Below are 54341 nucleotides of genomic sequence, written 5' to 3'. Positions count from 1 at the left end.
TAGGCCGCCTGCTTGGGCGATTGGGTCTTGCCGGGCACGATCTCGTCTCGGGTTGGGATCCGTTTATCTATGAACGAGTGCTCATACGTTCATACGATTCCATAGCCGTCTGGAGAAGCTCTGGGAGTACACGCGAACCTGTACTGTATAGGATTTCGCTCATCTAAGGCTGTGCGACGCGGGGTATCCTCGGGCTCATGCCCCCCGTAGCGCCCGGCGCACCTTCCAGAAGAGAGGCCTTCTCGGCCCCGACCGTCGATCGCGAACACGTCGATGCCGTGCGCGCGTTGATGCCGGCGCCGGCGGACATTGCGGACCTGGCTGATGTTTTTGGGCTCTTGGGAGAGCCGAACCGGGTGCGACTCCTGATCGCGTTGCTTGATGGTCCTATGTGCGTTCGCGACCTTGCTGCGGCGATCCGCCTCAGCGAGTCCGCCGTCTCGCATGCCCTTCGCCTTCTGCGTGCCCACCGCGTCGTCGATGTGCGCCGCGATGGCAGGGTGGCCTTTTACGAGATCGCGGACACTCATGTGCAGCATCTACTCGAGATCGGCCTTGAGCATGTCGGCCACACGGAGCTGATGCACCCCACTCCCCTGTCGGCCGGTGAGCTCAACGTGGATTAAATACAGCTTTCGCTGTACGGTCAGCGTGTGCTGACTATTGCTTCGCGTCTTGACGTCATGAACCGCCTCGGTCGCGCGATGGCCGATCCGACCCGCTCGCGCATCCTGTTGAGCCTGATCCAGCAGCCCGGGTACCCGGCCGAGCTGGCCCGAGATCTCGAGCTCACCCGATCGAATGTGTCCAATCACCTGACCTGCCTCCGCGGGTGCGGCATCGTCGCCGCGATCTCCGAAGGGCGGCAGACCCGTTATGAGATCGCCGATCCTCATCTGACGAAGTCGCTTCTCGCGTTGATGGACGTCGTCCTCGCCGTCGATGACGGTGTGGAGTGCACGGATGAGAACTGCGATGTCCCGCTGTGCTGCGGAGCGGAGGTAGCCCCGTGAGCAAGGAATGCTGCGGACCCGAAGATCCCATGCCGTTGTCGATCGGGCGGCGACCCGGCTTGAACCTCTCCACCAGCAACTCCGTGGCGGGGAGTGACGCCTGCGCCCACGACACCACGAACGGCCATCAGAGTCACGGTCCCGACGAGAGTGACGACGAGCACGATCATGCCGGCGGCGAAGGCGAAGAGCTGACTCCGTGGTGGAAGGACCGTCATCTGCTCGTCCCGATCGCCGCTGGGGCGCTCCTCGCGGTCGGCTACGCGCTGGAGTGGTCCGGTGTCGGCCTCCCCGCGACGATCGTGCTCGCGCTGAGCCTCATCGCGGGCGCCTCGACCTTCGTGCCGGGCGCCATTCGCCGTCTCCTCCGCCGCCGACTCGGCGTCGGTTTGTTGATGACGATTGCAGCGGTCGGTGCCGTCCTCCTCGGCTATGTCGGCGAGGCGGCCGCGCTAGCGTTCTTGTTCTCGATCGCCGAGGCTCTCGAGGACCGTGCGATGGACCGAGCCCGAAACGGTCTGCGGGCTCTGCTCTCCCTGGTCCCGGAGACCGCAACCGTGTCCCGGCTAGCCGGCCCGGTCGAGATTCGTACCGCTGAGATCCAGGAGCTCGACCTCCTTCTCGTGAAGGCGGGCGAGCGGATCGCAACCGATGGAATCGTGACTTCTGGGCGCAGCAGTATCGATGCCTCCGCCATCACCGGCGAATCCATCCCCATCGAAGTCGGTCCGGGCGACCCGGTGCCGGCGGGCGCCATCAACGGCACGGGCAGCCTCCAGATCGAAGCGACCGCGAACGGCACCGACAACTCCCTCACCACGATTGTGCGGCTGGTTGAGCAGGCCCAGGCCGAGAAGGGCGAACGCGCCCGCCTTGCCGACCGCATCGCCCGGCCACTGGTTCCGATCGTATTGATCGTTGCGGCACTAGTAGTGGCCTTCGGTTTCCTCGTCGGTGATCCCCTGACCTGGACCGAACGAGCTCTGGTTGTTCTGGTCGCCGCATCGCCCTGCGCTCTGGCCATCGCGGTGCCCGTGACCGTGGTGTCCGCCATCGGCGCGGCCAGCCGGTTCGGAGTAGTCATTAAGTCCGGAGAGGCTTTCGAGCAACTTGGCACCATTGATCTGGTGGCGTTCGACAAGACCGGCACCCTCACGCGGAACAAGCCGACGGTTGTCGCCGTCGAGACAACGGCCGCAGCCGATCGCCCCCGTGTTCTCGACGTCGCCGCGGCACTGGAGTCACACAGCACCCACCCCCTGGCGAGAGCAATCCTCACCGAGCAGCCTCACCCACCCACCGTCTCCGATGTGACGGAACATCCCGGCCAGGGGGTATCCGGACTCATCGACAATACGGACGTGCGGGTCGGTAGTCCCCGCTGGGTCTCGCCCGGCGCGCTCCTCGAGCGCTGCGAGGGCATGGAAGCCGAAGGCATGACGGTGATCGTCGTCGAGATCGACGGCTCCCCTGCGGGCCTGATCGGCATCCGAGACGAACTGAAACCGGAAGCTAAGGCTGCAATCACAGAGCTGAAGACTCTCGGCGTGGCCGCAGTTATGCTCACGGGCGACAACACCCGCACTGCGAAGGCTCTTGCCGCCCAGGTTGGTATCTCTGACGTCAGGGCGGAGCAGATGCCTGCGGACAAGGCTGCCGTGATCGAGTCGTTCCGCCGGTCACGTCGCACGGCGATGATCGGCGACGGCATCAACGACTCCCCCGCTCTCGCCGCGGCCGACGTCGGAGTCGCGATGGGTGCCACCGGCTCCGCGGCCGCCATCGAGTCCGCCGATATTGCCTTCACCGGTTCCGATCTGCGTCTCATCCCGCAGGCTCTTGCTCACGCCCGTCGTGGCCGCCGGATCATGTCCGGGAACATCGTGCTCGCCTTGGTGATCATCATTGCGCTCTTCCCGCTTGCCCTGTTCGGCGTGCTGGGATTAGCCGGAGTGGTTCTAGTGCACGAGATCGCGGAGGTGGTTGTGATCGCCAACGGCCTCCGAGCCGCGCGAGGCCGAGCCGTGCTCCCCGCCCTACCGGAGCCTCAGGATGCGCCTGCTGAAGGCATAAGGATCTCGGGTCATCCGACTATTCGCACGAAGTAGTAGCTGCCCCAGAGGGGGCGATGCTCCACGTAGCGACCCCAGTCGGGCGAGTCGATGCTCTGGCCGTTTCCGTCGTAGATGCCGATGTGGGTTCCCGGCCAGACCACAAGGTCCCCGGCTTGTGCGTCTGCCGGGGCGATGGGAATTCCCATGGCCGCTTGATTTGAGACCATCCTGGGCAGGTAGATGCCGAAGGCCGCGAACACATACTGGGTGAGTCCGTCGCAACCGAAGCTTGTGTCGGGGCTGGCACCGGTGCCGTACGGAACCACTCCCACGAATTGTTGCGCGTAGGCGACGATCGCTTCACCGCTGTAGGGGCCCGAAGGCGGGTTCACGGTGAAGGGAGTTGCAGCCGGGCTGCTGGTCTTGGCCGCTGCAGCTGCCGCCGCGGCCTCTGCAGCCTGTGTGGCCGCGACAGCGGCGGCGGCGGCCTGACGGGACGCTTCGAGTTCTTCTCGGCTGGGTGCCACGTAGTTGTCTCGGCTCACCGCGAGGGCTGCCGACGCGTCCGGCACGATGAGGGTTTGATCTCCCGCGATCGCACGGTCTGTCTGTTCGCTTCCGAAGTTCCCGCCGCCTCCGAATGCGTAAGCCGGGAGCGCCATCGTCGCGACTAGCCCGGCCGTGAAGGTCATGACTACGACCGTGGCCGCGCGCCGCCGTGGAGACCCCGTAGCCTTCTTGGGAGGGCGAGCCGGCGTTACCAGCCGCACGACTGGGGTGTGCTTGCTTCGCGCTTCGAGCTCTCGGAGCTCTCGTCGTGTCTGCGGCTGTGGAGCACTGTCTTCTAGGGGCACGAATGTCCTTGGGTTCCAATTCGGCGTTGGTGTGCCGCTCGCCTTCCCGTTCTTGGTTCGCTCGCCGGCCAAGAGGCGAAAGGAATTCCTTGGCCGGGTCCGCCAGCTTCGGGTGCAAAGCGGATTCCTCGACGGTACGCGACGCAGCGCCGCATGTCGAGTACATCCAAACATTTACTAACAGATTGATAACGGGCGATGGCCGGTCCCTCGCCGTCGCCGAATGGTCAGTGAGTCAACAGGATGATGATCCAGGCCAAGGACCCAGCCAGGGGCAGGAGCACGACGCAGATGAACCACGCGCCCTTCTCCCCCTCCGTCAGACCGGGAGCGTGAGCAATGGTGACCGCTCCAACTGCCAGAATCGCGATGCTGATGAATGGCAGTACGTACTGGAATGGCCCGGAGCTGGAGAGGAGAACCAGCTCCTCCCCCCACGTGTCGTTCACGGCGCGGTGTGCGGCCGGAGCGCGGTGGAGTGCTGCACAGGTGCCGCCCCGGATTACCCGAAGAGGTCACTGATCCATGATTCGCGTCCGCGCTTCTTTTGGCTGCCGTGCGAGTTGCGGTCGCTGCCATGTCCGGACCGCGTGTCCCTGTCATGGCCACCGCGGTCATCGTAACCGTAGGCCGGTGCGGGTAGTGGAGCGACCGGGGAGGCGGAGCGTTCGACGATCTTGTCGAGCTCACCGCGGTCCAGCCACACGCCGCGGCATTGCGGGCAATAGTCGATCTCGATTCCTTCCCTGTTGGACATGACCAGGGTGGAGTCGTCGATGGGGCACTTCATGGGGCTTCTCCTTGCGTGATGGGTTGGGGTGTTGCCGGATCTGGGGAGTGCTCGAGAATTTGGACGAGAGTGTCGGGGTGTCGGGTGGAGACCAGCCAGTACGGTACGGGGTCGGCGGGGTCGGTGATTGCGACGCGGATGACGGGTTTGACCCACCCGCGGATGCACAGCCAGGCGCGGGCGTCGAGGGCGGGGCCACGTTGCCGGGTGGCCTCTGCTCCGTCGAATGCCTTGACGGCGCCCAGAAAGGCGCGGGGAATGATGGCGCGTCCGACTCGGAGGTTGGTGTCGGTGACTTCGATCACGGGAGCCGTCGCAACGAACAGCAAGATGACCCCGGAGTACAGGAGTATCCCGAGCACGATTCCGATTACGATCCCCGGGATGCCTCCCTGGGGTGCGATCGGCAAGAACACGATGATGCTGGCCGGGATGACCAAGCCGATGTAGAAGTACATGGAGATGGCTGGCCGAAGTCGTTCACGGTAGAGCTTCACGCGTCGCTCTCCTGTCGCTCGAGTCGTTCCGCCAAGGTGACGAGGAAACGTTCTGCCATTTCGGGTGGGAGGGTTCCGCAGTCGACGGCGCGGGCGATTTCGATCAGTCGAAGTTTGCTCGCCGCCACGGTGCTGCTGTTCGGCTGGGCGGCGAGAACGCGGAGCAAGCGAAGCCGGGCAGTCAGTGCTGCCGCGGTCCATCTGGTGGGCATGGGCTCAGAGTACACACGATAGTTCAGGATTTTCTGTATAGTCGTTGGGTGGCCGACATTCGATCTGACCTCCCCGGTCGTCGCCTGGTCGGCGCTCTCATCGTCCTTTTCGCGGTCGTGGTCGGCGTCGTCATCGATCAGCTCGTGAAGCAATGGGCGATCGCCGATCTTTCGAATGGGCGGGTCATCGAGGTTTTTCCGACGTTCGAGCTGCGGCTGGTGTTCAATCCGGGGGTGGCCTTCGGCATGGGTGCCGGCCTGGGGCCGATTGTTGGGGTGGTTCTCATCGCCGTCTTGACCGGTCTGACTGTGTGGATTGCCATCAAGGTCTGGCGGGGGCAGCAGCTTGTTGATGTGTTTCTCCTTTCGGTGGTTCTCGCGGGCGGTCTGGGGAACGTGGTGGACAGGGTCTTCCGTGCGCCGCCCGGGGCACCCTTGACGGGTGAGGTCGTCGACTATCTCGCCGTGTCGTGGTTCGCGATCTTCAACCTCGCTGACGTGTTCGCGGTCGGTGGGGTGCTGGTCTGGCTTGTGCTCGTCACGCTTCGCTCCCGGGCTCATGAGGCAGCGCGCTGAGGGTGCTGCGGTGAGCGGTCTGAAAGGCACGGACGGCTTCCTCCAGCCGAGGGTCGTCGCCGCGCGCTAGGCCTGCGTACTCGATGGTGGTTTCTCCGTCGACCGTGGGGGTGATCTTGATCCACATGCGCCGTCGGGAGATGAACAGGGATGTCAGTAGTCCGGCTGTGGCGAGGAGCGCGAAGATCAGCACGATGTCTTGTGCGGGGTCGTAGCTGAGGTCGAAGGACGCGAACCGGCTGATCTCGTCAAGCGTGATGCTGCCCAGCTGGTTCGGCAGGTCGACGGTCTCGCCGGGGCGCAGTTGGAGGGACTGCACGCCGGTGTCGCCGCCGGTGAGTTGTGTGAGGGTGCTGGTGTCGAGCGAGTACACCGATGTCGGGACGCCGCCGTCGAGGCCGAGGTCTCCCTGGAAGACGTTCAGGGTCACGGTCGGGTAGATGAGGTCCGGGTAGGAAGAGTACTTCGCCCCGGAGTCGCTGGTCTCTTCCGTGGGGTAGAGGAATGAGAGCATTCCGATCTGTTCTTTGAGCCCGTCGGGCACTTTGATGACGCCCAGCGAGGTGAGGTTGGAGTCCTGGGGAAGGAAGGGGATCGCTCCGGAGTACACGGTGTCGCCGGAGGGGTTTCGGATGGTGATGTGGGGCGCGTATCCGTTGCCGAGGAGGAAGATGTCGGCGCCGGCGAGCTCGAGCGGCTTGTTGACCTTGATGGTGTCGGTGCGGGCCGTATCGGTTCCCGGTTCGGTGATCGATACGGAGGCGGTGTAGTCGAGTGGTTGGCCGAGTGCTCCCCTGTCGGCGTCCTCGTAGTCGACGGTGAACTCGTCCAGGGTGATGCGGTAGGGGGAAAGGACCTCGGGGGTGAACAGGCGTCCGGGGTTGAAGGTGTCGTAGGAGCTTTGCACGTTGGCGAATCCTTCGCCCTCGACGACGACGCGCTGTCCTGCGTAGCCGAAGAGGCCGCCGAGCGCGACCGCGAGGAGGAGTCCGACGAGGGAGATGTGGAAGACGAGATTGCCGGTTTCTCGCAGGTATCCGCGCTCGGCTGAGAGCGAGACCGACGATCCGCTGGTGAAGCGCGCGACCCGGTATCGTCCCTTGCGCAGAATCGCTTCTGCGCTCTGCAGTGCATTCTCGGTGTTGACGCCCGCCGGGTGGTCGTCGCGGGCGTAGGCGGGTAGCCGGTTCAATCGTGCGGGGGTTCGTGGTGGTTGGGCCCGGAGCGCGTCCCAGTGGTGTTTGGCACGGGGGATCACGCAGCCGATCAGGGAAACGAACAGCAGGATGTAAATGCTCGAGTACCAGAAGGAGCTGTAGGCGTCGAACGCTTGCACGGCTTCGAGCAGGGGTGCGATTCCGGGGTTCTTGTCGATGTATTGGATGACGCCGTTAGGGTCGGAGCTGCGCTGTGGGAGCAGCGATCCGGGGATCGATGCGAGGGCGAGCAGGAGGAGCAGGAAGAGGGCGGTGCGCATGCTGGTCAGCTGCCGCCACGCCCATCTCCCCCAGCCGGCCGCGGCGGAGGTGCGGGGCAGTTCGGAGTCGACGTGGTCGTCGGGTCGGCGAGGGTCCGTGGCCGACGCATCGGACTGGGTGGGTGCGCTCATCCGAGGGTCGCGCCGCGGGCAGTCATGAAGGCTTCGGGGTCGATGCGGGTGCCGTCGACGGTGACTTCGTAGTGGAGGTGGCAGCCGGTGGAGACTCCGGTCGTTCCGGCTAGCGAGATCAGCTGGCCGGCGGCGACCGACTCGCCCGGATTCACGACGAGCTGGCTGTTGTGCGCATAGCTCGTCTGCACACCGGCACCATGGTCGAGCTGCACCCAGTTGCCGAGGCCCCCGAACCACCCCGCGTAACTTACGGTGCCCGCGGACGCGGCGTAGACCGGGGTTCCGCAACCCGCGCCGAGGTCGACGCCACGATGGTAGGAGCTCGCGCCTGCCGTGGGAGCGACGCGTGGCCCGAAGCCGTCGGAGATCCGGCCACCGACTGGTCGGGTCCAGCCTTGATCGGAGAGCTGGCCGGAGTCCAGTTGCGGGTAGCCGCCCGCGGCTGCGGCTGCCGCTGCGGCCGCCGCGGCGGCGGCGCGGCGGACTTCTTCGCCGCGTGCATAATCGGCCTCGGTGGCCTGGCGGTTCTCGGTGAGGACGGCCAGTTGTGCTTTGAGGGTTTCGGAGTTCTGCAGTTGCTGCCCGAGCTGGTATTCGACCTCTTGGGATGCCGCGATGGCGGCGTCCATGGCCACCTGTGCTTCTTCGGCGAGACGGGCGCGTTCGGCTTGGGCCACGCCGGCCTGGTCGGTGAGCGCTTGCGCCGTGTTGCCGGCGGCTTCGGCCTGCACGTACAGCTGATCGATGTTCTGCGATAACCGGGACGCGATGGCGAGGCGGCTGAGGAAGTTATCCGAGTCGGCACCGGAGAGCAGGAGCTGGGCGCTGAGCTGATCGCTGCCACCCGTTCTGGCCATCGAGCTGACGAGCCTACCGACTGTGTTCCGGGCTGTTCCGGCTGCCTGCTCGGCTTCGGTCGCTTGCGCGTCGAGTTCGCGTGCCTTTTCTCCTGCCCGGTCCAGGGCGTCTTGAGCCAGGTCCCACTCGTTGCTGCGGGTGAGTGCGAGCTGCTGGGCCTGGGCAAGGTCCGCTTCGATCTGGCCGATGAGTGCCGTGAGTTCGCTGATCTGGGCCTGTTTGCTGGATTCGTCGGCGCGAGCGGCTTCGACTTCCGGCCACGTTGGGTACTCCTCGGCGGCGGCCGAGAACGGAGTGGTCGTCAGGCCTGCAGTAATGATGATGGTCAGAGCGGCCGAGAGAAGGATTCGGGACCGGTGCCGCGACGTGCGACGATCGGCCCTCGGGGTCGAGGGGTCCATGAGAATTCTGCTTTCCAATGCGGGAGTGGGCGCGCGCGGGCGCTGTGCAAGGGATCGCAGATTCTAGATGCGGAGCAGGCCTGCTCTTGATGCGAGGACGAGTGACAGGAATTCGGACCGCGACGCCCGCGGAGGCGCGTTGCCGGCCGCCGGGGTCATTTCTGCGCGAGCCGAGCGGCGCGCTTGCGCTGTGACGAGCACGAGCAGGCCGATCGCCGCTACGCAGATCAGAGCAGCCCCGAGACACTCCACCACTCCCCCACCGTCCCTATCGGGAGCATGGGTGGCCGGGGCGGCGGCGGGCACGATCACGGAGGCGGCGACGTCGGCGTCGTGGTTGCTTGATGCGGCGTGGAGAACGGTCGATGTCGCTGCGGCGACGCAGATCAACAGGGCAAGAAGCACGGTGTGGAGCAGTCGTGGGAGCGCGCGCTGCGTGATGCGCATGCGTGTCACTGCCTTCCGCTCGGGGGTAATTCCTGTCACAGCGATTGTAAAGGAGATCCTGTACTCTCGGAGAGATTTGATCGCCGCTGTGAATGGAATGTCGTGCCTTCTTCTGGTCTCCAGCCGCCCGAACGTCCACGGTGGACATCGGCCCAGTATGCCTATCTGGCGTTGGGTCTGAATGGGGTGTGCTTGCTGATCCTGTTCGCGAACCTGCTCACTGGGAACACCTGGTGGGAGATCGCGGTTCCGATCGCGGTCGGCTTTCTGGTGCTGGGTGGTCTCTCGGGCATCCAGACGAGGCGAATGCGGTCGAGGGAGCGCCGTCAGGGTCGCTGACATTCAGCGGTTGCTTCGCGCCGGTACAGGCCCGCTGGTATCCACGGTTCGGAACAGCACGCCGACGGCGATGAACACGGCTGATCCGACGAGGGTGAGAACCTGCCAGACGTCGTCGCCGAATTCGAACGGCCATGCCGGGTTCCACAACACGGCCAGAGGCACCATGGGTATTCCCCACCACCAGCGCCGGTGCTGGAGGGCGATCACTGCGAAGATCAGCGCCAGGATGCTGACCGCGTACCTGACGTACAGGTAGAAGTCGGTTCCGATGAGACCGATGGTAGCCAGCAGCGCGATGGCTCCGAGCACGGCAGGAAGCATGCCGGGTCGAATGTTCCGGCTGCGGTTGTTTCCCTTGGCCATCAGCGCGGGTCCTGCTCGGCGTTGCGGCGTCTGCTACGGATCGAGACAACGACGGCGATGGCGACGACGAGGACGACGACGATGATGCCGCCGATCAGGGCTATGGGGAACAGGGCCGAGTACACGTCCCCCTCCGCCGTTGAGGTCGCGGCCGAGGTTTCGGTGGGCGGGGTCGTCGAGGGCTCCATGCTGGGCGTCGGTTCGGTCGTCTCGGTGGCTGTGGGTGAGGGCACGACGGTGGGTGCCGGCTCGACGGTGTAGCTGAAACCGTATTGGCCGGAGATGGGGTGTCCGTCGGCAGAGACGGTCTGCCAGAGCACCTGGTAGCTGCCCGCCGTGGTGGGCGTCACCGCCTTGGTGAGGGTGGTGTTGTCGATGGTGATGTCACCGGTGGAGACGTCGGTCCCGGCCGGGTCGAGCACAGCGATTGCGATGCCGGTGTCGAATCCGGCGAGGGGCGCTTCGTTGAAGGTGAGTTGCACCTGGGTGATCGGCGTCGTGATGGTCTGGTCTGCTGCCGGAGTGGCGGACGCGAGGGCGTCGTGGGCAGTCGCGGTCGGGGCGGCTCCGAAAAGGATCGCGGCGGTCGCGAGGATGGCGGCGACGGTCGCGGGGATTCGGTGGCGTGGGCGGGAGGTCATGGGGCTTCTTTCGTGTTGCGGCGGTTGAGGCGTTGGAGGTAGTCGTTGTAGGCGTCCAGGTCGGCGTCGCCGTGGGCGTCGTGGCGACGGTCGGCGGCTTTGGCTCGGGTGGTGTCGTCGCGGTGCCAGCGGGAGAGCAGTACGAGCACGATGATGAGGGTGGGAAGTTCGCCGTACGACCAGGCGAGGGCGCCGGCGACGAGCTGGTCTTGCACCGGGTCGATGCCCCAGGAGGCAGGCGGTGTGGCGAAGTACGCGACCAGCGGCAGCGTGGCAAGCATGATGATGACGCCGAAGAAGGCGTGCAACGGCATCTCGGCGAACACGTCGAGGAGGCGCCCGAGGTGGGTCTGCCGGGCGGGAAGTGGGTCGGCGGAGATGAGGGGGATCGTGAACAGGATTCCGCTGACCAGGAACAAGAGCTCGAGCCCGACGTGCCCTGTCCATGTCCCGAGCAGGGCGCTTGCGATGCCGCTGAGATAGAGGCCGTAGAAGGTGAACAGGAATAGCGGGATCATGACGGCGGGGTGCAGGGCGGTACGTGCTGCGCGCGATCGCAGCCCGGTCAGTGCGGCGCGCTGCACGAATCGACCGAGGCCGCGGTGCGGGACGGCTTTCAGGAGCAGGGTGCCCGGGGAGCCGAGGACGAGCAGTGGCGGCACGGCCATCATGAGGGTGAGCTGCTGGAACATGAACACGGAGAACATCCGGTACCCGTAGCCCTCGAGGCCGGCTCCCATGGTGACGATGAGGATGACGCAGCCGGCGAGGAAGCAGATCGTGCGGGTGACCGACCAGCGCCGCCCGGTGGCCCAGAGTCGGAGGGCACCAAGGCTGTAGGCGACGAACAGGATCAGCCCGATCGCGGGGATCAGCGGGATCGGCTGCAGGTTCGGGGCGAGGAACTGGGTGAGGTCGGGGGGTTGGGCCGGCACCCAGACCGGGCCGAGGGGGTCGCCGGTCATTGCGGGGTGTTTCGGTCGTTGAGGGTGCGGAGCATGGCGTTGTAGTCGTTCAGGTCACGGTCGCCGGTGCGGTCGGCGTTGCGATCGATTCTCCGGGTCTCGCGGGCATCGGAGCGCGACCACAGGGTGACCATGGTGATCGCGAGGACGAGGGTGGGGATTTCGCCGACGCTCCAGGCCACTCCCCCGGCGGCCTGCTGGTCGCTGAGGGGGTCGACGTTCCAGCCTTCGGTGATGACCCCGTACCAGTCCGGGAGCAGCAGTTCGGTGGACGTGATGATGGAGAGCCCGAAGAAGGCGTGGAAGGCCATGACGACGAGGAGGGTCACGAGTCGCAGCGGGTAGGGGAACCGGTACGGCACGGGGTCGGTTCCAATCATTGAGAGGGCGAAGAGGTAGCCGACGATCAGGAAGTGGGCGATCATCCACTGGTGCCCGAGCGGGTCGGCGAGTGACCAGCCGAACAGCGGTGAGTAGTAGAACAGCAGGGTCGATCCGACGAAGAGGATCGCGACCACGAGCGGGTGGGTGATGATGGCGGTGACCCGAGCGTGGGTGAGGGCCATCAGCCATTCCCGGGGACCGCGGCTGCCGTCTTTACGGGGATGGATGGAGCGGAGCGCCAGCGTGACCGGGGCGCCGAGCACGAGGAAGATTGGCACCATCATGCCGAGCGTCATGTGCTCGAGCATGTGCTGGCTGAACAGGTAGGTACCGTAGACGGCCGGAGCTCCGTTGGTGACGTACGCGAGCAGGATCAGGCCGATGATCCACGACACTGCTCGCAGCGCCGGCCATTTGTCGCCGCGCTGGCGGAGCCGTCGTAGAGCAGCGAGATAGAGCACGATGCCGAAGGCGGCGCCGATCGCCCAGATGGGGTCGATGGTCCAACTGTCGAAGTACCGTGCTGGTGACAGGGCAGCGGGCAGCGGTTGGCCGGTGAGGATCTCCGAGGCGGTGACAGCGAGGCCTTCTCCGACCGGTGGTGGTGTGCGTGCGAGCACGACGGCCGCGCCGGATGCGAGCCCCATCAGCAGCATCTCGGAGGTGATCAGCCAGGCAATGATCTGGCGGGTTCGGGGGGACTCGGCGAAACGGCGGATGAGGAAGCGGCGATGCGCGGCACCTGCGGCGCCGAGTGCGAGGAGGGCGGCGATCTTGACGAGCAGGATCTGCCCGTAGCCGGTCGTCCACAGCTGGGAGGGCTGGTCGAATCGGATCACAGCGGAGACGAGTCCCGAGGCGGCGACGATCACGAAGCTGATCAGGGCGATGGAGGAGTACCGGCGAAGCAGTGTGTGTGCGTCGCTCCTCGTGCTGCGACTGACGAGGAAGGCGGTGACGACGAGCCCTCCGATCCAGGTTCCGGCGGCGGCGGCGTGCAGCCAGAGAGCTGAGGATGCGGCGGAGTGGCTGCCGGCACCGGCCGCGTGACCTTGGAGGGCAATCGGAACGAGAGTGGCGAAGCCAAGCACCAGGGCGGTCGCGACGAGGGCCGGGCCCCGCACGGCGAAGCACAGTACCGCGAGAACGGCTGCGGCTACCGTGGTCATCAGCCAGGCTTGGCCGAGGCTGACGTCGGTGAGGAACTGACCGAAGCTGGCGGGGAAGATCTCCACGGGAACGGGGCCGGCGAGCGAGAAGTACGCCAGGATCGCGGTGAGGAACGACAGCACAGCCCAGGCACACGCGCTCCCGGCGGCGATGTCCATGGCCGTGTTGTAGGCGGATTTCCCGATGGGGAGAGCGAAGGTGGCGAGGACCAGTGCTCCGAGCACGACCGCAGAGGTGAGGTTGACCGCGCTTTTAGCGAGCGGCAGCCCGATGTCGACGACTGGCCCGGCGTCGATCAGGAGGGTCGGCTGCTGCAGCCAAGCAAGCACGGCCAGGACGCCGCCGACGACAAGGGTGCTGGCCACCAATGTGGCCGGGGCGGCAATGGCGAGCACCCGGCGAACGTCTCGGCCATCTTGCTGCGTGGCGGCCGTCACGATGAGCTCTTCTCGCCGTCCCCGGTCTCAAGACGCTTGGCGAGGCGCGCGCGTTCCTGGGCTTCGACCTTCGCTCGTGCCTTGCGTTCGTGGGCGTCGGCCTTGATGATCGCGCGCATGATGACGAAGAAGATTCCTCCGACCAGCACGGTGGGGGCGAGTGAGTAGATGGCGTTGAACCAATAGTTGTCCATGCCCATAGGGCGCTCCTGATACGGACGGGCTCCCGCGCGCAGGCGCGTGGCGGGGGAACCATTGACGAGTGGGTGCGACAAGGGTCGCTGAGAACACCCGTCGGGATCAGATGCGGGAAACGCCCAATTGGGTCAATGCCGGGGCCTGGGGGCGCAGGGTCCGCTGCAGGGTGGGCACGGCACTAGGTGGCCCGGGTGCAGGAAGCAAACGCATCACGCCGACGCGAAGAAGCGCGAGAACGGCGAGCAGGCAGCCGATGCCCAGGGTCAAGCACAGGGCTGAGCAACCGGCGACCAGCAGATTCGCGGTGCCGTCGGTGACTGCGGACGGCGCATCCGGAATTACGTCGACCTGGTCGATGCTGGCCGCGGAGACGGCTGCGGGGACTTCGGTCATGGTGGAGTCCATCAGATGCCCGAACAGCAGCGCGGCGACTGCGGTGAGAACCGCGAGTCCAGCGACCGTCGCCCAGCGGACCCGTCGCGGGTCGGTGCGGGTGCTGATCACGGGCGGCGGCTCTCGATCCGGTGGTAAGTCTCGGTGACGTCCAGGGTATCAAGCCCGGCTGGGGCGCCCCGCGCGGCGAATTCACGGACTCGGGCTTTAGTGTCGCGTCTCGTGACCCCCGCTCCGCGCCGACCGCTGCCGTTGTGGGCGGCCGTTCTTGTCGCCGTGCTCTCCGGCCCGATGATGGATGCGGGCTTCCCAAGTCAGAATCTGTGGCCCCTGACCGTGGTCGGCGTAGCGATGGTTCTCCTGGCGCTGCGCCGGCAGTCGGTTCCGCGGGGGCTGCTGATCGGTTTCCTGGCAGGTGTGTCGTTCTATCTCGTCCAAATCTCCTGGGCAGGCGAGTACCTGGGGCCCGTTCCGTGGTTGGCGCTGACGGTCACCGAGTCGCTCTTCTGGGCGGCATTCGGTGCGCTGACAGCGATCGCCTATCGGCTGGTCCCGCGTGCCTGGCCCGGACGGTGGGGTGGGCTTCTCCTCCTTCCGGTCGTGATCTCGGGGTTGTGGGTCGGGCGCGAAGAATTCTCGGGAGCGTGGCCGTATGGCGGCTTCTCCTGGGGGCGGGTCGCGATGTCACAGTCGATGGGGCCGTTCGCTGAGCTGGTCTCCTGGGGCGGAATGGCGTTCCTCTCCTTCGTCCTCGTTGCTCTGGTCGCCGTGACGCTCGCCATGGTGGAAGAAGGAGCGAGGCTCGCGCCGCTCTCCGTCGCGTTGCTGTCGGCAGCGACCGCGCTGATCCTCGTTCCCGTGTTCCCGGTCGAGCCGACCGGAACGTTTCGTGTCGGTGCCGTGCAGGGCAATGGCCCTGCCGGGTACTTCTCGAACCGGGCGCCAGGCGACCTTCTCGCGGCTCAGGTCGAAGCGAGCACCCTGCTGGGCGGGGAGCGGGTCGATGCGGTGGTGTGGCCGGAGAATGCGAGCGAGTTCGACCCCCTCGCTTCCCCCTCCGAGATGGCACGCCTCACGGCGATCGCGTCCTCGCTTGGCGCTCCGCTCACGTTGGGCACGATCACCGAACGCGAGGGGCTCTTTTACAACTCGACTCTCTCCGTTGATCCTGTCGATGGGGTGGTTGATGTCTATGACAAGAAGCACCCGGTCCCGTTCGGCGAGTATGTGCCCGACCGATCCTTCTGGGAGTCGTTGGCGCCGGACCTGATCGGACTGATACAGCGCGAGTACGTTCCGGGGCAGCGCGACGGGGTGCTGCCGCTCGGGCCGATTTCCGCCGGATCGGCGATCTGCTTCGACATCACCGACGACCGGGTGATGCGAGCACTGATCACCGATGGTGCGCAGATCGTTCTCGCTCAGTCCAACAACGCCGATTTCGGGCGAACCGACGAGAGCGTGCAGCAGTTGGCGATCGCCCGGCTTCGCGCGATCGAACTGGGCCGGACCGTGGTCAACATCTCCACCGTCGGAACGAGCGCGATAATCACACCAGATGGCACCACAACCGCGCAGATCGACCCGTTCACCGCCGGAGTGATGGTGGACGACGTTCAGACGTCCGAGACCGTGACGCCCGCGGTGCGGTTCGGAAGCAGCATCGCCCTGCTGATCAGTCTCAGCCCGCTCTTCGTCCTCGCGGCCGCGGCCGCAGCCCGGCTCAGACTGGTGGCGCGTCCATCTCGTGGGCCGGATCGGTGACCAGGACGACGCCGAGGAGATCGGTGAGTGCGTGCGCGAGCCGCTGGTCAGCGAGCTCGTAACGCACCCGCCGGCCCTCGGGCACGACAACCACGAGGCCGCAGCCGCGCAGACACGCGAGGTGATTCGACATTCGCTGCCGGGTCACGTCGAAAAGCTCGGAGAGTTCGGCGGGATACGCCGGGCCGGCCGAGAGTTCGACGAGAATGCGAGATCGGATGGGGTCGGAGAGTGCATGACCGAAGCGAGCGAGAGCGTCGACGGCGGTCAGAGTTTCCATAGTGGAATGATATCCGTTATCAACTGAGAAAAGACCGCCTAACAGTTCACCCGAATGTGTACCATTCTGGGTATGGGACTTGACCATTCGCATGCGCCTGCCTCCACGGCGAGAAGCCACAGCAAGCGTCTCGCTCTCGCTCTGTCGATCACGGCGACGATCTTCGTCGCCGAGGTGTTCGGCTCGATCCTCACCGGCAGCCTGGCCCTGCTCATCGACGCCACCCACATGCTCACCGATGTCCTCGGACTGAGCGTCGCCCTGGTGGCAGCCCGGCTGATGGCCCGGCCCACGTCCGCGAAACGCACTTGGGGGTTCGCTCGCGCCGAAGTTCTGGCAGCGCTTGGTCAAGCGACCATCCTTCTCGCAGTCGGAGTTTTCGTCTTCGTCGAAGGCATCCAGCGGCTGTTCGCTCCGCCGGAGATCGCGTCGGGCGAGCTCATCGTCTTCGGTGTGATCGGCCTCGTCGGCAACGTTGCCTCGATCATCATCCTGGCGGGCGACCGGGCGGCGAACTTCAACCTCAGGGCTGCGTTCCTCGAGGTCGTGAACGACGCGCTCGGCTCGGTCGCCGTCATCGTCAGCGCCATCATCATCGGACTGACCGGCTTCTATCAGGCGGACGCGATTGTGGCCATGCTGATCGGCGTGTTGATCATTCCGCGCACCCTGAAGCTGTTGAAGGAGACGGTCAGCGTGCTGCTCGAAACCACACCAAAGGGTCTGGATCTCGACGAGGTCCGCACGCACATGCTGCGGCTCCCGAACGTGTTGCAGGTGCATGACCTGCACGCCAGCCGGGTGGCCTCTGACCTGCCGGTGATCAGTGCACACGTGGTGATCGCCGATGAGTGCTTCCGGGACGGAAGCGCTCCGAAGATCCTGGACGATCTGCAGAGTTGCGTGGCGACTCATTTCGCGGTGTCGATCGAGCATTCGACGTTCCAGTTGGAGCCGGCGAGTCACTCCGAACACGAGGATGCCGTCCACACCTGACCCGGCTCAGATCGGGGTGACGAACCCGCCGATCAAGCCTTGGAGCTGGTAGATGATCGCCGTCCAGAGACCGGTGACCATGAGGCTGCCCAGGATGATCAGGAGCACTCCCCCGGCGATGTTGAGCGGCCTGATGAAGCGGCGCAGCCAGGCGGTCGCCCGGAGTGCGAAGCTGAAGCCCCAGGCCAGGAGCAGGAACGGGATGCCCAGGCCGAGGCAGTAGGCGAATCCGAGGAGCGCTCCGCGGGCGGCTGAACCGCTTTCCAGACTGAGCGCGGAGATCGCGACGAGGGTCGGGCCGAAACAGGGCGTCCAGCCGAGCCCGAACACGATCCCGAGCAGCGGCGCCCCACCGAGTCCGACGGCGGGCTTGAGGGACAGTCTCGCCGTTCGTTGAAGGCCGGGAACGAACCCGAGGAACACCACGCCCATGACGATGACCGGGACTCCGAGAATGCGGGTGATGATGTCCTGCCACTGCACCAGCCAGGAGCCGAGAGCCCCGAAGAGTACCCCGTAAGCGATGAACACGATGGCGAAGCCGATGACGAAGAGGGATGCTCCCAGCAGCACTCTGCCTCGGGAGCGGCTCGATTCTGCCGAGCCTCCGACGTAGGCGAGATATCCGGGCACCAGAGGAAGGACGCAGGGAGATGCAAAAGACACCAGGCCGGCGAGGGCGGCGAACGGGATGGCTGCTGCGAGCTGTCCGCTGAACACCAGCTCCGGGATCACCCGGTCTCCTGCAGGACGCGGTCGATCAGCGATTCCAGAATGGACACCTCGGTCACGCGGCCGAGTATGCGGGCGGCCACCCGCCCCTGCCGGTCCAGGACGAGGGTGGTGGGAACGGCGTTCGGTGCGACCTGTCCGGCGAAGCTGAGTTGCACACCGGCGTCGGTGTCGATGATCGACGGGTAGGTGACGCCGAAGGTGGTGGCGAATTCTTGAGCTGTCGCGGCCCGGTCGCGCACGTTCACGCCGAGGAATCCGACCTCCTGAGGCAGATAGGACTGGTAGATCGCCTCGAGATCGGGTGCCTCGAGCCGGCATGGCGCGCACCCAGCGTACCAGAAGTTCACCACCAGGACGTCGCCGGCGTAGTCGGTCGACGCTATCGGCTGACCGTCGTCTCCGATGCCAGCGAAGTCGATCGGGTCGCCGCGCTCAGCCTCCGGGATCTCCAGCACGGAGCCGTCGCCGGCAACATACCCGATGTCGGGGTCGTTCGGAGACACAGCGCCGCCTGCGCAGCCCGTGAGCCCGAGAAGGAGGAGGGCAACGGCACCTGACGCCGCTGCCCTCCGGCTATTCACCCAGCGCAGCATCGAGTTGCGCCCGGAAACCTTCGAGACTGTCGATGGTCATCTTCTCCCCATTGAGAAAGAACGTGGGGGTGCTGTCGACACCGAGAGCGATGCCTTCGTCGTAGTCCTGCAGCACCCGCTCGAGGGTGGCGGGATCGGCGACCGCCTCGTCGTAGGCGGCCAGGTCGAGACCGATCTGCTCCGCATAGGTGCGGAAGAGGGGCGCCTGCGAGGATTGATTCTCTCCCCACGCTTTCTGGGTCTGGAACATCAGCTGGTACATCTCTTCGAACTTGTCCTGCTGTGCAGCCGCTTCCACTGCGACCGCAGCGGTTCGGGAGTTCTGGTGCGACGGGATCGGAAAATACCGCGTGACAAAGGTGATCTTCCCCTTGTATTCCTCCCGGAACTGTTCGACGTACGGGTAGAACGCTCCGCAGGCTTCGCATTCGAAGTCGAGGAATTCGACGAGGGTGACCTTCCCGTCTGCTGCTTGATCGAGGACGTGGCTGTTCTCCCGTACCACCGACGCCTCTTCGGCAGCCGCGGTGGTGCGGTCGATGCCCTGGGTGACGCTCACCGCGATGATCGCGATTGCGGCGACGATCGCGACGAACACGGCGACCAGAGCGATGATCATCGGTTTGCTCCTGGGTTTTCGCGTTGCCGCCATCCGCTCGGCGGTTGTCCGTGCTGCTGCGGCGCGCGCGTCGGCGTTCGGATTCTTCTTCTGTGACATGGCTGGGGTCCGTTTCGTCAGTTTCGTGCGGAGATCCAGGCGAAGGGGTCGACGGGGGTGTCTTCGACGTGAATTTCCAGGTGGGTATGGGCTCCGGTGGAGACGCCCGTGTTGCCGACGGCGCCGAGTTGCTGGCCCGGCAGGACGACTTGACCCTCGGTCACGACGGGTGAGCCTGTGAGCATGTGTCCGTACCAGCTGCTGACCTTCACGCCGTCGATGACATGGTCGATGACGACGTAGACGCCGAGGCCTCCCTCGTCGGTTTCTTGGACGAGTCGGACGACGCCGGCGGCGACCGCGTTCACCGGGGTTCCCTGCCCAGGGGTGAAGTCGACCCCCTTGTGGTTAGTGCTTCCGATGCCGCCGGGCGATTCGCGGGGTCCGAACCCGTCGCTGATGGGGACACCGACGGGGAAGGGCCATTGGACGGCGTTGGTGGGATTGTTCGTGAAGGTGTTGGCCGTGCGGTAGCCGGCGGCCGCGGCCTTCGCTTCGGCGACAACTTCGGGTTTCGTGACCGAATATCCGTCTCGGCTGATCGCTTGGGCCTGGGTCGCGGCGACAGTCAGCAGCTCTTGTGGTTCGAGTTCCGCCACCGGCGGAGTCGAGGCGAACGACAGCGATGCATTCGTTGCCGAGAGCGAGGTTCCGGCGACGAGGAGAGCCGCGAACGATAAGGCGATGGCTGCGCGGATACGCGGAGTCCGACGCGCGGGCCGACCGGCGGATGCCGCTGTGGATCGCGAGGCAGCCGGTGCCGGGCGGAAGCCTGGAACCTGGCGGGCTCCCGCTCCGCGAGCGTTCACCGCAGCTGGCCAGCCTGGCGGGAGTGGGGCAAGGGGGGTCTGAGCGGTTACTTGGATCGGTATCGGTTCAGGCTCGCGGCTTGGAACGATCGGTTCATCGACAGGTGGAGCGGGCTCAATGGGAGCTTGTTCGCCCCTGCGGGAGTCTTCGGCTTCTTCTCGCTCGGCGCGCTCGAGTTGTCGCATCTCGCGGCGGGTCAGCGCCAAGGCGCTTGTCGATTCGAGGACGTGGCGCCCCCGTCGCGTCGACGCAGGGGTTTCGTGCTGAGATGCACGCTCCTGCTCACGGAGGGCTCGGCGGGTGGGCAGGCCAGCGCCCTGATCGGAACTCTGGTTCACAGATGTCACTTTCGTGCTGCGCCTGCGGAAATGGACGCCACGCCGATTCGTGCACCGACTCGGCGCGGTGGGGCGTGAGTGTCCGTCCGAGATCCACAGGCTGCGGATCTAGTCGGTCATGTGCGGGCACGCGAACGGCCCAGGTGAGCCGGGCCTAGGTACGAATGACCCTGAGCGCGAAAGGTGACGGAGCTGTGGTTGGAATACTGATCGTCGCGGTCAGCGGAGCCACCCGCGGTGGGGCCTTGGCGGCGTTCTTCACCGACGGGGTCCGTGCGTACAGGGACCGCTTGATCAGCCAGATGACCCCGAGGGCGCAAAGCAGCCCCGCGGCCGCGCACCCGATGAGTCCAGCACCCTGGAGTACGTCGCTCGAGGAGGTCGTGGAGACAATGGAATCAACGTGGTCCGTCGTGACGAGCATTTCGGCGATCACAGCTGTGGGCTGACCGGAGTGGCTGGTCGTCACGTCGAGCGCGTGCATCGACATCAATCCAGTGACTACCGCAAGCAGGGCAACCAAACCGACGAGCAACTTCGTGGTGGAAGCCGTGAAGAGTCGAGGAGCGGAGCGCGAATTCAGTCGCATTCCTTCTCCTGTCTGTCATCTCTGGTGTCGATTAGCTTGGCCGGTTTGTCAGTTGAGAAACCTTGCGGGCCCCGACTCGACGAGTCAATGATACAGAACCTGCTTAATACAGGAAATCCTGAACTATCGCCGCTAGGGTACACACATCTGCCCCCGGCTCTGCGGGCAGCCCCGACCGATAGGAGAAATGACTTCAAGGTGGAACTCTCGTTCGCTTTCACGCCGGATCTGATTATTGCGTTCCTGACCTTGTTCGTCCTCGAGATCGTTCTCGGCGTCGATAACGTCATCTTCATCTCAATCCTTGCGGGCAAGCTGCCACCTGAGCAGCAAGGCAGGGCCCGGGTACTCGGCTTGACGTTGGCGATGCTCGTCCGGATCGCTCTGCTGTTCGGGGCCTCCTGGATCATCACCCTCACTACCGACCTCTTCAGCGTATTCGGCATGGGATTCTCCGGCCGAGACCTCATCCTGATCATCGGCGGGCTCTTCCTCGTCTACAAAGCAGTCCGCGAGATCCACGACAAACTCGAGGGCAAGAGCGAGAGCGCCGCCGCAACGGGAAGGGTCGTTTCGTTTCGGGGCGTGATCGTGCAGATCTTGCTGCTGGACATTGTGTTCTCGTTCGACTCTGTCATCACTGCAGTCGGAATGGTCGACAACCTGGTGATCATCATTTCGGCCGTAGTGCTGTCCTTCGGGGTGATGCTGCTCAGTTCGAAGTACATCTTCGCGTTCGTGAATCGGCACCCCACTGTCAAGATGCTCGCACTCGCCTTCCTGGTGCTGATCGGAGCATTCCTGATCACGGACGGATTCGGAGTCAAAATCGACAAGGCACTCATCTACGGCCCAATTGCGTTCGCGATCGTCGTCGAGGCGCTCAATCTCGCGTACAAGCGTCGACAGGACAAGCGCAACGGTGCAAGCCGCGAGCCCGTGAAGCTCTACGAGGAATGATAGATGTGTAAATCGTTCGGCCTCCCGAGAGACCAGGCAGTCAAGAAATGACCGAAGACCCGGCGACGGATGCTTATCGCCGAACCGAACTCACGCCTCAACGCACTGGCGAACTCATTTCGCCAGTCGCACGGCGAGGAGTTCCGGTCGCGGTGTACGACACCGTTACCGCGGGGATGATCGGGTGGCGGTTCCTTCGCACATGGCGGTGGTACGGATATATGGCCTCAGCTATCATCTTCGCGATCGCCTGCGTGCTTCTTTCCAATTGGCAGTTCAATCGCGGTCAACAGACGTCAGTCGACAACAGCATCGTCGCAACCAACTTCTCCGGCACGCCCGTGCCGATTGAAGAGGCTTTACCTTCGCTCGGCTCCTTTGACGCGAGCCAAAACTGGCAGCGAGTTACCCTCAGAGGTGTCTACCGCACGGACGATGAACTCATCGTCCGGAACCGCTTGAACGCCGGCAACAACGGCTTCGAGGTACTCACTCCCCTACAACTCGGCGACGGCTCGACGTTCATGATTGACCGCGGATGGGTGCCCCCCTCCGCCGACGATGCACTGGCCCCCGATCCGATACCTCAGCCACCGTCGGGGACAGTCGAAATTGTCGCGCAGCTGAGGCCCAGCGAAGCACCACGCGGAACACTAACACCGTCGGGAAATCAGATTGGTTCGATCACTCTGCCTTGGGTGCAGCAGAAGATTGCCGGAGACCTTTACACCAGGGCATACGGTGTGCTCGACAGTCAGTCCTCTACTGCGCAAGCTGGGCTCACGCCCATCCAAACGACTATGCCTATCAAGGATGTCAGCACCCATTACTCCTACGCGCTGCAATGGCTCCTCTTCGCCCTCATCGGGTTCATAGCGCTCGGTCTCGGTATGCGTAGAGAGTATCGCCGGCTCAACGTCGATGAACCCGAAGAGCAAGTCCGTGCGTCTAAGCGGCTGCGCAAACGCGCGAGCAAGCCATTTACCGATGAGGAGCTTGAAGACGAGTCACTCGACGGATACATTCCCCTCAGTCGCTGGGGCGTCTCCGGGGGTACGGCGTCGCCGCCTTTATCCCAGCCACGCACCCTGTCTTCCGGAACCAACACGACCCACGCCGGCGATCAAACCACAGGCGTCGATAGTTCCTCTTCAGCACCGACTGTTTACAGCATCCACGCACTCCAGGAGCCCGACCACAACGAGCCCTAACTGCTCGCGGGGACGCGTCAGGAGAGTTGGTGTCGCCGGAATCAGCGGTCGAGGCGAGACGACGCGTCGACGGGTAGGCACGACGATCCAGTGGCGAGATCTGACGGCGCTTCCAAGTGCGGATCGGCCACCTCGCCGGGCTAGGCCGGCCGGATGTCGCGTGGGGTCATGTGCGGACGGTTCGCGATCGACGGCAAGGTGAATGAGGCGATCACCGCCTACGTGCACGCCGGCGGGAAGCCTCAGAACTGGCGCCCCTCGACGACCCGGCCGAGATAGTCGACATGCTCATGGCGACGTCCGAGGCAATCGCCTCCACGATCACCACCTATCCGGTGAGCAAGGCGATCAACAACGTGCGTGCCCGCCTTGTCTGGGACGACCCCGAGCTGCTGGAGCGCGTCGACGTCGACGGGTGAGTGCGCGACGTCGGCGGATGGGTCGATAATCGCCGCATGCTCTTCATCGCTCGCGGCATCGAGGATGACCATTTCTGGGTCGTCCGAGAAGTCGACGGCGTGCTCGTGGAGACGCCCTGGCGGGTCGAACGCGAGTCAGATGGCTACCGCCTCAGTCACGCTGATGACAGCCGCGAGACGGCGCGGGGCTACGCGCTGGGGGCGTTCCTGTCGCCGGAGTCCGCGGTGGAGGCGCTGCGCGGCATCCTCTAGCTCTGTTGCTGCACGGGGCGATATTGTGTCGCCGGGGGCTCACGCCGATGTGGGCCAGCAGGGAGCAGATCATGGCCGGCAAGTTTGAGCTGTACCAGTCCTCGAACGGTGAGTACCGTTTCCGTCTAAAAGCCGGCAACGGCGAGATCATCGCCACGTCCGAGGGGTACACCTCGAAGGCGTCCGCGAAGAACGGCATCGAGTCCGTGAAGAGCAACGCGCCGGATGCTGAGGTCGTCGACCAGACGTAGGGCTGCCGCGCGCAGAGCGCTTGCCCTCGAAGGGCTCGTGTTCAGTCGTGAGGAACGTTGCCGATCGCTCCGGTGGGTCCGGGCGGGATGTTCTTCTGCGCGTCGAGCCAGAGCTGGTGGCGGCGGAGCGCGCTTTGCACGGCGGATCGGATGACCCAGTGGAGTGCGAACAGCACAATGGCTGCGAGCACGAGGTAGATGAGCCGGCTGCTGATGAGGATGTTCTCAACCACCTACACGGTTAAGCGAATTTGAATCGTAACCCTAGGCCTTGGGTTACGACGCGGCGGGGTAACGTTGCTCTCTTCGCCTGTGCGGAGTCGGATAGGAAGATTCCATGAAGCGTTACGACGCTGTCGCGTTCCAGGACCGCACCTGGTGGATGATCGAAGTTCCCGAGCTCGGCACGATAACTCAAGCCCTGAGTCGATCCGAAGTAGCCTCTCAAGCCCGCGAGCTTATCGCCGTGTGGCTCGACATCAATGAGAAGCATGTTGCGCCCCCACGCATTCGCTGGTCATCGCCGCGACACTTCGACTGAACCGCACGCGAAACGTCAATTCATCGAGCTCAACAAGAAGACTCGAGAGCGTCTGCCACGAATCAAGAACTGGGTAGTCCAGCTTCGCCAACTGTCGCTCGCACCGACTAACGCTCGGGGGTAGGTGCCCTATCGCGAGACTTCTGGTGAGAGGCCGTCCGGGCATTCTGCGCAGTCTGGTCAGCTGACGCACCTTGCTGACGGTTCCAGCTGGCCCGCCGCGCCCGGTAAGCGGCATCCTTGCCGGCCTCCTGCTGCGCGGTGCCTGGCCGCGGTGCAGCCGGCTGTACTGCGGACGGCGGCGGGTCGGCCAGCAACCGGGCTCGGCGCGCGATCGCCGCTTGCTCGGCCGCACGCGCCACGTCGAGACCGGCACTTGCCCCTGCGCGAATCGCTGCACGCGCCCACGCCGCTCTTTGAGCGGGGCCAGCAGTTGGCGCCGGCACGGCCTTATGGTGCGCCCGGAAGCGGTTCCGCGTCGCCTCCGCCTCCTTCTGGGCGGCGCTGCGGCGGAACACCGACGCGGACTGCGCCGCGGCTTCCGCCTCTGCCACGGCGGCGTAATCAGTCCTCCACTGCTGCTCGCCCGCGCTCACGCCCTCGGCCGCGATCGTCCGCTCGAGCGAATCCCGCGCCGCGGTCGCCTCGACGGCCGCGAGCTCGGCAGCGGCGGCTACCGCCGGGTAGCCAGCCACCGGAACGTCGGGATTGCGCTCTTGCCACTGCTCCCGCGCCGCCTCCCACGCGCGCATTTCGCCCTGGTAGACGCGTTCCTCGGCAGCAAGCCGCTTTGCGCGCACTTCGGGGTCGTAATCGTGCTCAGGCAAAACAATCCCCTCCAAGTCGCGCTGCGCGGCCAGGCGTGCTGCCTCGGTGCCGCGGTCGCCGCCTTCGCGGTTCATGGCGCTCACGAAGATGTCGCGGGCCTCTTCGCGGTCGCCAGCCACGATGTGCAGCGCGTTGTGCTCGCGCCCACGGGTCGCGGCCACGTAGACCGCCTGAGCCGACGACGAGTCGGTGACAACACCATGGCCGTAATCGACGGTTGCGCCCTGCACGCCGTACTCGGTCGACGCGTACGCCAGGTGCGTATTTTCCTCGACGTACTCACGCGGCAACCGGGCCTCGCGTGCGCCGTCGCTGATCGACACTGAGCCGTCGCGGTGCACCCGATCGACGGTCCAAGTGTCGCGGTTCGCGACGCCCAGGTCGGCGTCGTTTTGTCGGGTCATCAGCCGGTCACCTACCCGAAGGGTGAGCGCGTCCGCGCCGGCGACCTCCACGGCAGGCTTCCGAGTGCGGCCAGCTTCGCGATGCGCGGCTTGCACGAGTGCGTTGAGCTCGGTCGCCTGGTCGTTGGTGGCGACGGCCACGGCGACGGATGCACCAGCCTCGGCGCGCGCTGCAACATCAGCGGTGATCGCTTCCCACGCTTCGTCGGCTGTGGCATGTAGCACGATGTTGGCTCGGGCCACCAAGTCATCGAACAGGGCTTTAGGTTCGGCGCGATCGCGCATCTGCAACGTCAGCTCGGCGTACCCCTCTTCGCGGAACCGATACAGCTCCGACAGGTCGAGCGGGCGCGGGTGCGCGGCCACGGCCATGTCGAGCACTCCCCCGCGCCCGATCGCCGGCAGCTGCGCCCGGTCGCCCACGAGCGCCAACGGTGCGCCGTTCTCGTCCGCCACAGTCATCAGGGCGTGTGCCAAGTCCTGGTCGATCATGCCAGCCTCGTCGATCACCAACCGGGTGTCGGCAGTGACAGCGAACGCCGCGGCCGGCCCGTCGTAGATCGCACCGGTCATCGGGTCAACATCGCCCACGGCAAGGCGGCTCCACCGGCCGTTATCGTCCCATCGGAAACCGTGCTCGTGCACGAGCTTGTGCACACTCGACGCCCGGGCGCTGATCGAGCTGGCGGCCTCGTTCGCTGCGCGAAGAGTTGGGGCGAGCACCATGAAGCGGATGCCGTTTGCGGCGGCGAGATCGCGTGCCGCGGCGAGCATCGTGGTCTTGCCAGCACCGGCCGCGCCCTCGACCACGACGAGCGGTGCTCGGGTCGCCAGAGCACGAGCTGCGGTCGACTGCTCACCATTCAGACCGGCGACATCGGGCGCGGTTGGATCAACTGCGAGGCCGGAATTCAGGCCGCGCTGGTTGAAGGCGACGCGCAACTCTCGTTCGATGCGCTGTACCCGCTCGCTGGTCAGATGACGTACCCACGTCGGCACCTGGCCGGGCACGTCCATGTGTAGCTGCGGGAGGTTCACTGCGACTTCGGCCGCGATCGTCCGCGCGAACACCGTGACCTCTTCCGGGGTGGCTCGCACGCCCGCCTGCCCCACCGTGACGCCCACGTGGCCTTCCAAGTCCGCAAGCGACCAGGCCGACGATTTCGAGCCGGCAATCGTCACGACGCGCTCTGCGATCGCGGCGCGGTTGAGCTGATCGAGCGTCGCAGCCGTCGGCCGGTTCACGGGCGTGAACCCGTCTACCTGGAGGCCGTCCTCGCGCAACTCACGAACCCACTTTTCCTCGGCATTTTCGGTCGCCCGTCGCTTCCTCGGCCGCTCGAACGCCCACGCCTTCTGATCCCACTCACGGCGCACGGTCGCATCGGGTTCCTGCGCCGGATTCTGCCGCCTCCACTCGGCTTCGAACCGTGCCCGGTTCGCCTCGATCTGGTTGGCGCGCTTCGACATAGCGCGCGCCTGCTGCTCCAAGTTGGTCACCTTGCCGGTGGCTGCGTCGAACGAAAAGCCGGCGTCAGCAAGTGCTGATTGCAATCGCTCGTCAGAATTGATCGCGGCCTCCGCGACACCGCGCAGCGCGCCCTGTTGCTTCAATGTCGCAGCGGTGTGCAGGCCACGCCACTTCCCCTCTGCGAGCACCCGGGTGTTCCACTGCACATGCACGTGGCGGTGCGGGTCGCCCGCGCGTGACGAACGGTGCACCACGGACACCGACTCGATGCGCTCGACCGGCACGAGACGTTGTTGACCTCGGGCACCAATTCGGGTCACGGAGTTCTGCGCCATGTACCTGTTCATGGCCTCCCCCGCCGCCGCCTGTGCGTCATCGAGCGCGGTCGAAACCTTCGGATCAAGCGCCGCGGCGACGGACAAGCTCTTGTCGCAGTTCACGGTCATTTCCACGAATCGCGGCGAGGCCGGATTCACGACAATCTCACCGTTGCGATTGATGCGGGTCTCTTCCCGCGGGATGCCGCGCTCCGCCCCGCTCTCGGGATTGAGCCAATCGACCCACGCTTGATACTGCGTGCCGTCCAGCGCTGCGGCGCGCTGCTCCTGGCCACTGCCGTCCCAGGCCGTCCAGTCTGCGACAGCTCCCGCCTCAGCGAGGTAGTACTCGTCGGCGTGCGAGTGATCGGATTCGAGGTACGCGCGGGCCGCCGCGCCCGCTCCTCGAAAGAACACCAGACCCCCGCGCATGCATCGAATGTACTACGGCGAAGCGCCGTAGCATACGTGCATCTGTCCCATTGCTCTTAAATGACATCTTGTAGATGGTCATTTTGCTGTATGGGAACTACGCTTCTACATATGACGAAGACAGTTCAAGAACTCGTGCACGAACAGGTCGCAGCGAAGATCGTTGCCGGAGAAGCGCTGCAGGAAGCTGTGGAGCTGGCCCAGACGGCAGCCGACAAATTGGCGGAGGCAGAGGCGCAGGCCAATACGGCACGGAGGGCCGCGCTGAAAACAGGTTGGACGGAGTCGGAACTGAAGACGCTCGGGTTGGCGTCGAAGACCCGGCCGCGGCGTCGATCCTCGGGACCCACATCCGTTCCGGCTGCTGATCTGCTCGAGGCCGGCGAGTGATGCGCGGGGCGCGCGCCGGGATGCTGGCCGTGCTGCTCGCAGTCACGTGCGGCGCTCTCGCCGGGTGCGTGCCCCCCGACACAATGTCGATCGTCCCACAGTCCGATCTCCCCACCACGGAGTCCACGCCAAGCACTCCAGGCGCGGGCGTCCCGGCCATACCTCCCCAGGATGCCAAACCGGAAGATGACCCGGCCGCGGCGACCGACGCGGTAGCAGCTGCGATCGCCGCCGTCACGGCATACTGCCGGCCGAGCGTGAGCAAAGGCGAGTGGATAGCGGCGCTGTCTCCGCTCCTGACCGACGCCGGCGCGGTCGCCTACAACACGGTCAACCCTGCGACCGTGCCGTGCAAGTCCGTCACCGGGGATGCGAGCGTGCGGGACGGCGATAACGCCTACGTGTTTCGCGTGAACGTGCCGACCGATGCCGGCGTGTATGAGGCTTATGTGACGCGGCCGGTGACCTCGGCACCGTGGCGGGTTGAGAGAATGGCACCCCCGGAATGAAGGCCGGTGGAATCGTCCTCGCGGTGATCGCGCTTCCCATGGCGCTGATCCTCGGCCTGGTGCTCGGGATCACATCACTGGGCAGTGATCCCGCGAACGCCTGCACGCCGTCTGCGGCCGGCACGGTCAACGCAGCGGCGATCCCCGCCGACGCAAATGTGTCGGGGTTTGGACGCGAGCAGTTGGCGAACGCTGCCGCGATCATCAACGCTGCCGCCGCGATGAAATTGCCGGCCGCGGCGCAGACTCTCGGCGTGCAGGCGGCGATCGGTGAATCGAGCCTGAACAACACGAGCGAAGGTGACGGCGCGATCAACCCTGACGGTTCGGTAGCCGATTCCATGGGACTGTTCCAGCAGCAGCACTGGTGGGGCACTGTCGCGGAACGGATGGACCCTCCAACGGCCGCGCGGCTGTTCTACCAAGCCCTGGTGGGCGTGGCCGGTTGGGAGCAGATGGAACCCTCGATCGCGATCAACGCCGTGCAGGGCAACTCCGATCCCTACCACTACGTGAAATCCCGCCCCGGCGCCGTCGCGGTGACCGACTACCTCGCCAAGCTCGGCGGCTCTTCGGGCTCGGCGTGCAGCGTTTCCGGTGATGCTCGGCAAGTCGCGCAGCAGCTCCAAACCGCCATGGATAACGGGTCGTTGATCCTTGCGGAGGACCGCTACGCGGAGCAGATCACGAACATGGCCAACGGCACTGCGGTGGACGGCTGCAAGATCGACGTTCGCGTGTTGCAGTTCATCGCCCTCGCGGTCCAGAAGTTCGATTCGGTCGGAGTGTCCGACCTCAACCGGCACTGCACCGGTTCTCTGGAAGGTGCCGGCACCGGCTCGGCGCACTACTTCAAGGGCGGCGGCTACGCCGTGGACTTCTTCTCCATCAACGGCGGCGACCTTGGCAACGACGGGGACAACAACCTCGCCCTTATCGATCTCCTGTCATCGGTCGCGCCGGACGGCACGCGCGCCGGCCAGATTCAGTGCCGTAGCGGCGAAGAGTGGCCGCACATCACGCAATTCGAGGACACCTGCAACCACCAACACGTCGACTTCGGATACACCGACGGCCCACTCAACGTCACCAACTGACCGACCGAAAGGAACTCACCATGCCGAACTCAGATCGCGCAGGCCACCACCTCAGCGAGACCTGGCCGCGCCGCCTCCGGGACGGCCTGTTGTCCCTTATGGTGCTGCTGGTTGCAGCTCTCACGCTCGGGATAACGATCATCTTCGTTCTGCAAGCCGTGACGCTGACGCAAACCGACGCCTTCGGCTGGCCATACATGCTCTACCTGCTGTTGACCGTCGTCGGAGGCGTGGCCACCGTGCAGCTGGCCCGCGGTTTCGTGATGCTGATTTCAAACGCGCTCAGCGCATCACTCGCATCGCCAGGCCGCGTCCTGGTCACCTACCCTCGAGAATCGGACTGACCAATGAGCACCACTCCCCCGCAACCCGGCCCGCCTCAGCCCGTGTACATCGTGCAGCCGATCGTCTACGCCAGGCCCGCACGACTGAAAGCCGCATGGTCACTCACGCTCGGCATCCTGTCACTGTTCGTCGGATTCACCATCGTGCCGCCCGTTCTCGGTTTCGTGCTCGGCCTTACGGCATTGAAGTCAGAGCCGGCCGGCCGCGGAGCTGCGATCGCCGGCGTCATCTTCAACGGCTTCGTGCTGTTGTGCCTCGTCCTCGGAGTCGTGTTCATCGTGCTCGTGCTGGTACTCGCCAACATGGGACAGGAAACCAGCACCACAAGCCCGTAACCCGTCGATGGGCTTGAACCGGGGAGCGCTATGCCGTTACGAGAAGAATCCAGCTGATGGCCAGCCAGCCAACCAGCACGGCGGCCAAGCCGCACAGAAGGACACTCAGCAGGGCCTCCGTCTCGTCTTCTCGACTGGTCGAATACAGCCACGCCTGACGAACGGTTGCAGCGACCAGGACGAGAGAGCTGATTCCCGCGCATGTGGCTAGAAGAATTTGAAGACTCTGCGGCAACCACTCAATCGCAAGCGGCGCCACCCGGGCTAATTCCGGAACGCTCGTAGCAACGAGACCAACACCGATCCCGGCGACAGCGGCGACGACGGCGCGCGTGAGCGATGACCTCGACACGCTCCTCACACCTGCTCGCGAGTCCCCACCTGGTTCCACGACAGTATCCTCTCACTGGCCACCGACATCGATCGATGTTTATATACAGGGTGCTACGAGTAGGCTCGCGATCCATGACAGATGGATGGGGAATCGTTGCCGCGATCGCGACTTCGGTCAGTGCGATTGTCGTTGGGTTCCAAGCTTGGTTCACGCGCCGAAGTGTTGTCGACACAGCGGCCGCGCTTGAGTTGGCTCGTCAGGAGTTTGCCCGCGGCGAGGAGTTGCGTGTTCAGGCCGAACGGTCTCGAATCGACGCAGAAATGCCGCGGCTGACCGTGGTCATGGGTACCGGTTTCAGTGATCCACGGGAGCCGGGTTGGGTGCCGGCCCTCAATAACGTGACCGGGCATTACGAAACGAGTCTGGCACTGGAGCGCGTCTACTTGATGCCGCGCGACGCTGAAACGCAGATCGAGATCAGCTTTCAAGTTTCGGTGTTGAATGATGGACCGCGCTCAGCCGCCCTGCTCGTCTCCGAGCGACTGAACGATGACCAATCGGATAGAACCGTAATCCTCTCGCCTGGCGAGACCTCCAGTTTCATGGTCACAGTGCGCCGATCACTGCGCCGCTGGATCGAATTGGCAATGCCGTATATCGACCCTCCAGGGGCGGTAGCCGTCGACGAGTCAGCGTTCGAGCTGGCCTATACATTCCCCGGGGATGCCGGCGCAATAGAGAATCATTCCGTGGTTGTCGGGGGTTCGATCGTCGAGCGGGAGCCGGGGAATGATGCAGGCTGGCGGGTCTTGCCATTCAAGCCCGAAGGTCGCTACGGGCAGGTCGGCGGTGGGACCCAACCGTTTACCCGCCGATACTGGGCTTCGCGTCTAAACGAGCGGCAGCTTTGAGCTTTAGCTTCATTGACATGGCCGTTTCTCCAATAGCCTGTTGGAGAAATCACTGAGCCGTGCTGGAGCGCCCGAATGACTGAGATCGAGCCGGAAGGCTATCGCGAGACTCTCGCTCTGCTGAAGCAGCAGGTTCGAGAAGCACGATTCACCGTGCAACGTCAGGCGAACAACGGCATGCTTCGCCTGTATTGGCGAATCGGCGACACGATCGTTGCCCGCCAGCGGGTGGAGCGGTGGGGAACCGGGATCTTGTCGCGACTGGCCACGGATCTCCGGAAGGAGTTCCCCACGATGAAAGGGTTCTCACTCGCCAACCTCGCTTACATGCGCCGGTTCGCTGAGGGCTGGACGGAGGACGCAATTCTCCAACAGCCTGTTGGAGAATTGCCGTGGAGCCACATAGTCTCACTCCTCGACAAGCTCGGTGACCCCGCCATTCGGGATTGGTACGCGCTCAAGGACCTGCAATACGGCTGGAGCCGGGCGGTCCTCACTCACCAGATCGCCACCAGCCTCCACGAGCGCGAGGGCGCCGCGCCGAGCAACTTCGGCACCGCGCTCGAGGCGACCGACTCAGAACTGGCGCAACAAATCACCAAGGACCCCTATACGCTCGATTTCCTCGCGATCGACTCGGATGCGTCTGAACGCCAGCTGGAGGACCGGCTCACAGCTCGGATCATGGACACCCTTCGCGAGCTCGGCCGCGGGTTTGCGTTCGTCGGCCGGCAGGTCCATTTCGACGTCGACGGTGATGACTTCTTCGTCGATTTGCTGTTCTTCCACGTACAGCAACTCCGCTATATCGTGATCGAGCTGAAGACCACGAAGTTCGATCCTCGTGATGCCGGCCAGCTCGGCTTCTACGTCGCTCTCGTCGACGACCGCCTCCGCGACGAGGCCATCCACCGGCCGACCATGGGAATGCTGCTCGTCGCCGATAAGAACGAGACGGTAGTCCGCTACGCCCTCGCCGGAACCGCCCAACCGGTCGCCATATCGAGGTACGAACTCTCCGCCGCCGATGCGGCAGCCCTCCCCGCAGAAGACACACTCACCAGAATCGCTGCCGACACCGTCGCAGAGCCCGAATAGAAGTGGCGCACTACCGCGAGGTCTAGATCGCCAACTTTCCGCGTCTCAGGTAACCGGTCCGAAACTGGGTCAGGAGTCGATGGCTCATGTGAGATGCCGTCCACCGTCTGCTGCGACCCGCGACTTCACGCTGGGCGCTGCTCGAGCGCGCGAATCCTTCGGTACAAAGTCGCCCGGGACATTCCGAGCTCCTTGGCCACCTGCGCCGCCGGCTCGTTCTGCTCGAGCAGGTGAGCGGCTCCGCGGATCTGCGAGTCCGTGAATTTGATGCGGCGTCCGCCGAGATCTTTGCCGGCTGCGCGTCGCTTGCTGACGGAGTCGCCGATTCGCTCCCGCTTGATGTCCAACTCCATCTGAGCGAGCGCGGACATCACCGTGAAGATCATCGCCCCCATGGGGGTTCTCGTGTCGACGTCGCCGCCGCCGAGATTCAGCACCCGAAGGCCGGCTCCGCGGTCGCGGAGATTCTCGGCGAAAGCCAGCATGTTTTGTGTCGACCGGCCGAGGCGGTCGAGCGTCGTGATCACGAGAGTGTCGCCTTCCTCGAGCGCGGCGATTGCGCGATCGAACTCCGGGCGAGATGCGCGCGCACCTGACACTCCCCTATCGACGTAGAGGTCATCGCGCCGAACGCCGGCCGCGATCAGGTCTGCGAGCTGCCGATCGGTGTCCTGCTGCTTTGTCGACACTCGCGCGTACCCGATCAGCTTCCCCATGTGTCCAACCCGTCTCACAACTCACCTTGATTACACGAATCATGACATCTGGTTGCGACACATAGTTGCAAGAATCGCCGCCCGCCGAATTCTGGGTCGCGACGATGACGCGCCCCTGCTGAAACGAGACATCTCGCATCCCTAGGGCTGCGAGACGCGATTGCCCGCCCGTTTAGGGCACCTGTGTGGGCAAACAATGCGGGCGGGGTAAACGGGCATCCCAAAAAATGCCGGGGCCGCGGCAACAGACGACACCAACCACCGCCCGTTTCTCGACCGGCTACCGGGCACCTCAGCCACACCCATCTTCCGCGCATGGGCGGCGACTCAAGGTCGAGGCCTCGCCTGAAGTAAGCGAGACCGAATTGATCTCCCGCGATCTCATTGCTGTCGTCACCGAGCTCGAGTCGCCATCATCGAAGACCACCGTGTTAACGCTACGGTCGCATCATGACAAGCGCAGGCCCGCAGAGCCATGTTCTAAGACAACTGGTCTTCCCTGACAGGTACGAACCGCTAGTTGCGGCGTTGGGACCGGAAGTAGCTCGCCTGATTGTTTCGCCGGCAGCTGACACCTCGTTGGTGTTTCAGACCCTCGCGGAGGACGTACGAGCCAGGCGACAGGGTCTGTTTGTTCCAATCGTTGCAGCTACCGGAACTGGGAAATCGACTCTCGCCAACAATCTAACCGTGTTCTATCCCGACGACTTCGCTCCGACCGTTTCGTTCGATTTTTCGCAAGTCACGTTCGACGGACTGGTAACCACGGTAGAACAAGCCATATCTCATGGTCCGGCCAATGAAACAAGAATCGTCCCGCTGCTAGTTGATGGCCGTGAGAGTAATCCCCCTTCGACCGAAGAACTTGCTTTCATCAAGCGATTCTTAAGAGAGCCGAAGGTGGGCTGGAGAACCGTTGTCCTTTGGCCAGAAACGTCGCAGCCCCTAGCTAAGTCCATGGCGGATAGCTATGTAGAAATAGCAGGCACCGCTGCGATCGATCTTCCCGCCCAGGTCAGCGGACCACACCGTGAGGAGTGGCAGCAGATTGCTATCCACACGTTGGATTTAGTAAACCAAGCTGGCAATCTCGAGGCTCTCGGCGTGAATCCTCGCGACTACGATCCAGCTGCCTCGAACACTCTGGGTGAGTTCCTTCGAAAGATTTCGACTGATTTCACTGCACTACGTGTTCGGTTATTGAATAGCACCAAGAGGCCTCTGCGCCTGTCCATCGTCTTTGCGAGTGAATCTAGTGACGCAGGCGTACTTAGCCAATTAACCAACTCTGCAAAGTATGGGCTTGTGGACGGAAGCGCCCTCATATCGGCAACTAAGACGAGCGTAATTGGAAAGTACTGGGCGGCCAATCGAGGTCTTCTTACTCAACTGATCGTACAACTCGACATTCGCGCGTTCTCACTACCTCCGCAGGTGACCATTCCATCGTTGCGACGATTCGGCGGCGCGGCAGTTCAAAGCGATTTAGAGGCCTTAGGGATCTCGGACCGGGCGGACCGAATAAACGTGGCTTGGGGCCGTACCGACCTCGGAAGGTACTTGGACGGCACTGCTCGCGAGACATTTGAAAGCCGCGGCACACCGGCTACGAGTTCGACCAGTGCCTTCCAGCTCCTAGCCGAACAGGGATTCAACGCGGGCAAGGACAAGAGTCTCAATCGTGGCGTTCTCGATGCACTTACGACCTTCATGGCGGCGAACGGCATTCCGTTCAGTGAGGACAAGGCAGAGACGATTCTCGATTTCTGCCCGCTAATTCCCGATAACTCGTTCATGCTGAACGGTGACCAGCACTGCATCGAGTACACGTGGCGCGCTGGAGAATTCCTCGCACCGAAGCGCAAGAGTGAGGCCGCGACATACATCCTCACCAAGATCCAAAATTACGGCCGCGAATTGGGTCAAGCATAGGACGCATTTGCGATCGGTACCGTTATCGACCAATCCACATTTCACTCTTACGGCGTGAGGAAAGCGCCCCGTGAGGATCGGCTTACGCGCATCGAACCCGCCACATAGCGATCAGAGAATGCCGCCAGATAGCGCGCAACTCCACAGGAGTGAGGACTCACGCCTGATCGATCGTTTCTGACTTGCCTCCTCAGCGCTGCGCACTGACCACCTGCTGCAACTCGTCGAGCGCCGACTTCACGTCGTACACCGGCGCCTCTTCCATGAATTCGTCAAATAGAGCGAGGGCGCCAAGGCTTGCGGGCGCCCACTCCGGAGCTCCCACGCCTTGGAGCGTCGTAGGCCCGCGAAAGAAGTTGTCCGTCACCAGCGGGTTTGACAAGTGGCGGATGCCAAGACCCTCAACGACCGCCGAGCACAGGACGGCGTAGAGACGATAATTGTCGCCAAACTCAGCCTTCATCCGGAAACCCAACAGTCGGGTAAACCATCGATGGAAGTCGGCAAGCGCAGTAATGAAGCTGTCACCGCTGACTACTAGGGTTCGATTGAATCTGTTTCGAACCGCGCCGGGCACTTCTCCCAGCAATGCGGCTGACAGCGTGACCAAGGCCTGCCATGCCACGGAGTCGATGACCGCATAGTAGTTATGCTCAATTGCAACTCTGATCACCTCTCGCATCAGGTCCCGTCGTTGAGCTGAGCTTGCAAAGAGGCTCTGGTTGTCCGCCACTACAGCGATAGCGACCGCGAATGTCGAGCGATCCACGAGTTGATCACCGCTATCTCGTGCGATTTCCTCCAAGAGGTCCGTCAAATAGGCATCCTTGGCGGGCCAGAGACGGTATACCGAAGCGCGCGGAACATCTGCGCGCCTGATTAGATCATCCATATGGAAGTGGTCGACTCCGACCGTCAAGCCGTGAACTCGAACTTGTCGCAGGCCCTCCCCTAGCATTCGACTTCGCACCTCGTGAGGGCTCAGCCGCGGCCTATTTTTGTGCTCCTTCGACGCCGTCAATTTCACCCCTCTCCCGCGCCACAGACTCGCGGACACGCTCCACAGTAGTTACTACAGCTGTCGAACACGAGAGTTGGAGATGATACGACAGGGTTCTCGGCCGCCTGAGATTCTGCGTATCAATTTGCTCCTATCACTACCCGATCCTCAGGGAACATCATCGGAACACTAAGCGGCTGACCTCGCCGACGAGGCTCCGCTTCCCCGCGTCGAAAACATGACGTGGGGTCTCAATGGGAAGGGGAGAACACGTTGTCTGTAACCGACAAGACGGAAATCGAGCCAACCAGGATCGTGCCGCGGCAGAAGCGCAGGCTTCGGCACCTGGTGCCCTGGCTGATCGCGGCTCTGGCCCTTGCAATCGCCTCGCCGGCGGCCGCCAGCGCTGCCACCGTGGCGCTGAACGGCGATGTGCCGGTGGGCTACTACAAGCTCTACTACGGCAACTTCCGATCGCACACATCGGGGCCTGCGAGCCTAAGGCTCGACAGCGTCACAAACCTATGCGGTGGAGCCGAGCGATTCGGCCTCTACAACGGCTCCGGCGGAGAGACCGGGCAGAACCTGTTTACGGGCACCGGCTACTACCAGAGCTTCACGTGGGGCGGGGGAACCAACCTCCCGACCAACACATACGCGGTCTACGCGGGCAACACAGGTTCCTGCGGATCGCCGCTGACCAGCTACTGGACCGGCACCCTTCAGTGGTGACAGAACGGAGATGAAGAAGATGATCAAAAGCAACACTCGACGCCGTTCAATCACCGCCGTGGGATGGGGTGTGGCCGCATGCTCAGTCGGAGTGCTGGTAGCGTCCATGACCGCTACCGCCGCCTCTGCTGACCCCGACATCGGCAACTCCTTCGGCAACGCGATCAGCGCCAAGGTCGCACCGGATGTCTTCCTGTCGGCGCAGGCGGAGTTCCCGGAAGCGCTGCCTGACGGCGTGAGCTGGCCCGATGCGCTGCCACCCGAATTCCTAGAAGACGGGGTAGGCATGCAGGCGAACGTGCCTCGGGCGATCGCATCGATCTACTGGAAGTGCGCCTGGGAGGATTCGTACATCGCGGCTTCCCGGGCGGGTGACGCGGACTCTGCAAAGGCCGCTCTCGGTCAACTCTCGGGCTACGTCGATCTTCCGTTCTACAAGGAACAGGTCGAAGACCCGGATGGGCAGTGGTCGAAGCTCATCCTGGAGCCGGCCCTGGCCGGTGACGCTTCTGGCGTGGTCGCTGACTTCACCGCCGGCTGCGAGTGGTACGCAGGGAACCAGAAGTAAATCCCCCCGCACGCCGCTAGGAGTCGAGCCCTGGCCTGCCAAAAAGGTGGGTCAGGGCTCGACTGCGTGCGTCAGGTAGGCACCTGTACCAGCGATTGCCTAAGGCGCTTTCTAGCCCGTGAGTATCGGGCTCTTGCGGCTTCGGTGCGGATGCCGAGTACGCGCGCCGCGTCGCCGAGCGAGAATCCCTCCCATGCCACAAGCAGCACCAGCTCGCGGTCCTCAATTCGGAGTGCTGCAAGGGCATCGCCCAACTCGCTCTCTGCCAGAGTTGTGCGGCTTTCTTGCTCCGCTACGAGCAGAGCTGATCGGAGACTTTCTGTAAGAACTGATCGCCGTGTCGTCTCTTTGTAGTGAGTTTTGAGAACTCTGTGTGCGACTCCGAAAGCCCAGGCCCTTCGGTCTGAGAGCGGCTGAGGAAGCGCATCCCGCCGTCGCCACAGCACGAGGAGAACTTCACCCAGACAGTCACCGGCCGCGTCGGGTGGTGAGACTCGCCGTGAGAAGTAGTTGAGGAGGTCGGGGGCGAGATCTCTGATGTACTCCTCGAATCCCTCGCTTTCGCCGGTCACCGGATCACGTTCCCGTAGTAGGAGTCGCAACCACGCCCGTAGTAGATAAGCATCCAACCGCGATCGCCCGCGGCTGCCGCGTCGGACTGAGTCTGCAGATAGTCGATCACTCCCCCACCGTCGCTTGCGACGGTGGCAGGCCAGGTCAGCGAGTTCTGAATGCCTTCCGTCGCGGCATTTAGGCGCTGCTGGTCGTTGGCACTATCCGCGTCGAGCCACTCTCGAAACCAGAGGCAGCGGGCGGCATTCTCGTAGAACACCTGCACTGTGGTTTCCTGCATGGTTACATGGCCGGAAGAGCCAGGAGACACGAGTCCCTTCTCGGCTAGAACTTTTGCAACAGGGGCGATTACGTCATCGCTCGTTGCTCCGGGCGGCAGCGGCAGGTCGGCGGGATACGCGTCCACGATTGCCTCGGGCGCGTCGGAGGCATCTAGGCCGAGCCATTCCGAGCGGTCGACGACCTCGCTTCCGTCGCCCCCATAGGTATCAGTGTGGGCGCTCCACAGGCTTACTCCCACCGCCGCGGCCGGCGCACCAACCACGAGGCCTGCGATTGCAAATCCGATGCCAAGACGCCAGCGGCGGCTTTGCCGTCGCCTACTGAGTTCGCGCTCCATGCGGTGCCGGGCCTGGGGATCTTCGAGCGCTTCTACCAGCCGATCAGTCTGAGTCCTCACGTGCTGGGACATGGGAGCGCTTTCGAGCCTTGCTAGCGCCCCATCCAGTTCGTCGTCGGTAACCATATCTTCCGCCTCTCGTTACCAACCACATGGCACTTCGGATCAAAAACGTGACAGGAGAGAACGTTCAACCGGGAAACCCATCGCCGCCGTCTCTGGTCGATACACTCACGACTACGCGGCCTTGGTCGTCGGTTCCCTGCTCGCGAATGGAGCTGAGAGGGTCGGATGAGGATGGCGTGACACTGCCAGCTGGCATCGCAACCGTCGCGGTCATGCTTGAGATGCCCGTCACGTTGTTGGTTCCGTGGACCGAATCCAGCACTTCGCTCCCGTCCGGGAAGTTGTACCCGGTGTAGGTCTCGACGGTTGCAAGGGGAAGTGCATCGTGGCAGTAGCCATTCGCATCACATCCTGCGGCCGGCGATAGGAGCCCAACGATTACTACGATCGTTCCGGCGGCGAGGGCGACGAGAACTGCGATTAGTACGACGAGAAGCACTCCGAGCTGGGCCGCGCTGCGCCGTTTCGGGACAACGGAAACCTCCTCAGGGGCACCCCCTGCCCATGTCATCTCTGGCTGGTCAGAGTCACTTGCCTCTACTTGCATGACAGCCTCCCGCAGCGGGAGCATAACCCCCCGGTGTTGAGTTTCCTATGAAGCGGCCGCGATGAGTGCTTCCACGAAAGCCTGAGCAGTCTGATTTTTATCGGTAGTGGTCAATTGGGAGAGATTGAACGTATCGTCGTTCGCGATCTGACCTCGAGCGACGACGATTGCGGGGACTGTGCTGAAGAACAGATCCTTGGCGGCGGCGAGAGCGGTCGCCTGCGTCGAGTTGAAGCGCGACGTGTAGAAGGAGCTGTACCGGTTAGGGAATGTACCACCGACCTTGTAGGTGGATTTGAACAGTGCTGCGAAGGATGTGGTGGGGGCGAGCCAGATCGTTCTTCCTATGTTGTAGGCGGAGGCGTCCTGGCTGAAATCCACGCGACCATAACCGCTGGCGAGCACGTTCTCGTTGGCGTTGATTAGGGCTCGAGCCCAGGCGAGCGTTGAGGTGTACCCGGGCCGCGTGTTCTGCCAGCCGGCTAGACGGAACAGCGACAAGATGTCGCCGGCCCAGTTGGTCATGTCCATCAGAGTGCAGGTGTTCTTTGAACTCTCGACCGACCCTAGGAACATCGTGCTGTTGATGGCGCCGGCCAGGTGGTACATGTCGGCTCCGACTTTGAAGGCGGGTTCGACGTAGCTGCGGAGGAGGGGCACAGCGAGGCCGTCCATCCAGTTGATCCAGTCGTAGTCGAGCGGGCCTGCCCATCCGGTCCAGTATTCGCCTTGGAACTTCGGGTATCGCAGGTACTGGGCGGTGAGGAAGCTCTCGGTGTAACCGAACGGGCTGGTGTGCGTTTGTAGGTAGTCATGTGCTTTGGTCTGCACCCAGTCGACGTAATCGAAAATTGCCTTGTTGGGGTCGACGGGTGTACTGAGGCTGGTTACTCCGTTGTCGCGGCCAGACTTCACATTCTTGTCGATTTCTACCGCACCGGTGCCAGTGCCGATTGTGAGGTTCTGGATCTGGTTGAATGCCCAGTTGGCCGGGAGCCGGAACCCTAGGTTGCCGCTCCAACCTGTCGACAGCCCGGCGATGAAGCTGCTGATGGCCAGGTCCACCTCCGGAGCACACACTCGCGCACACACGTTCCTCGTGCCATATACACCGACTGTGTACGGGGAGGCGAGAGTGTTGAGTCCCTTGCGAACGCCCTGGAAGTAGCTGAGGACGCTCACCGCCGCGGGGCCGTCGCCGAAGTCAATTTCCTCGTCAATGGCGTCGAAGTCGACAGCGAAGTAGATGATCGTACCGGCAGGGAAGCCATAGCCGGTCGCCGCCTGGTGGGCGCGGCCAGCATCCGTGACTCCCTGGTTATAGGTGAACCAACTTGCTTCATCTCCGCCCTCCTCAAATATGGGGAAAATCGAGAGTCCAGCATTGAGAATCGTGGTCAGTTCGCCTGGCTTGATGTTCTTGTCGAGCGCGCCCGGCGCCTGGAAGTTGGTGAGGTACCGGCCCACGGTCTTGTATCCAGCTGCCACGAGGGAAGTGGCTCGATTGACCGTGATCGTTGATGCCATGTCAGCTGCTGTGCCGGTGCGGTTCGGGTCACCAGTGCTGACGAGAAACTCCGACCATGTGCGGAAGTCACCTTTGCCTGTGAGTTCCGCAGAAGTGAACGCTGAGAAGCCCTGAAAGCGCTGGACTGAAAGGCTGTCCGCGCTCGTGAATGTGCCGTCGAAAGTCGTGGAGGACTGGTTGAAGAGCATCAGGCACTTGAACAGCCGAACCCACCGCTTGGTGGAATCCGTCGTTCCGATCTGGATAGCCACAGCCGCAGATGCCTGCAACTGCGAGGCGGTTCCGGGACCGTACTGGCCGTCTGCCTGAGCATCGGTCTGTCCCAAGTCATATTGAAGCGCCATCACGAACGCTGTCTGGGTGTTGCGGTTGAAAACCCCATCCGTGGGGCAGTACAGGTAGTTGGTCTTGGCAATGTAGGTGCGGTTCAGCCACTGCTGAGCAGTCCGAATGCTCGCGATCCCGGTGGGGAGAAGAACGAAAGCATCAGTGTTCAGTAGTGCGCGGAATTGCTTGGGAGTTACTGACGCGGCCGTAGAGGTGTGTCCCATGTCGGTTTGGAGAGCCTTGAGCGCGTCTCCGGTGCGGTTGTCCGTCCAGGTGCCGCTAATCGCGTCACCGTCGTAGCCTTTGCAGTAGAGGGCGCACTGCAGCAGTTTCGTCCGGTTCGTGGTGGTGTGGGTTGCACTGATCGTGCCGTATTGCTTCATCAGCGACCATGTCGTCGGACCGAGACTGTCGACCACTGGACTGATGCCCATTTCGTGTTGCAGACCCATGATGATTCGATCGATTGTCTGCTGACCCGTTAGGCCGTCCTCCACACAGGGCGTGTAGCCCGCCACGCTGCCGTACGTTGTGTTGAGCCACTGCTGAGCTGCAAGTACCATCGGATCGGCCATTTGAACCTCCAAGTGAAAGCGCAGCGATTGCGCGAGATGACGCGCAGACTCGGCTCGCTCGCCCGCTGGATCACCGTACCGATGCGACCTCCGACGAAACGAGATCCCCCGGCTCCGAAGTTGAGACGCTACGTATCAGCCGCACCCGCACTTTGCAGGCTACTCATTGCTCCGCTTCGTCCTCGGGGGCGCCATGGAAGGTGGTCGCTGGCGGCCGCGCACGCGAGCGCCAGCGATTCCCCATTGCCGGGCGCTGTAGCGGATGACCCGGACGCCGGGGCCGTCGTGCCACTACAAGCGCAGCTGCTCGGGCGTCGTCATGGCTCGTTGATCCGTGCGAACGCCGTCTCGATGGCTTCGACGTAGCTGTCGACGTCGGTGGAGTCGCTGTTGGTCCACTCTTCGAGGATGGCGAAGAGACCGCCTGCCAGGAATGCGGCCATCAGGCGGCCGTCGGCCCGGCGACTGACAATCGTCGCAGCTTGGTCGTGGAGAGCGCGTCGGAATCCGACATCGAGGGGTCCGAACACGAGACGATAGAACGGCCGGTGCTCCAGGATATAGGCCAGCATGCGGGGAATGTGGTCCGGGCCGGCGGCGGTGGCCACAGTAAGCCGGTTGAGCTCGCCGGTGCAGAGGTCGGCCGCGAAGGCGAAGATGTCTGGATAGTGCCCGTAGAACGTGGTGCGGTGCACACCTGCAGCGTCGACGAGCTCGTTGATGGTGATGGCGTGGAGTGGTTTCGTCACCACGAGGCGTGTCAGGGCGGTTGTCAGGGCCTCGTAGGTGCGGATGGTGCGCGGGTCGTCATCGACCCTTCTGGAGCTTCGTCGAGCCGCGCCGGCGGCGTTCTTGGCTCGTGACGTCGAGGTTTTCGCGCTCATCCTCAGCAATCTACGCCCAGGGCAGAGCAACGCCCCCGACCGGGAGAGAGAGTGGGCCGGGGGCGTGCTGATTGCGGGTGCTAGGCGTCGAGCTGCTGCTCGGTCTCGTCCATGAGTTGCCGGGCGACCGCAGCATCAGCGCGAAAGCGAGTGGCAATGGCACCGCCTGGTTCGCGGCCGTTGTAGGTGTCTGACTGATCTTCGCTCTCGGCCTGGTGCTCGAGCGTGGCCGCGTACTCTTCCAAGGCGTTCACGAGCACGGAGTAGCGAGCGTTGCGCGCATCGTTGTCTGCATTCAGGTCAAGCTCTATGCAGCCGGTCATGCTTGCATCCTTTCAGTCTCGGCCGACAACGGGATAGAGCCAGCGGCCGGCTTCCACACGACTGCCTTCTTGCCCTGCGGGCTGAGACCCCAGGATTTGAACTGGTCAAGGTAGAGCTTCTGGACTTTCTCGTTGGCTGCGTTCCCGTAAAGCTCGACGTTCGCCGCTGTGGCTGCCGCCTGCATCGGCTCCGCCATCGCCTCGCGAAGTGCTGCGCCGAGTCCCACGCCTGTATGCTGCACGACGTGGTTCTTCAACTCCCACCGGGCGTTGTGCCTGTCCTCCGTCATCACGATGGCGGCCCGCCGCGACGGACTCATGTAGATACGCGATCTACTCCGGAGGGCGTACACGATCCACACCACCGCTGACGCGGCAAGAACGACCAACGCGAAGGCGGCTACCAAGATGACGAGATCCGCGAGGATCAGGCGTGCATTTCCGTTCTCGATCAGCCAGAAGAGCACGCCCGTGACGGCGATTGCGAGTAAAGGCGAGGCCACTGCTAAGGGGTTGAATCGGACGCCTTTGAGTGACCACCACGCCATGCGCGGGAAGTCCCGCATGCGGGGCTCCCGACAGCCGATCGTGGCTGCATCTGGCAGCCCGGGGAGTGTGCTTGCTGAAACGTTAGTCATGGAGCTTTGCCCCTATTGGCCGTTGTCTTCGCGGGTGACACGTCGAACCTGGGCGACCTGGCGTCCGAGATCGACGCCGACGTGGTCGGCCTGGATGACGCGTCCGTAGGTCTTGTTTCCTTCCGGTCCCCAACTGCTGGTGTGCTCGCGGCCGACGATGATCACGGCGTCGCCTTTGTGGAGAGTCGCTGCGGCGTTCTCGCCCAGTTCGAACTTTGCCTCGACGAAATGCGTGGTGGCGGCGGGGTGCTCGACGTACTTCCCGCCCAGGTACTCCCCCGTGTTCTCGATGACTCGGAGTTTGGTGATGTTGATGCTGCCGACCTGGACGACTTCGACGTCGACGGCCAGGTTTCCGGTGATGGTGCGTGTTGACATGAGTTCTTCTCCTTCGATTTTGTTCGGTTACACGAGCTTGTCGATGAGGTCGGGCCGGTAGCCGGCCCAGTGGTTGTGGTCGTCGACGACGACGATGGGTGCTGCGCTGTAGCCGAGTTCTTCGGTCACGTACTCCAGCGCTGCAGGGTTGGTCGTGACGTCGACCTCTTCGTAATGGATGCCTTTCGCTGTGAGGTGCCGTTTCGTTCCGATGCACTGCCCACAAATCGGCTTCGTGTACACGGTCACGGTTGTCTCAGTCATGACGTCCATCCCCTTCCCCACCAACAATTTTTTGAGCCTGTCTGGCAGAGGGAATCGTTTGTGAGCGGGAGCGCCGCAGTGCCGGGTCGTGGAATACCGGAGTGAGCGCAGCGAGTGTGGATGTGCCGCGAAAGCCTGGAACGGTAGGCGTGGAGCGAGCTACGGTGAACGGCCAGACAGGTGAAAAATGGTCAAGCCCTACTGTGCCGCGCCGCGGCTCCACGAGCGTCCGGCCTCCGTGCCGGCCGCACTCCCCGCACTCGATCGCATGGCACCCCCGTGCTTTCATGAGGACTGCTCTGTCCGACTACCGGTGAGGCACGAGACGCCTCGAGTGAGATCCACGAGCTCATACCCGCGTTCCTGACTCCCGAAACCTAACCCACTTCTTGCGCGATGTTCCCTAGATGCTACCCAAACGGAGAACAGACGTTCGATTATGGCGTGGCGTCTCCACCGCATGAATCCGCGGATTCTCCCCCGGGCGCCGATTTCGATGCACCTCTCGGCGGCCTCTGGCGGCCTTCAGAACCGCTTTTGCCCTTGATCTGGGTCAATTGCCCACGCCCCCGAGATTCGGCCATTCTGAGCCAATTCCGCGTTCGAACGCGGCTGTGCGGTTCGATCAAAGCACTATGAATCACTGGTATTCTTGCATTACAGGTGTTGCTTGTTTCGATTGCATATATTGCATTTCATGCAATGGTTTAATTGCTGGCAATTAGAGCACCCGTGGGCCGCCACATATCCCGTACCGCTCCTCTAAGCTGGCCTGGTTGGGTTGCGAGAAATACCTTGATTGCAAGCATTCATTGCTATTCTGGGATTACCCGAATAACCATGAATACTTGCATTACTTGTTTTAGGAGACTTGCCGTGGTTGAGATTGACCGGAGCGTCCTGCAGCGAACCGTTGCCGTCATCAATAACAAGGGCGGTGTCGGCAAGACGACCCTCACCACGAACATTGGTGGTCTCCTGGCGGCATCAGGATGGCGAACGCTGATAATCGATTTGGATCATCAAGGCAATGCAGGCCTGGATCTGGGCTATCGAAACACCAACAAGGATGATGATGGCGCAAACCTCCTAAAGGCACTCCTGATGGGGGAGAGACTTCATCCGGTTGAGGTGCGACCGAACTTAGATGTCGTGGTGGGCGGCAGCCTGCTCGAGAACGCCAACGGACCGCAGCCGGCGTCTGCATCGAAGAGGGGAGATGCCCGCCTATCGGTCGCGCGCGCGTTGGAACCTATTGCCGCCGATTACGACATCATCTTGCTCGATTGTCCTCCCAGCAGTGACAGCATCCAGTCCGCCGCGGTCGCAGCGGCCCGTTACGTCCTGGTGCCGGTGAAGACAGACAGGGCGAGTCTCGAGGGCCTAGCTCTGACAGCCAACCGCCTTAGCGCCATCTACCAGCTGAATCCAGACATCGATCTACTCGGCATCGTTCTGTTCTCGTCAACAACGTCGGCCGTGAAGGTACGCGAGGAGTTCGTCGACCAGATCGTCGAGGTGCTGGTCAGCGATGACGCGGATTCTGAGGAACGGGACGCGGCCAAGAAGTCGATCTTCGACAACTTCGTTCGTAACGCCGAGGCCGTGGCAAACTCAGCGCGGAACAAGGGGGTCCTCGTGCACGAACTCGATGAGCAGGTGCGAAAGGCTGACAAGTGGTGGGTGTCACTTCGCAAGGGGGAGCCGGCAAAGCGGGTGGGACCAGCGTCCTCGAAGAGTGTTGCTGATGACTTGCAGGCCATCACGCAAGAGCTAGTGGCCCGGCTGACCGAGCTCGAGGCAGAGGCAGAAGTGGAGGAAGCGAATGTCTGATGATGCGTCCCGCTTTGTTGGCGGCCCGCCTCCGCCACCGCGAAAGGCGCGTGGGCTGACCAGGGCCTCCCGGCCAGCAGTGGCCGCCGACCCCGAGCATGAGAGCACGCAAGCGATCGTGACCATGCCGCCGCTCAACCAGCCGAGCGACGAGACCGAGTCTGAGCAGGCTTCGGCTGTCGAACAGCTTACGCGCATCTCGCCTGCACCCGTCATTCTGCAACGTCCGGCTAATGAGCAGCGGCCAGTCGTTGAACAGCAGCCCTCGGGGGAGCAGTTTGATGTTCCAGTGCCCCGTCGGCATAAAATCAAGGTCACATTCGAGCTCGACTCGGAGCTCAGGATGCGGGCTCGGACGATGTTCAAGCTGACAGGCGAGGATGAGGGAGACGTGTCCTTCGGAGGAATGCTCGCGACACTGATCGAGAACGAGTGCGTCCGCCGCGAACGCGTATACAACGGGGGTCGTCCTTTCGAGGGCACAGACCGCAAGCTTCGTCCGGGCCGACCTTTAGGCTGACCGGTAGACTCAGTGCCGCCTGTGGCGGCTCCGCTGGTCCGACGCACCAGGGTAGGGCTTGGATGCTTTGGGTGTTGCGTCTTCACTCGAACTACTTGCAGCGGGCGGGCGTCAGGTCCCGCTCTGCGAGGGCGAGGTGCACGGCCATGTGCGCGTCGAGGTAGGGGTACTGCTGCACGCGGCCGCCGATCACGGCCACGTCATCTTCGGGGCCGACGAGGTTGCCCTGAATGAGCTTTCCGGTGTCGTCGCAGATGACGAGATCCCGCTTGTTGCTGTCGATCGCGATGATGCGCTGCGCCTCGAGGTGCGCGGCTGGGCTGAATGTGCGGGTGATGTTCACGCCGTCGCAGAGGTAGCGAACCTCTACGGGCATGTCTTCGCCCTGGCCAGCAATCAGGGCGGTTCCCTGGTCGTCGTAGCTGTCGGTCATGCCGTTGAACGAGCGGCCTTCGAACGTTCGGGCGATTCTCGCCACCTGGTCGTAGGTCGGGCCGTCGTCGTAACTGACACCGATCCACGCCGACGCGGTGCCGGTGGAGCAGCGAACGGAGAACTTCACGCCGGGGAATGCGGCTTTGAGCTGCGCACGGATCAGCTTGGCCACGTCTTTGGTGATGATGTAGTTGGTCATCGTGTCTTCTCTCTCCCCTCCACGTTTTTTGCCGTGAAGGCGGTTTACCGCCGCTAGGGAGAGACGGCCGGAGTGCCAGTGACCGTGGAATACCGGACGGAGCGCAGCGGAGGAGGATATGCCGCGAAAGCGCTGGCGCGCAGGCCGGCCGACCGTATGCTGCCGAAGGCTTCACGGCAAATGAACGGGCCCCCCGTGGGTGCTTGCAGTCGGCCGGTCCGCCGGCCGTCCGATCGCCGGCGCGGGCTCCGTCCCGCGTCGGCCGCGTCCTGAAGCTAGTGCACACCAAAGCGCCACCCCGTCCGGTGGGAGAGAGCACGGGACGGGGTGGTGCTTAGTGGGGGAGTGGCGCTAGTCGGACACCTCGCAATCGAGGCAGACCGGGGCGAGTACGGTCCCGCCGAGCCGGTGTGGCCTGCCTGTCGAGGGGCAGAGCAGGTTCCTGGTGCGCTTTTGCACCTGGGCTTCGGCCTCTTGCGTCTCGTCCTGGGTCAGCTCGCCCGCGTGTTCGTCCGTGGGGTTGTTGCGTCGATCCCACTCCACACGCTCCCAGGCGAGCACGATGAGGTAGGCGTGAGCGGCCTCGTCGCCGTGGTCCTCGAATTCTCCGGCGCCGGGCTTGCCGTACCCCGTTCCGCGCTCGGGCAGGTAGCAGGAATCCGTGACGTACCGGTATGTGGTGGCCTGGTCGGGAAGGTCGGCGGCGTCGAGCCATTCTTCGCGGATGCACTGGGCCTGGATGAAATCGACGGCGGCCGCGACCTTCGGCGGGAGCGGGATGGGTGAGAGTTCGTTGCTCATGGTGCCCTCCTTGAGGCTCGGGGTGTGTGGGTGGATGGTGCGGGGCCGGCCTCCGTGGCGGCCCCGCACCTGGGCGGGTCAGAGCGACCGGAGCATGGCGATGATGGGCAGGAATGCCAGATGCACGTTGAGCGTGGCCACCACGGCGTCGACGACCTCGGGGGAGGGCTTCTGCTCGATCGCGTCGGTGACGGCCTTGGCCTGTGCGTCGCTGAGTCCTCGGGTGTCGCCCTCGTTGTCGGCGGTGAGCGCCAGTGCGGAGCCGAACAGGGCGGCGGGGTGGCCGAGTGCGTGGGCGATGATCGTCAGCGGGAGATTGAACGGTGCCCCGTTGATCGCCCCCTCGTCGTCCACGTACAGGTCGATGCCGTCGCGGCAGCGCACGACGTCGAAGTTCCGGGCGCTGATCGCGATCTGGATTGCCTTCCACGTCTTCTCGGCGGGCACGGCGACCTGCTGCAGCTGGTCGACGCCGATAAGGATGCCCCGGTAACTGGCTGTGTCGGTGGTGGTCATGGTGTCTCTCCTCGGTGGTCAGATGTGGTGGGTTCGGTGACGGCGTATCCGTCGATCACGCCGGAGCGCATCAGGTCGAGCTCCTCGATGGCGGAAAACATGGCGTCGTGCTCGTCGAATGGGATCAGGCCGGTTGCCCAGTCAGTCCCGTACTGCTTGGCGAGCCATTTCGATGCCAGCTCGACGTCGGTCGCGGCGGTGATGGTGTCGCCGTTTGGTGTTGTCAGGATCAGCACGACGGCTTCTCGTTCTCGGGGAGGGTGAATCCGCGGGTGTCCTCGAAGTAGGCGCGAGCTTTCGCGGTGGTCTTGATCGCCGCCCACGCTTCGGGGGATACGACGTAGGCCGGATCGCCGTCGGCGTCGGTGAATGCCACGCACGTCCGCGCGTCGAGCACGGCTCCGGTGACGGGGCAGGTGATGACCCGCCCGACGAGATAGGCGACCATCTGGCCGCGCACGATGTTCTCAAGGGTTGTGCTCATGGAGTTCTCTCCCTCAACCGATCTTTTGCCTGTCTGGCAAGCGCAGCGATTGAGAGCGCACGGCCCGCAGTGCACGCCAATTCGGGCGAAATAAGCCCGTGAGGGCGCGTCCTAATTGGTGGGCACGAAGGGTCGGGAGCGAACTATCGTGAAGTGGCCAGACAGACGGAAAATCTCTAATAGGCAGCGCCGCCGGCGGCGGCTCCGATCGGTCAGCGCAGTACGCCGGCCGCGCCGGCGTTCCTCCTGCAGCTCCGTGTCGATCTGCTTTCGTTTTGATATCAGAGTGAAAGTGTTCCGATATCGGAAGAAGGGTCCGGCCTCCGTGCCGGGGCCGGGGGAGTGGCCCGGCGTGACAGCGGGGGAAGACTGCCACGCCGGGAGCTTGCTACTCCTCGGACTCGTCGAAGTCGTCGCTGGTGTCGTCCTGGTCGACCGGCTCGGCCTCGACCGGCTGGGCGTCACCCTTCGCGGCCTGCTCAGCGCGGGCGGCGACACGGTTCTTCTCGTGCTCGGTGATGATCTGCTCAACCTCGCTCAGGCTGTAGCCCCAGGCAGCGATCTGGTTGAGGTAGAGCGCATCACGAGTGCCCGGGTTCCGCCAGCTCATCTTCGACGTGCTGGCCTCGATGCCGCCGAGCACCACGGCAAGGGCGACGTGCTGCGCCTTGCTCGGGGTGGCCTCGACCAGGCCGGAGAGCTTGTCGCGGTCGTAGTAGCCGCCGCGCTCCAACCCCATCAGTTCATGCGCCAGGGCGTTGCCGTCGCGGGACGCGCTGCCGACCGTGGGACCGTGGATAGTGAGGCCCTGGGCGATGAACTGTGCGGCATCCTTCGGCAGGGTCTTGCGGGAAAGGAAGGTGGCCAGCCACTCCCGGCGCACGGTTTCGGCGCTGGCCCATGCCTTGTTGTTGGCGATCAGGGTCTTCCGCTCAGCCTTCTGCTCGTCGGTCATCGGTCCGCTGTTCGCGCCGCTCCCGCTGTCCTTCCGGAATCCTGCCGCCTTGGGGTCAGCCAGGTAGTAGACCGGGCGCACCTGCCCGCCGAAGTAGGTCGCCACGTACACGGCGCGCCCTTCGGCGGCGTCGATCTGCTCCTGACTCGGGCGGCTGCCCTCAGCGGTCACCAGGTCGCGCACGAGCGTGTAGTCGTTCTCGTAGTAGCCACGCTCCCGGTCGAGGATGACGTACCCGCGCTCGGCGTGCTCCGCCTCGACCGCAGCCTTCCGCTCGGCCCTGGCCTTCTCGTCACGCGCCCGCTGGGCGGTGTGGGCGAACTGGCCGGGTTCGGTGGTGGCCACCTCGATCAGCTCGGCCACGGTGTCCTCGTCGCCCTCGAACTCGATCAGCGTCGCCGCCTGGTCGAGAGTGAGCGAGTGCGACACGATGGCGGATGCGGCGGCGGCATTCTCCGCGACCGCGATTCCCGCTTTCACGGTCGCAGGCTTGGTGTTGAGCCGCTTGGCGATCACCGTGGGGGTAAGCCCTTCGAAGGCGAGTTGCTGGTACGCGGCCACCCGGTCGGCGTCGGTGACGGCCTCGCGGTGCTCGTTCTCGGCCATCTGCTGCACGATGCGATCCACGGTCTTTTCGTCGGCGTCGACGATGTACGCGGGGATGCTCGCCAGCCCGACCTCACGCGCGGCGAGGGTGCGCCGCTGACCGGCTCGCACGATCACGTTGCCCTGCTCGTCTCGGCGGGCAAGGATCGGCGTCAGCACGCCGTTCTGCTTGATGCTCGCCAGGAACTCGGCGGGCAATTTCGCGTCGGTGCGCACATTCGCCTCGACAACGATCACGTTCGGGTCGATGTGCTCGACGGTGCCCTGCTGGGTGCTGACGGTGGCGGTGTTGGTAGTCATTGGGTTCTCTCTCCCTCAACTGATTTTTTTGCCTGTCTGGCAAGCGCAGCGATTGAGAGCGGACGGGCCGTAGTGCCGGGTCGTGGAATACCGGAGCGCAGCGAGGATATGCCGCGAAAGCCCGGAACGAAGGCCAGGGAGCGAACTATCGTGGAGTGGCCAGACAGACGAAAAAATTCGATCGGTCAGGCCGCGCAGCGGCTCCGCCAAAGGAGCCTGAGGCGACTTACCGGGGGAACATATCTATGAATCAGCAGCAGCTCTACCGTGACGCACACCCGACGTTATTTCTAATCCGACTAGGTCTGGGGGCTGCGGGGATTGCCATCGCAGTTGTACTTGCGCTCGTATTAACGAGTTTGCCTGATGGGGATAGGGATCTGGAGCAAGCAAAGGATGGCCTTGAGGCCGTGACAGCCGTCGTATTCACATTCGTACCAGTCGCACTCACCGTCTACGACAAGGTGGTGCCTTTCATAATCAGCGTCGGAGGACTTCTTGTGTCGCTGGCCCTGCTCTACTTTTCACCGGGGATACCAACATTTGTACCGGTGCTTCTTGGCGGGGTTGTGGCGCTTATCGTGAGCTTCTTCGGCGGAGGCACGCACTTCATCTGGCGATAGCACGCGCGCCTTACGCCACGACTGCGATCAGCTCGACCTGCAGCACGCCGGCCTGGACGAGCTGCAGCGCTGTTCGGTGATCGGCTCGACCGTTGGGCCCACGGGGTAGCGAGAGTGGTCGGCACGTTCGTCCGGGCGAACATCACTACGCCCTCGGGGGAGCGGCAACCTCGACGCTTCTTACGCATCCACGCACACTGGCGCAGCCGGGACGCGCGGCGCTGTTGTGAGGTTGACCGTCCAACATGGACTTCCTGGTCCGCATCTAGTCTCGACACGCCGGGGCTGAATCCGGCCCGATGAGGTGATGGCCTCCAGGATTGATAGCACGCTAGCGAGCTATCAACTCTTGTGGAGGAACGATGACGGCGATCGACAACAGGCCCCCGAAGAAGCGTGATGTCGCCGTTCAGTTGAACACTCGAGTATCGCTTGATTACCGCGAGCTGCTGGACGAGGTTGTGGCCCGGGAGGGCATCAGCTTGCGCGCTGCGGTTGAGACGGCCATTCGAACCACGTGGGGGAGTGGGGCTCAGAAGGCGGATCCGTCGTGAGCGCCGTCGAACCAGTGCTCCCTCGAGTTCCACGCGACCGCCTGAAGGCTCTGAATTTCGCGGCAGCTCAGGAGCACGATGACAGCAATCCTCTCGTGGGTTACAGCGCCCGGGTCTGGGCGCAGGTGTCCCTGCCGTACCGTGACCCGGGCAATGTGCCGTATTGGACTCGGAAGAACGGCGACGTCGAACTGACGATGCGTCCTGCTCTCCTGTCGAATCCGGACGGTTCGAAGTACGAGGGTTTCGCGTACGGGTTGTTGCCGAGGCATGCGCTCACCTGGATCGCAACGGAGGCGGTCCGTACGCAGAGCCCGGTGCTGCAGCTGGGCTCGAGCATGAATACGTTCATGCAGAAGATCGGGCTGGCCAAGGGGGGCCGCGATGCAAAGCGGCTCACTGAGCAGCTGCAGCGCTTGTTCGGTTCGCAGCTGTTCGTGCGTGGTCTGGCGATGAACGAGAACGGCCGCGGCGAGATGACGAAGTACTTCCAGATCGCTGACACGGTCCAGTTGTGGTTCTCGAAGGAGGTCGGCGACGAGAACAAGGGTTTGTGGTCCTCATCGGTGACCTTGTCGGAGTCGTTCTACCGGTCGATCGTCGATGCGCCGGTTCCGGTGCATCTGGAGGCGATGCGGGCGTTAGGCTCCTCGCCGATGCGGCTCGATATCTATCTTTGGGCGACGTACCGCGTGTTCACCCTGACCCGTCCGGCGAAGATTCGCTGGACGGAGCTGAATGACCAGTTCGGCGGCCAGTACGGGTCGATTCGTCAATTCAAGGCGGCCTTCATCAAGAACCTGCACGAGGTGAAGCTGGTCTATCCCGAGTTGAACGTCGAGGTGACTCCAGAGTTTCTAGTGCTGCGCCCGTCGCGCCCGCACATTCCGCCGACGAAGCGCAGAGTGGAGCTCCTTTAGCGCTCGGCAAGCCCAATGCGAAGCCGACGGTGACGTCACCAGATACCCACGGCGTATCCCGTCACCAATTGCCAACGCTCCGTTGTCACCATTTACCCACCCGCCGATTCATGGGACGCGCCCTCAGCGGGGCCGTGAGCCCTTCGAGAGGTGCTCGGCGAGCCGCGCGACGCAGGACCTGGTGCAAGGCAAGGGCCCGGAAGTTGCCTTCGGCGGGCATCTGGCGGATTGCGCGTGAGGGCGTCCTCTCGCCCCGGAGGTCTGAGTGTCGAATGTAGGTATTTCGAGTTTGGAACTCGGAGCAGGCTGCGTAGCGCTCTATGGTTGTGTCGGGTCGTCAAGTCTTCTAAGGGTAGGGCCAGTTGTAGAACTACAGCAGGAGTAACGAAACTGGCCCGACATCCGCACCATTTCAGCGATCGGGGTGCGTTGGTCCGGCATCGGTTGTTACCAATTACCCACGGTGACGTCACGACTTATCCACGGGGCCGTCACTGAACACCCCTCGACTGTCACCAAGTACCCACGGTTTTCGCGGGGGTCTTTGGTGACATTGAACGATCGGCAGGCGCCCGCGCGTCTGTGTCACCAGATACCCACGATCCGTGGTCGAGCCGCGTCACCAGGTACCCACGGCAGCAGCTTCGGCGCGCGATGGCCGTCCGCGCGCACTCGCGTCACCAGATGCCCACGATGGGGCGTCAGCTGGGGGTATTTGGTGACGGTGCAG

At 63.7% G+C, this 54341-nt stretch carries 64 protein-coding genes and 1 pseudogene (1 of these 65 running past the window's edge); 27 read left to right on the top strand and 38 right to left on the bottom strand.

Features of this window, described 5'->3' with window-relative positions:
• Positions 1-38: the start of a calcium:cation antiporter gene (locus AC3WLB_RS23085; RefSeq protein WP_492510135.1), read on the bottom strand. Its footprint begins 1075 nt before the window's first position; only the first 38 of its 1113 coding nucleotides appear in the window; its start codon is at positions 36-38; its stop codon lies beyond the left edge, outside the window.
• Positions 39-197: 159 nt separating this feature from the next.
• Here AC3WLB_RS23085 and AC3WLB_RS23080 point away from each other — a divergent pair, with 159 nt between their 5' ends.
• The 3 genes from AC3WLB_RS23080 to AC3WLB_RS23070 are packed head-to-tail and all read left to right on the top strand — an operon-like array spanning position 198 to position 3121.
• Positions 198-626 (top strand): ArsR/SmtB family transcription factor, encoded by a 429-nt coding sequence (locus tag AC3WLB_RS23080; protein WP_492510133.1) that lies wholly within the window; start codon positions 198-200, stop codon positions 624-626.
• A gap of 27 nt (positions 627-653) precedes the next feature.
• Positions 654-1013 carry a Cd(II)/Pb(II)-sensing metalloregulatory transcriptional regulator CmtR gene (cmtR, locus tag AC3WLB_RS23075; protein ID WP_492510131.1) on the top strand — a complete coding sequence of 120 codons (360 nt, stop codon included), beginning with the start codon at positions 654-656 and terminating at the stop codon, positions 1011-1013.
• A complete protein-coding gene (locus AC3WLB_RS23070) occupies positions 1010-3121 on the top strand; it encodes a heavy metal translocating P-type ATPase (RefSeq protein WP_492510129.1) in 2112 nt (703 codons plus the stop codon). The genes cmtR and AC3WLB_RS23070 overlap by 4 nt, the downstream gene beginning before the upstream one ends.
• Here AC3WLB_RS23070 and AC3WLB_RS23065 read toward each other — a convergent pair.
• The 3 genes from AC3WLB_RS23065 to AC3WLB_RS23055 form a co-directional block, all read right to left on the bottom strand.
• Positions 3097-3759 carry a C40 family peptidase gene (locus tag AC3WLB_RS23065; RefSeq protein WP_492510127.1) on the bottom strand — a complete coding sequence of 221 codons (663 nt, stop codon included), beginning with the start codon at positions 3757-3759 and terminating at the stop codon, positions 3097-3099. The two genes, AC3WLB_RS23070 and AC3WLB_RS23065, sit on opposite strands and share 25 nt — an antisense overlap.
• 664 nt (positions 3760-4423) lie before the next feature.
• A complete protein-coding gene (locus AC3WLB_RS23060) occupies positions 4424-4711 on the bottom strand; it encodes a TFIIB-type zinc ribbon-containing protein (protein WP_492510125.1) in 288 nt (95 codons plus the stop codon).
• Positions 4708-5208, bottom strand: coding sequence for a DUF3093 domain-containing protein (locus AC3WLB_RS23055; protein WP_492510124.1), 501 nt, complete (start codon positions 5206-5208; stop codon positions 4708-4710). The genes AC3WLB_RS23060 and AC3WLB_RS23055 overlap by 4 nt, the downstream gene beginning before the upstream one ends.
• A 260-nt stretch (positions 5209-5468) precedes the next feature.
• Between AC3WLB_RS23055 and AC3WLB_RS23050 the strand changes: the two genes are divergently transcribed.
• Positions 5469-5996, top strand: a complete 528-nt coding sequence (locus AC3WLB_RS23050) for a signal peptidase II (protein ID WP_492510123.1) — start codon at positions 5469-5471, stop codon at positions 5994-5996.
• Here AC3WLB_RS23050 and resB read toward each other — a convergent pair.
• From resB to AC3WLB_RS23005, 9 genes are all read right to left on the bottom strand, one after another.
• On the bottom strand, positions 5959-7605 hold the full coding sequence (gene resB, locus AC3WLB_RS23045) for a cytochrome c biogenesis protein ResB (protein WP_492510121.1): 1647 nt from the start codon (positions 7603-7605) through the stop codon (positions 5959-5961). The genes AC3WLB_RS23050 and resB overlap by 38 nt on opposite strands.
• Positions 7602-8867: a peptidoglycan DD-metalloendopeptidase family protein gene (locus AC3WLB_RS23040; RefSeq protein WP_492510119.1), complete on the bottom strand. Its 1266-nt coding sequence runs from the start codon at positions 8865-8867 to the stop codon at positions 7602-7604. Before AC3WLB_RS23040 ends, resB begins: the two co-directional genes overlap by 4 nt.
• Positions 8868-8930: 63 nt before the next feature.
• Positions 8931-9314 (bottom strand): hypothetical protein, encoded by a 384-nt coding sequence (locus tag AC3WLB_RS23035; protein WP_492510117.1) that lies wholly within the window; start codon positions 9312-9314, stop codon positions 8931-8933.
• 342 nt (positions 9315-9656) lie between these two features.
• Positions 9657-10019 carry a DUF6804 family protein gene (locus tag AC3WLB_RS23030; protein WP_492510115.1) on the bottom strand — a complete coding sequence of 121 codons (363 nt, stop codon included), beginning with the start codon at positions 10017-10019 and terminating at the stop codon, positions 9657-9659.
• Positions 10019-10660, bottom strand: a complete 642-nt coding sequence (locus AC3WLB_RS23025; RefSeq protein ID WP_492510113.1) for a copper resistance CopC family protein — start codon at positions 10658-10660, stop codon at positions 10019-10021. The genes AC3WLB_RS23030 and AC3WLB_RS23025 overlap by 1 nt, the downstream gene beginning before the upstream one ends.
• Positions 10657-11625 (bottom strand): cytochrome c oxidase assembly protein, encoded by a 969-nt coding sequence (locus tag AC3WLB_RS23020; protein ID WP_492510111.1) that lies wholly within the window; start codon positions 11623-11625, stop codon positions 10657-10659. Before AC3WLB_RS23020 ends, AC3WLB_RS23025 begins: the two co-directional genes overlap by 4 nt.
• Positions 11622-13616: a bifunctional copper resistance protein CopD/cytochrome c oxidase assembly protein gene (locus AC3WLB_RS23015; RefSeq protein WP_492510109.1), complete on the bottom strand. Its 1995-nt coding sequence runs from the start codon at positions 13614-13616 to the stop codon at positions 11622-11624. Before AC3WLB_RS23015 ends, AC3WLB_RS23020 begins: the two co-directional genes overlap by 4 nt.
• Positions 13613-13816, bottom strand: a complete 204-nt coding sequence (locus tag AC3WLB_RS23010; RefSeq protein ID WP_492510107.1) for a hypothetical protein — start codon at positions 13814-13816, stop codon at positions 13613-13615. Before AC3WLB_RS23010 ends, AC3WLB_RS23015 begins: the two co-directional genes overlap by 4 nt.
• A 100-nt stretch (positions 13817-13916) precedes the next feature.
• Positions 13917-14318, bottom strand: a complete 402-nt coding sequence (locus AC3WLB_RS23005; protein ID WP_492510105.1) for a hypothetical protein — start codon at positions 14316-14318, stop codon at positions 13917-13919.
• Between the two features lie 111 nt (positions 14319-14429).
• Here AC3WLB_RS23005 and lnt point away from each other — a divergent pair, with 111 nt between their 5' ends.
• Entirely contained in the window at positions 14430-15971 is a 1542-nt protein-coding gene (gene lnt, locus AC3WLB_RS23000; protein ID WP_492510103.1) for an apolipoprotein N-acyltransferase, read from the top strand.
• Here lnt and AC3WLB_RS22995 read toward each other — a convergent pair.
• Positions 15931-16251: an ArsR/SmtB family transcription factor gene (locus AC3WLB_RS22995; RefSeq protein ID WP_492510101.1), complete on the bottom strand. Its 321-nt coding sequence runs from the start codon at positions 16249-16251 to the stop codon at positions 15931-15933. The two genes, lnt and AC3WLB_RS22995, sit on opposite strands and share 41 nt — an antisense overlap.
• A 72-nt stretch (positions 16252-16323) precedes the next feature.
• Here AC3WLB_RS22995 and AC3WLB_RS22990 point away from each other — a divergent pair, with 72 nt between their 5' ends.
• Positions 16324-17247, top strand: a complete 924-nt coding sequence (locus tag AC3WLB_RS22990; protein ID WP_492510099.1) for a cation diffusion facilitator family transporter — start codon at positions 16324-16326, stop codon at positions 17245-17247.
• A 6-nt stretch (positions 17248-17253) separates the two neighbouring features.
• Here AC3WLB_RS22990 and AC3WLB_RS22985 read toward each other — a convergent pair whose 3' ends face one another.
• The 5 genes from AC3WLB_RS22985 to AC3WLB_RS22965 all read right to left on the bottom strand — a co-directional run bounded on the left by AC3WLB_RS22985 (position 17254) and on the right by AC3WLB_RS22965 (position 21030).
• Positions 17254-17979 carry a cytochrome c biogenesis CcdA family protein gene (locus tag AC3WLB_RS22985; protein WP_492510197.1) on the bottom strand — a complete coding sequence of 242 codons (726 nt, stop codon included), beginning with the start codon at positions 17977-17979 and terminating at the stop codon, positions 17254-17256.
• Positions 17979-18485: a TlpA family protein disulfide reductase gene (locus AC3WLB_RS22980; RefSeq protein ID WP_492510097.1), complete on the bottom strand. Its 507-nt coding sequence runs from the start codon at positions 18483-18485 to the stop codon at positions 17979-17981. Before AC3WLB_RS22980 ends, AC3WLB_RS22985 begins: the two co-directional genes overlap by 1 nt.
• Before the next feature lie 70 nt (positions 18486-18555).
• Complete coding sequence (locus tag AC3WLB_RS22975) at positions 18556-19293, bottom strand: DsbA family protein (RefSeq protein ID WP_492510095.1); 738 nt, start codon at positions 19291-19293, stop codon at positions 18556-18558.
• A gap of 17 nt (positions 19294-19310) precedes the next feature.
• Positions 19311-19892, bottom strand: a complete 582-nt coding sequence (locus tag AC3WLB_RS22970; protein WP_492510093.1) for a M23 family metallopeptidase — start codon at positions 19890-19892, stop codon at positions 19311-19313.
• Positions 19893-20595: 703 nt separating this feature from the next.
• Positions 20596-21030 carry a hypothetical protein gene (locus tag AC3WLB_RS22965; RefSeq protein ID WP_492510090.1) on the bottom strand — a complete coding sequence of 145 codons (435 nt, stop codon included), beginning with the start codon at positions 21028-21030 and terminating at the stop codon, positions 20596-20598.
• A 198-nt stretch (positions 21031-21228) separates the two neighbouring features.
• Between AC3WLB_RS22965 and AC3WLB_RS22960 the strand changes: the two genes are divergently transcribed.
• The 5 genes from AC3WLB_RS22960 to AC3WLB_RS22940 all read left to right on the top strand — a co-directional run bounded on the left by AC3WLB_RS22960 (position 21229) and on the right by AC3WLB_RS22940 (position 24123).
• A complete protein-coding gene (locus AC3WLB_RS22960; protein ID WP_492510088.1) occupies positions 21229-21990 on the top strand; it encodes a TerC family protein in 762 nt (253 codons plus the stop codon).
• A 47-nt stretch (positions 21991-22037) separates the two neighbouring features.
• The gene (locus AC3WLB_RS22955) at positions 22038-23201 is read left to right on the top strand and encodes an SURF1 family cytochrome oxidase biogenesis protein (RefSeq protein ID WP_492510086.1); all 1164 of its coding nucleotides are present in this window, start codon (positions 22038-22040) and stop codon (positions 23199-23201) included.
• Positions 23202-23491: 290 nt separating this feature from the next.
• The gene (locus tag AC3WLB_RS22950) at positions 23492-23620 is read left to right on the top strand and encodes a hypothetical protein (protein WP_492510084.1); all 129 of its coding nucleotides are present in this window, start codon (positions 23492-23494) and stop codon (positions 23618-23620) included.
• A 36-nt stretch (positions 23621-23656) separates the two neighbouring features.
• A complete protein-coding gene (locus tag AC3WLB_RS22945) occupies positions 23657-23872 on the top strand; it encodes a hypothetical protein (protein WP_492510082.1) in 216 nt (71 codons plus the stop codon).
• 71 nt (positions 23873-23943) lie between these two features.
• Entirely contained in the window at positions 23944-24123 is a 180-nt protein-coding gene (locus AC3WLB_RS22940; protein WP_492510080.1) for a YegP family protein, read from the top strand.
• A gap of 41 nt (positions 24124-24164) precedes the next feature.
• Here the strand turns inward: AC3WLB_RS22940 and AC3WLB_RS22935 are convergent, their stop codons facing one another.
• Positions 24165-24356, bottom strand: coding sequence for a hypothetical protein (locus AC3WLB_RS22935; RefSeq protein ID WP_492510078.1), 192 nt, complete (start codon positions 24354-24356; stop codon positions 24165-24167).
• 104 nt (positions 24357-24460) lie between these two features.
• Here AC3WLB_RS22935 and AC3WLB_RS22930 point away from each other — a divergent pair, with 104 nt between their 5' ends.
• Positions 24461-24664: a hypothetical protein gene (locus AC3WLB_RS22930; protein ID WP_492510076.1), complete on the top strand. Its 204-nt coding sequence runs from the start codon at positions 24461-24463 to the stop codon at positions 24662-24664.
• 107 nt (positions 24665-24771) lie between these two features.
• Here the strand turns inward: AC3WLB_RS22930 and mobF are convergent, their stop codons facing one another.
• The gene (gene mobF / locus AC3WLB_RS22925; protein WP_492510074.1) at positions 24772-28116 is read right to left on the bottom strand and encodes a MobF family relaxase; all 3345 of its coding nucleotides are present in this window, start codon (positions 28114-28116) and stop codon (positions 24772-24774) included.
• A gap of 111 nt (positions 28117-28227) precedes the next feature.
• Between mobF and AC3WLB_RS22920 the strand changes: the two genes are divergently transcribed.
• From AC3WLB_RS22920 to AC3WLB_RS22890, 7 genes are all read left to right on the top strand, one after another.
• Entirely contained in the window at positions 28228-28506 is a 279-nt protein-coding gene (locus tag AC3WLB_RS22920; protein ID WP_492510072.1) for a hypothetical protein, read from the top strand.
• 29 nt (positions 28507-28535) lie between these two features.
• Positions 28536-29015, top strand: coding sequence for a hypothetical protein (locus AC3WLB_RS22915; protein ID WP_492510070.1), 480 nt, complete (start codon positions 28536-28538; stop codon positions 29013-29015).
• The gene (locus AC3WLB_RS22910) at positions 29012-30112 is read left to right on the top strand and encodes a hypothetical protein (protein WP_492510068.1); all 1101 of its coding nucleotides are present in this window, start codon (positions 29012-29014) and stop codon (positions 30110-30112) included. Before AC3WLB_RS22915 ends, AC3WLB_RS22910 begins: the two co-directional genes overlap by 4 nt.
• A 20-nt stretch (positions 30113-30132) precedes the next feature.
• Positions 30133-30456 carry a hypothetical protein gene (locus AC3WLB_RS22905; RefSeq protein ID WP_492510066.1) on the top strand — a complete coding sequence of 108 codons (324 nt, stop codon included), beginning with the start codon at positions 30133-30135 and terminating at the stop codon, positions 30454-30456.
• A 3-nt stretch (positions 30457-30459) separates the two neighbouring features.
• Positions 30460-30792 carry a hypothetical protein gene (locus AC3WLB_RS22900; RefSeq protein WP_492510064.1) on the top strand — a complete coding sequence of 111 codons (333 nt, stop codon included), beginning with the start codon at positions 30460-30462 and terminating at the stop codon, positions 30790-30792.
• A 465-nt stretch (positions 30793-31257) separates the two neighbouring features.
• On the top strand, positions 31258-32037 hold the full coding sequence (locus AC3WLB_RS22895) for a hypothetical protein (RefSeq protein ID WP_492510062.1): 780 nt from the start codon (positions 31258-31260) through the stop codon (positions 32035-32037).
• Positions 32038-32112: 75 nt separating this feature from the next.
• Complete coding sequence (locus AC3WLB_RS22890) at positions 32113-33135, top strand: PDDEXK nuclease domain-containing protein (RefSeq protein WP_492510060.1); 1023 nt, start codon at positions 32113-32115, stop codon at positions 33133-33135.
• Positions 33136-33260: 125 nt separating this feature from the next.
• Here the strand turns inward: AC3WLB_RS22890 and AC3WLB_RS22885 are convergent, their stop codons facing one another.
• Positions 33261-33851 carry a recombinase family protein gene (locus AC3WLB_RS22885; protein ID WP_492510058.1) on the bottom strand — a complete coding sequence of 197 codons (591 nt, stop codon included), beginning with the start codon at positions 33849-33851 and terminating at the stop codon, positions 33261-33263.
• 690 nt (positions 33852-34541) lie between these two features.
• Between AC3WLB_RS22885 and AC3WLB_RS22880 the strand changes: the two genes are divergently transcribed.
• On the top strand, positions 34542-35783 hold the full coding sequence (locus tag AC3WLB_RS22880; RefSeq protein ID WP_492510056.1) for a hypothetical protein: 1242 nt from the start codon (positions 34542-34544) through the stop codon (positions 35781-35783).
• Positions 35784-35973: 190 nt separating this feature from the next.
• Here the strand turns inward: AC3WLB_RS22880 and AC3WLB_RS22875 are convergent, their stop codons facing one another.
• On the bottom strand, positions 35974-36600 hold the full coding sequence (locus AC3WLB_RS22875; protein ID WP_492510054.1) for a hypothetical protein: 627 nt from the start codon (positions 36598-36600) through the stop codon (positions 35974-35976).
• Positions 36601-37056: 456 nt separating this feature from the next.
• Here AC3WLB_RS22875 and AC3WLB_RS22870 point away from each other — a divergent pair, with 456 nt between their 5' ends.
• Both AC3WLB_RS22870 and AC3WLB_RS22865 read left to right on the top strand, forming a co-directional pair.
• Entirely contained in the window at positions 37057-37515 is a 459-nt protein-coding gene (locus AC3WLB_RS22870) for a hypothetical protein (protein WP_492510053.1), read from the top strand.
• Positions 37516-37525: 10 nt separating this feature from the next.
• Positions 37526-38083 carry a hypothetical protein gene (locus AC3WLB_RS22865; RefSeq protein WP_492510052.1) on the top strand — a complete coding sequence of 186 codons (558 nt, stop codon included), beginning with the start codon at positions 37526-37528 and terminating at the stop codon, positions 38081-38083.
• A gap of 71 nt (positions 38084-38154) precedes the next feature.
• On the opposite strand, the gene AC3WLB_RS22860 is transcribed toward AC3WLB_RS22865, so the two are convergent.
• From AC3WLB_RS22860 to AC3WLB_RS22820, 9 genes are all read right to left on the bottom strand, one after another.
• Positions 38155-38655, bottom strand: a complete 501-nt coding sequence (locus AC3WLB_RS22860) for an RNA polymerase sigma factor (RefSeq protein WP_492510051.1) — start codon at positions 38653-38655, stop codon at positions 38155-38157.
• The gene (locus tag AC3WLB_RS22855; protein WP_492510049.1) at positions 38652-39401 is read right to left on the bottom strand and encodes a hypothetical protein; all 750 of its coding nucleotides are present in this window, start codon (positions 39399-39401) and stop codon (positions 38652-38654) included. The genes AC3WLB_RS22860 and AC3WLB_RS22855 overlap by 4 nt, the downstream gene beginning before the upstream one ends.
• A gap of 64 nt (positions 39402-39465) precedes the next feature.
• The gene (locus AC3WLB_RS22850; protein WP_492510047.1) at positions 39466-39948 is read right to left on the bottom strand and encodes a hypothetical protein; all 483 of its coding nucleotides are present in this window, start codon (positions 39946-39948) and stop codon (positions 39466-39468) included.
• A gap of 45 nt (positions 39949-39993) precedes the next feature.
• Positions 39994-42378: a glycoside hydrolase domain-containing protein gene (locus tag AC3WLB_RS22845; RefSeq protein ID WP_492510045.1), complete on the bottom strand. Its 2385-nt coding sequence runs from the start codon at positions 42376-42378 to the stop codon at positions 39994-39996.
• Positions 42379-42695: 317 nt separating this feature from the next.
• A complete protein-coding gene (locus tag AC3WLB_RS22840) occupies positions 42696-43262 on the bottom strand; it encodes a TetR/AcrR family transcriptional regulator (RefSeq protein WP_492510043.1) in 567 nt (188 codons plus the stop codon).
• 80 nt (positions 43263-43342) lie between these two features.
• Positions 43343-43585, bottom strand: a complete 243-nt coding sequence (locus tag AC3WLB_RS22835) for a hypothetical protein (protein ID WP_492510041.1) — start codon at positions 43583-43585, stop codon at positions 43343-43345.
• Positions 43582-44151, bottom strand: a complete 570-nt coding sequence (locus tag AC3WLB_RS22830) for a hypothetical protein (RefSeq protein ID WP_492510039.1) — start codon at positions 44149-44151, stop codon at positions 43582-43584. The genes AC3WLB_RS22835 and AC3WLB_RS22830 overlap by 4 nt, the downstream gene beginning before the upstream one ends.
• Before the next feature lie 84 nt (positions 44152-44235).
• Positions 44236-44601, bottom strand: coding sequence for a single-stranded DNA-binding protein (locus tag AC3WLB_RS22825; protein ID WP_492510037.1), 366 nt, complete (start codon positions 44599-44601; stop codon positions 44236-44238).
• Between the two features lie 27 nt (positions 44602-44628).
• Positions 44629-44865: a glutaredoxin family protein gene (locus AC3WLB_RS22820; protein ID WP_492510035.1), complete on the bottom strand. Its 237-nt coding sequence runs from the start codon at positions 44863-44865 to the stop codon at positions 44629-44631.
• 876 nt (positions 44866-45741) lie between these two features.
• On the opposite strand from AC3WLB_RS22820, the gene AC3WLB_RS22815 reads away from it, so the two are divergent.
• Positions 45742-46698, top strand: coding sequence for a ParA family protein (locus AC3WLB_RS22815; protein ID WP_492510033.1), 957 nt, complete (start codon positions 45742-45744; stop codon positions 46696-46698).
• A gap of 79 nt (positions 46699-46777) precedes the next feature.
• A complete protein-coding gene (locus AC3WLB_RS22810; protein ID WP_492510031.1) occupies positions 46778-47218 on the top strand; it encodes a hypothetical protein in 441 nt (146 codons plus the stop codon).
• 91 nt (positions 47219-47309) lie between these two features.
• Here the strand turns inward: AC3WLB_RS22810 and AC3WLB_RS22805 are convergent, their stop codons facing one another.
• The 6 genes and pseudogenes from AC3WLB_RS22805 to AC3WLB_RS22780 all read right to left on the bottom strand — a co-directional run.
• Complete coding sequence (locus tag AC3WLB_RS22805) at positions 47310-47852, bottom strand: LPD29 domain-containing protein (RefSeq protein ID WP_492510029.1); 543 nt, start codon at positions 47850-47852, stop codon at positions 47310-47312.
• Between the two features lie 351 nt (positions 47853-48203).
• On the bottom strand, positions 48204-48653 hold the full coding sequence (locus AC3WLB_RS22800; protein ID WP_492510027.1) for a hypothetical protein: 450 nt from the start codon (positions 48651-48653) through the stop codon (positions 48204-48206).
• Between the two features lie 78 nt (positions 48654-48731).
• Positions 48732-49169: a DUF3846 domain-containing protein gene (locus AC3WLB_RS22795; RefSeq protein WP_492510025.1), complete on the bottom strand. Its 438-nt coding sequence runs from the start codon at positions 49167-49169 to the stop codon at positions 48732-48734.
• Positions 49166-49405, bottom strand: a complete 240-nt coding sequence (locus AC3WLB_RS22790) for a hypothetical protein (RefSeq protein WP_492510023.1) — start codon at positions 49403-49405, stop codon at positions 49166-49168. Before AC3WLB_RS22790 ends, AC3WLB_RS22795 begins: the two co-directional genes overlap by 4 nt.
• The gene (locus AC3WLB_RS22785) at positions 49399-49653 is read right to left on the bottom strand and encodes a hypothetical protein (RefSeq protein WP_492510021.1); all 255 of its coding nucleotides are present in this window, start codon (positions 49651-49653) and stop codon (positions 49399-49401) included. The genes AC3WLB_RS22790 and AC3WLB_RS22785 overlap by 7 nt, the downstream gene beginning before the upstream one ends.
• 1423 nt (positions 49654-51076) lie before the next feature.
• Positions 51077-51514: pseudogene (locus AC3WLB_RS22780) on the bottom strand (ParB/RepB/Spo0J family partition protein); the annotation flags it as partial.
• A gap of 155 nt (positions 51515-51669) precedes the next feature.
• On the opposite strand from AC3WLB_RS22780, the gene AC3WLB_RS22775 reads away from it, so the two are divergent.
• From AC3WLB_RS22775 to AC3WLB_RS22765, 3 genes are all read left to right on the top strand, one after another.
• Positions 51670-52137 carry a hypothetical protein gene (locus AC3WLB_RS22775; protein ID WP_492510019.1) on the top strand — a complete coding sequence of 156 codons (468 nt, stop codon included), beginning with the start codon at positions 51670-51672 and terminating at the stop codon, positions 52135-52137.
• Positions 52138-52499: 362 nt separating this feature from the next.
• The gene (locus AC3WLB_RS22770; protein WP_492510017.1) at positions 52500-52691 is read left to right on the top strand and encodes a hypothetical protein; all 192 of its coding nucleotides are present in this window, start codon (positions 52500-52502) and stop codon (positions 52689-52691) included.
• Positions 52688-53611 (top strand): replication protein RepA, encoded by a 924-nt coding sequence (locus tag AC3WLB_RS22765; RefSeq protein ID WP_492510015.1) that lies wholly within the window; start codon positions 52688-52690, stop codon positions 53609-53611. The genes AC3WLB_RS22770 and AC3WLB_RS22765 overlap by 4 nt, the downstream gene beginning before the upstream one ends.
• The last annotated feature ends 730 nt before the right edge of the window (positions 53612-54341 follow it).

Source organism: Herbiconiux sp. FW305-C-125, assembly GCF_058783455.1.
Note: the sequence above shows the minus strand (reverse complement) of the source record. Positions and strands in the feature narration are given on the sequence as shown.

Coding starts and splice junctions, on each gene's coding strand:
- AC3WLB_RS23025 (WP_492510113.1), bottom strand. CDS start 10,660: ATGACCTCCCGCCCACGCCACCGAATCCCCGCGACCGTCGCCGCCATC.
- AC3WLB_RS22820 (WP_492510035.1), bottom strand. CDS start 44,865: ATGACTGAGACAACCGTGACCGTGTACACGAAGCCGATTTGTGGGCAG.
- AC3WLB_RS22800 (WP_492510027.1), bottom strand. CDS start 48,653: ATGAGCAACGAACTCTCACCCATCCCGCTCCCGCCGAAGGTCGCGGCC.
- AC3WLB_RS23030 (WP_492510115.1), bottom strand. CDS start 10,019: ATGGCCAAGGGAAACAACCGCAGCCGGAACATTCGACCCGGCATGCTT.
- AC3WLB_RS22865 (WP_492510052.1), top strand. CDS start 37,526: ATGAAGAAGATGATCAAAAGCAACACTCGACGCCGTTCAATCACCGCC.
- AC3WLB_RS22850 (WP_492510047.1), bottom strand. CDS start 39,948: ATGCAAGTAGAGGCAAGTGACTCTGACCAGCCAGAGATGACATGGGCA.
- AC3WLB_RS22855 (WP_492510049.1), bottom strand. CDS start 39,401: ATGGTTACCGACGACGAACTGGATGGGGCGCTAGCAAGGCTCGAAAGC.
- AC3WLB_RS22975 (WP_492510095.1), bottom strand. CDS start 19,293: ATGTCACAGAAGAAGAATCCGAACGCCGACGCGCGCGCCGCAGCAGCA.
- AC3WLB_RS22835 (WP_492510041.1), bottom strand. CDS start 43,585: ATGACCGGCTGCATAGAGCTTGACCTGAATGCAGACAACGATGCGCGC.
- AC3WLB_RS22990 (WP_492510099.1), top strand. CDS start 16,324: ATGGGACTTGACCATTCGCATGCGCCTGCCTCCACGGCGAGAAGCCAC.
- AC3WLB_RS22830 (WP_492510039.1), bottom strand. CDS start 44,151: ATGCGGGACTTCCCGCGCATGGCGTGGTGGTCACTCAAAGGCGTCCGA.
- AC3WLB_RS22770 (WP_492510017.1), top strand. CDS start 52,500: ATGACGGCGATCGACAACAGGCCCCCGAAGAAGCGTGATGTCGCCGTT.
- AC3WLB_RS22940 (WP_492510080.1), top strand. CDS start 23,944: ATGGCCGGCAAGTTTGAGCTGTACCAGTCCTCGAACGGTGAGTACCGT.
- AC3WLB_RS23040 (WP_492510119.1), bottom strand. CDS start 8,867: ATGGACCCCTCGACCCCGAGGGCCGATCGTCGCACGTCGCGGCACCGG.
- AC3WLB_RS22805 (WP_492510029.1), bottom strand. CDS start 47,852: ATGACCAACTACATCATCACCAAAGACGTGGCCAAGCTGATCCGTGCG.
- AC3WLB_RS22895 (WP_492510062.1), top strand. CDS start 31,258: ATGACAGATGGATGGGGAATCGTTGCCGCGATCGCGACTTCGGTCAGT.
- AC3WLB_RS23020 (WP_492510111.1), bottom strand. CDS start 11,625: ATGACCGGCGACCCCCTCGGCCCGGTCTGGGTGCCGGCCCAACCCCCC.
- AC3WLB_RS22945 (WP_492510082.1), top strand. CDS start 23,657: ATGCTCTTCATCGCTCGCGGCATCGAGGATGACCATTTCTGGGTCGTC.
- AC3WLB_RS22910 (WP_492510068.1), top strand. CDS start 29,012: ATGAAGGCCGGTGGAATCGTCCTCGCGGTGATCGCGCTTCCCATGGCG.
- AC3WLB_RS23060 (WP_492510125.1), bottom strand. CDS start 4,711: ATGAAGTGCCCCATCGACGACTCCACCCTGGTCATGTCCAACAGGGAA.
- AC3WLB_RS22840 (WP_492510043.1), bottom strand. CDS start 43,262: ATGAGCGCGAAAACCTCGACGTCACGAGCCAAGAACGCCGCCGGCGCG.
- AC3WLB_RS22890 (WP_492510060.1), top strand. CDS start 32,113: ATGACTGAGATCGAGCCGGAAGGCTATCGCGAGACTCTCGCTCTGCTG.
- AC3WLB_RS22795 (WP_492510025.1), bottom strand. CDS start 49,169: ATGACCACCACCGACACAGCCAGTTACCGGGGCATCCTTATCGGCGTC.
- AC3WLB_RS22785 (WP_492510021.1), bottom strand. CDS start 49,653: ATGAGCACAACCCTTGAGAACATCGTGCGCGGCCAGATGGTCGCCTAT.
- AC3WLB_RS22955 (WP_492510086.1), top strand. CDS start 22,038: ATGACCGAAGACCCGGCGACGGATGCTTATCGCCGAACCGAACTCACG.
- AC3WLB_RS22950 (WP_492510084.1), top strand. CDS start 23,492: ATGGCGACGTCCGAGGCAATCGCCTCCACGATCACCACCTATCCGGTG.
- AC3WLB_RS22930 (WP_492510076.1), top strand. CDS start 24,461: ATGAAGCGTTACGACGCTGTCGCGTTCCAGGACCGCACCTGGTGGATG.
- AC3WLB_RS23065 (WP_492510127.1), bottom strand. CDS start 3,759: ATGACCTTCACGGCCGGGCTAGTCGCGACGATGGCGCTCCCGGCTTAC.
- AC3WLB_RS23080 (WP_492510133.1), top strand. CDS start 198: ATGCCCCCCGTAGCGCCCGGCGCACCTTCCAGAAGAGAGGCCTTCTCG.
- AC3WLB_RS22995 (WP_492510101.1), bottom strand. CDS start 16,251: ATGGAAACTCTGACCGCCGTCGACGCTCTCGCTCGCTTCGGTCATGCA.
- resB (WP_492510121.1), bottom strand. CDS start 7,605: ATGAGCGCACCCACCCAGTCCGATGCGTCGGCCACGGACCCTCGCCGA.
- mobF (WP_492510074.1), bottom strand. CDS start 28,116: ATGCGCGGGGGTCTGGTGTTCTTTCGAGGAGCGGGCGCGGCGGCCCGC.
- AC3WLB_RS22905 (WP_492510066.1), top strand. CDS start 30,133: ATGCCGAACTCAGATCGCGCAGGCCACCACCTCAGCGAGACCTGGCCG.
- AC3WLB_RS22885 (WP_492510058.1), bottom strand. CDS start 33,851: ATGGGGAAGCTGATCGGGTACGCGCGAGTGTCGACAAAGCAGCAGGAC.
- AC3WLB_RS23035 (WP_492510117.1), bottom strand. CDS start 9,314: ATGCGCATCACGCAGCGCGCGCTCCCACGACTGCTCCACACCGTGCTT.
- AC3WLB_RS22845 (WP_492510045.1), bottom strand. CDS start 42,378: ATGGCCGATCCGATGGTACTTGCAGCTCAGCAGTGGCTCAACACAACG.
- AC3WLB_RS23010 (WP_492510107.1), bottom strand. CDS start 13,816: ATGGGCATGGACAACTATTGGTTCAACGCCATCTACTCACTCGCCCCC.
- AC3WLB_RS22825 (WP_492510037.1), bottom strand. CDS start 44,601: ATGTCAACACGCACCATCACCGGAAACCTGGCCGTCGACGTCGAAGTC.
- AC3WLB_RS22965 (WP_492510090.1), bottom strand. CDS start 21,030: ATGCGACTGAATTCGCGCTCCGCTCCTCGACTCTTCACGGCTTCCACC.
- AC3WLB_RS22900 (WP_492510064.1), top strand. CDS start 30,460: ATGAGCACCACTCCCCCGCAACCCGGCCCGCCTCAGCCCGTGTACATC.
- AC3WLB_RS22920 (WP_492510072.1), top strand. CDS start 28,228: ATGACGAAGACAGTTCAAGAACTCGTGCACGAACAGGTCGCAGCGAAG.